This window comes from Streptomyces sp. NPDC015661 (assembly GCF_043077765.1).
Classification (GTDB): domain Bacteria; phylum Actinomycetota; class Actinomycetes; order Streptomycetales; family Streptomycetaceae; genus Streptomyces.
This window is the reverse complement of the sequence record NZ_JBIBST010000002.1, coordinates 328303-385973: the sequence shown is the minus strand read 5'-3', so window position 1 is coordinate 385973 and position 57671 is coordinate 328303. Positions and strand designations below refer to the sequence as shown.

Sequence of the window (57671 nt, the reverse complement as noted above, 5' to 3'; positions counted from 1 at the left end):
GCGCTTGCCGGCCTCGATCGTCTCGTCCCAGGTCTGGAGGGCATCGGCGTCGACGCCCGCCTTCTCGAAGAGATCGGCGCGGTAGTAGAAGCCGGCCGAATTGGCCTCCCAGGGCAGGGCGTTCACACGCTTGCCGTCGGGGCAGACGGTCTGCCAGAGGCCTGCGGCGAAGGCGTCCTTGTGCCGGGTGGCGCCGAGCGGGCCGAGGTCGGCGAGGCCGCCGGGGAATCGCTCGACGTAGCCGGGAAGGTAGTCGACGCCTATGTGCAGGACGTCGGCGAGCCCCTGGCCGCCCGCGGCCAGACCAGCGGTGATCTTGTCCCAGATGGCCGGGTTCCCGATGTCCTGGACCGTGACCCTGATGTCCGGGTAGACCCGGTTGAAGTCCGGCAGGAGGGCCTTGAGTTCGGTGGCGGGCCCCTGCCAGGACCACACGGTGATCTCACCCTTCTTCGGGTCGCCCGCCCGGCCCGTGCCTCCACCGGTGCCGGTGCCGGTGCAGGCCGAGAGGGCGAGGCCCCCGAGGCCGGTGGCGGCGAGGGCGCCACCCGTGCGCAGGACGCCTCTGCGTCCGATCGGTCTGTCCGCTCCGTTGCGGTCGCTGTGTGTCATGAGCCGGGACAGTACAAGCGGGCTTCTCCACTTGCAATGGAGCGATGAAAACTTTCGGTTGTACCGTCGTTCGATGAATGCGAGAACCATTGCAAGCCGTCGTGGGGATTGCTAGCGTGCCGCGCGCCGAGTCCACCCACGCTCCGGGAGATCCCCATGACGCGTTCCCGCCTGGCTCTCAGATCCGCGACCGCCCTGCTCGCCGCGCTGGCCCCACTCGCGGTCGCCCCGGCGGCCCCGGCCCCCGCTGCCGAGGCCGAAGCAGTGTCCGGCGCCCCGGCGCTCCTCACCGTGAGCGACCCCGGCTTCGAAGCCGGGGGCAACGGCTGGGAGTTCACCCCGGGCACGGGGACCGCGACCAACTACCCGCACGCCGGTGCCCGGCTCGCGTACCTGGACGCGGGCAGCGGCATGAAGGTCTCCCAGACGCTGACGGCCACCGGCCACGGCTCGTACGCGATCTCCGCCTGGATCGCCACCGGAGGACCGGGCGGCCGGTACGTCCTGCGCGTCAACGGCTCTCCCGCCGCCTCGCTCGATTTGCCCGCCGCCGCCCAGTACCGCCGCCACACCCTCGGCCCGGTCTCCCTCGCCCCCGGCGACCGCCTGGAGATCGCCTTCGAGTCCGGCCGGAGCTGGGTCAACGCCGACGACGTCATGGTCTCGCCGGCCACCCCCGCGAACCCCCGGATCACCTCCAGCGACCCTCAGGCCGCCGAGATGTTCGCCTGGGCCACCCGCAAGGCAGGCAGCTGGGTCCACCTCCCGGGCACGCAGGGGCCGCTGAACGCGGACGAGCGCCAGACCGGCGGCACCGGCACCGGCGTCTACGCCCCCTCCTACTGGGCCGGCTACGCCAACCGCAGCGGCTACTACTCCCGGGACATGACCCACCAGCTCGCCGGCGCCGGCGTCCTCGGACTCCACGCCGAGAACAAGGCGATGCTGCGCGCCTTCGCCGCGTCCGCCACCGCCGAGCACGCCTACTACCCCGTCTGGGCGCTCAACTTCGACAACCGCAGCTACCTGTCCATCGACTACCGCCGCCCCGACCTCTTCGTCCGTGAGGTCCCCGCCGTCTTCGAGCTCGTACAGAAGGCCGAGGAGGCGTACCGCTGGACCGGCGACCGGAGCTACCTCGACGACCCGGTGCTGTGGGACTTCTACCGGCACGCCACCGAGGAGTTCGTCACCCTCCACGACGGCAGGAAGGACAACGGCGACCGGGTGAAGGTCGCCGAAGGCACCGGCAGAGGCATCTTCCAGGGCGTGGCCAGCTACAACGAGCAGAGCGACGAGCCGCTCGCCGAGGCCGGCGACGCCATCGGCTCGCAGTACCAGGCCTACCGGGCGATGGCCGCGTTGGCCCGCGCCAAGGGCGACGCCCGCACGGCCGCCGACTTCGCCCGCCGCGCCCGCGAACTCCGCACGTACTTCAACACGACCTGGAGCGGGGACGGTTCGGCAGCCGACATGGTCCGCGGCTACACGATCGACGGGCGGGCGCTGACCGGCTGGGGCAAGGAGAACAGCTGGTTCATGCCGATGAAGCAGATCATCGAGCCCGGCGCCCGACGCGAGGCCTACCTCGACTACGTCGACGCCCAGGCCGAGGGCGAGGGACGCCCCGAGAACATCGAGGCCCTCACCTACCTCCCCGACACGTTCTTCACCAACAACCGTCCGGACACCGCATGGAAGTGGATGCGGCACGTCTACGCCCAGAAGGACGTCCAGCACGTCAACACCCGCCAGGGCACCAACGGCGACTACCCCGAGGTGTCCTTCACCCTGATCGCCCAGACCGTCCAGGGCCTCATGGGCGTCACGCCGAACGCCCCCGCGCGTCTCCTCACCACCCAGTCCCGCCTGCCCTCCGGCATGGCATGGCTCGCCGTCGAGGACCTGCGGATCGGTGACTCGGCCTTCGCGCTCAAGCACGAGGGCGCCCACCGCTCCACACTCACCCACACCTCGGGCTCCGCCCCGTACACCTGGGAGGCGCGCTTCCCCGGCAGCCACGACACGATCACCGTCGACGGCGTCGCCCGCCCGGCACAGATCCGGGTGATCGACGGCGCCGTGTACGCAACCGTCCACGTCAAGGTGGCCCCGGGCGGCACGGCCACGGCCGAGGTCCGATGACGTCCGGCGGTACGGGCAGCGTCGCGCCGGGCGGGCCTGGAGTTACGGGCGGCATGGCGTCGGGCGGGCCTGGCGGTGCGGGCGGCGGCACAGTGCTCGGCGGTACGAGGCACCCCGCGCCCGCCGGTAGCGGAGGCCCCGCGCCCGCCGGTAGCGGAGGCCCCGCGCCCGTCGGTGCCGGGTGTCCGGCGCAGCCAGGGGTCTTTCCCGGCGGTCCCGAACTCTTCCGGCTCGACGCGCGGGTGGCCCACCTCAACCACGGCTCCTTCGGCGCCGTCCCGCTCCCGGTCGCCCGCGCGCACCGGCAACTCGCGGCCGAGGCGGCGGCCGACCCGGATGCCTTCTTCCTCGGCGTCCCGGACCGGCTCGCAGCCGCCCGGGCCCGGATCGCCGCCCGCCTCGGCGCCGACCCCGAGGGTATGGCGCTCGTCACGAACGCGACCGAGGCCGCGCATCTGGTCCTCGACGCCCTCGGACTCGGCGCCGACGACGAGGTCCTCGTCACCGACCACGGCTACGGCACGGTGGTCGCGGCCGCCGCGCGCAGGGCCCGGCTCGTCACCGTTCACCTCGACCCGGAGCTGCCGGACGAGGGTGCGGTGCGCCGGGCGGTGCTCGCCGCGGTCACCACCCGCACCCGGGTGGCGGTGCTCGACCAGATCACCTCACTCACGGCCCGAGTCGTCGCCGGGCCACGGCTTCTCGCCGACCTCGCCGATCGCGGGGTGACCACTGTCGTGGACGGCGCCCACGCGCCGGGCATGCTCGCCGCCCCGCTGGCCGGCCGACCGGACGTGTGGTTCGGCAACCTGCACAAGTGGGCGTACGCGCCCCCGGGCTCCGCCGTCCTCGCGGTCGCGCCCGCCCTGCGGGACCGGGTGCCCGCGCCTGTTCCGTCCTGGGAGGACCACCGGGGCTTCCCGCGCGCCGTGGAGTACCGGGGCACCGCGGACTACACGGGCCTGCTCGCCGCGGCCGACGGTCTGGACCTGCTCGCCGCACTCGGCGCGGAGCGGGTACGGGCCCACAACAGCGCCCTCGCGGCCCACGGCGCCGGGCTGCTGGCCGAGCTGCCGGGGGTGACCCCGCTGCCGGCCGACGACCGGCTCGCCCTGCGGGCCCTGCGCCTGCCGTCGCGGTTCGCCCGGACCAGACCGGAGGCGGAGGCCCTGCGTGAGGAGATCGCGGTCCGGGTCGGCTGCCGGGTCCTGGTCTGGCCGTGGCAGGGGGGCGGCGGGATCCGTATCTGCGGCCAGATCTACAACCGCCCCGCGGAGTACGAGCGGCTCGCCCGGGGACTGAGGTCCCTGCTGGACGGCGACTGAGGTCGCCTGACAGGGGGACCGCCGCTTCCTCGGGGTGGATCCGTGCCGATGGAGGAGATCCGGAGCGTCTGACGACGTTCCTCGGCCCGGCCGGAGTTCAGGCTCCGGCCGGATGTTCCGGCGTCCCCTGCCGGAGTGCCACGAGGCGAGTGGCTGACGAGAAGGTTCTTCGTCTGCCGGCGGTCCGGGCGCCCGGAGGACGGGTGCGGCGTGAGGTCGGCGGCTGAGATCTCCGCACCTGACTGTTCCCGGAGGCCAAAGCTCGTCCGTACCGGGCCGGAAAATGGTTTGAGCTCCGGGGGCGGTGCCGACAGGATCGGGGCACCGATGAGTTCTTCCCGGCGCTGCGGTCTGACGGTGTGACCTGCTCTGTGGGGAGGACACTCACATGACGGAAGGCGCCATGCTCGCACCACACGCAACACCCGCTCTCTCGCCCGATCGTGTCACCGCGGTGCTGCGCATCCTCGTGCTGTCCACGTTCGTCGTCCTCCTCAACGAGACGATCATGGTCAACGCGATCCCGCGCCTCATGCGCGAGTTCGAGGTGACCGCGGCCGCCGCGGGGTGGCTCTCCACGGCCTTCATGCTCACCATGGCCGTCGTCATTCCGGTGACCGGGTGGTTCCTTCAGCGCGTGACGACCCGGACCGCCTTCGGCCTGGCCATGGCGTTGTTCTTCGCCGGTACGTCGCTGGCCGCGGCCGCGCCCGCCTTCCCCGTGCTTCTGGTCGCCCGCGTCATCCAGGCCAGTGGCACCGCAGTCATGATGCCGCTGCTCATGACGACGCTGATGACTCTTGTTCCCCCGCAGGACCGCGGCCGAGTCATGGGCAACATCACCCTCGTCATCTCCGTCGCACCCGCCCTCGGCCCCGCGGTCTCCGGTGTGCTGCTGCAGCTGGGGACATGGCGCCTGCTGTTCTTGGCGGTCCTGCCCATCGCCGGAGCGATGGCGATAGTCGGTCAGCGCAAACTGGTCAACATCGCCGAGCCCCAGGCAGGCCCGATCGACTGGTTGTCCGTCCCCCTGGCGGCGGCGGGCTTCGGTGCCCTGGTCTACGGCCTGAGCGGCCTCGGCGCCGGGGACGAGGCCCAGGCAGTCGTGCCCCCGCAGGTCACGACCCTGGTCGGTGCCGTGCTGGTAGGCCTGTTCACATGGCGGCAGCTGGCCCTGCAGCGCTCGTCCACACCGCTGTTGGACCTCCGAGCTCTGACGTTCCGTCATTTCTCTGTGGCACTCGGCCTGATGTGCCTGTCGTTCATGGCCCTCATGGGCGCGTTCATCCTGCTGCCGATCTACCTGCAGGAGGTGTGCGGCCTCACCTCACTGCAGACCGGCCTGCTCCTCATCCCCGGCGGCCTGACCATGGGCCTGCTCGGACCGCAGGTCGGAAAGCTCTACGACCGGCTCGGCGCACCACGGCTGGTCGTCCCCGGAGCCGCACTCACAGCGCTCTGCCTCGCGCTGTTCGCCCTCGTGGGCGAACAGACCTCGCCGTGGCTGGTGCTCGCCCTGCACGTGGCACTGAGCGCAGGCATGGCGTTCGTCTTCACCCCCGTCTTCACCTCCGGCCTGTCCGTACTTCCGCCGCACCTCTACCCCCACGGCTCCGCCATCCTGGGCTCGCTCCAACAGGTCGCGGCCGCCGCCGGCACCGCCCTCGTCATCAGTGTCATGACGGGACGCGCCGCCACGGCGGCAGCCGACGGCGCCGACCCCGCGGGCGCCCTGGCCACGGGCGTCCGGTGGGGATTCGGTATCGGCGCCGTGCTCGGGGGGCTGGCCGTGCTGGTGGCACTGCTGGTCCGCACTCCGCCCGTACCGCAACAGCCCGTTGCGCCGGAGATCCAGGACGAGGACGGCACCACGACGAACAAGTCCGCCCCTACGCCCACCTAGCAGCAGCCCGGAGGTCCGCGGCGAAGGGGTGCGCGCCGACGAGGTGCTGCCCCGGCCTGCGCGGATACCTCGGGAGGGGCCCCTCTAGGATGACGACCGCGCGTTGATGGCGCATGCGGTTGACGTCACCTGCGGTCCTGCCGGTTGTGCGGCCTGCGGCCTCGCTTCCGCGAGCCGTCCGACCGGATGCGTGCGGGTAGCTGTTCTACGGGGGAGGATTTCGGTGTTCGGAATCATCAGGCCATGCAGTCATCGGCTGGGCGAGGGCTTGCGTACCGAGTGGATGGCGCACTTGTGTGGGCTGTGCCTGGCGCTGCGCGGAGAGTACGGGCAGTTCGCGCGGGTGGCCACCAACTACGACGGCCTGATCGTCTCGGTACTGACCGAGGCGCAGTCGGAGCGAACCGGCGACTGGCGGCGAGGCGCCGGTCCGTGCCCGCTGCGCGGGATGCGGTCGGCGGACGTGGCGCAGGGCGAGGGCGCGCGGCTGGCGGCGACGGTGTCGCTGGTGCTCGCCGCGGCGAAGATGCGTGACCATGTGGCCGACGGCGACGGCCTGTTGGGAAGGCGCCCCGTGGCGCTGGCAGCACGCCGCATCGCCCACGGCTGGGACCGTGCGGGTGCCGCGGGCGGAGAACGGCTCGGCTTCGACACCTCGGTGCTGCTGGGGGCGGTCGAGCGCCAGCCGCAGATCGAGCGGTCGACGGGTCGAGGCGGATCGCTGCTGACGGTCACGGAGCCCACCGAGACGGCGACCGCCGCCGCCTTCGCGTACACCGCCGTGCTCACGGACCGCCCGGACAACGCGGAACCGCTGGCGGAAGCCGGTCGTCTGTTCGGTCGACTGGCGCATCTGCTGGACGCGGTGGAGGACCTGGGCGCGGACGAGGCGTCGGGCGCGTGGAACCCGATCGCCGTGACCGGCGCGGACCGCGCGGAGGTGCGCAGGCTCTGCGACGACGCCGTTCACGGAATCCGGCTCTCCCTGTCCGACGCCGTGTTCGTCGACGGACGGCTCGTACGGGCCCTTCTGGGCGACGAGTTGGAACGTGCCGTCGATCGGGTCTTCGATCCCCGGCATCGCCACCATCGGCACACCCGCCGGACGCGGGGCGCGCGCATGCTGCCTTGGCTGGGTCGCCGTACGGTGACGGAAGAGGCCCCGGAGACCGGCACGGGCACGGCTTGTGGCGTCGGTGCGCTTGCGGGCGCGGCCCCGGAGGGTGCGCCGACGGCATCGGGCCGGCCGCCCGAGGGGGAGTGCCGGCGGTGTCGCGAGCTGCGCCGCCTGTGTGGAGATTGCCGGCTGTGCTACAACTGCTGCCGCTGCGACGACGACGCGGATTCGGGTGACGGAGAGCCCTGGCAGTTCGGCGAGGGCAACGGCAACGGCGGCTCGAACCGGGATGGCTCCGGCAGGGACGGTTCCGGAGGCGAGGGCTGGTTCGGCGGGCACGGCGGCGGTAACTCGGGAGGCTCCTCCGGCGGTTGGGGCGGAGGAAACACGTCCGGGGGTGGCTCCGGTGGCTCCGGCGGGGGCTCGGGTGACGGCTGTGGCGGAGGCTGCTGCAACCCGTGCAAGTGCTGCTGCGACTGCTGCGACTGAACGACGGATGAACCACGCGGGGCCCGGAAGGGGACCGGGCGCGTCGGCGACGGCCCGTCCGGAGGGATGCGTACCTGCTGAAGGCGCCTGACCAGGGTCCCTTCATGAGGAAGCGGCCCACCGGGATTCCTCGTGGGCCGCTTCGCTCGTGGGGGTGCGCACCCGTGTCCATGCGGGTGGGTACCGGCGCGACGTCTGGGTTCAGCTGGTGCGCTGCAGTGCCGGCGGGGTCCAGCTGCCGGTGAGGGCGGGCTGCTGGGGCCAGTACAGGCGCAGGAAGACGTTGAAGCTGCCCGCGGGTGCGGGAAGCCAGTTGCTCTCGCGATCGGGTCCCGGGTTGTCGTGCTGGACGTAGATGTCCAGGGAGCCGTCGGGGTTGGTCCGCATGCCGCTGCGGTCGCCGATCGCGTAGCGGTTCAACGGGTTGTCGGCGAAGAGCTGATGCTCGGTCATCATCGTGAGGGACCAGAAGCCGTCGACGGGCGGGGTTTCCCCGGCGGCGAAGTGCAGCACGTAGGTGTGGGCACCGTTGAGGGGCCGGCCGTCGGCGTCGGTGGTGGCGTGCGGGTACAGGGCGTCGGCGTCGAGGTTTGCTCCGTACCCGAACCGGGTGATGACCGCGCGCTTGGCGTAGTCGGTTCCGTAATCTCCCAGGCCTCGGTGCACGGTCCACCCACCGGAGCTCGCGGACTCCGCTCGGGCGAGTAGTTCGCGCAGCATCTCGGGGCCGCGCCGCGCACCGGCGTCCAGGGTGGCGAGCTCCTCGGGGGACAGGTCGTCCAGGCTCGCGCCGGGTGCGATGCCGAGTTTGGCGATGCGGCCCAGGAACGGTGCATCGGCAGGGTCCGGAGGGTTGTCGATCAGCATCCGGTTGAGGAGCGTGAAGTACTCGCGGCCGCTGAGGGCGTGGACCTTTTCCACGGGTGGCGTCGTCGCGTCGGCACCGGCCGGAACGGGGACGTCGGTGGGAGGGGAGTACGCATCGGGGTCGCCGGTCCATTCCGACAGCGGAATCAGCCGCGTGCCGTCCTGGAGCCGGTTGACGGCCGGGAAGTCCGACGGGCCGCTGGTCGCGTACCGGGCGATGATCCAGTTCACGGCGGTGGGCGACTTCAACAGGGTCAGGCCGGAGGGGGTGGCTCCTGACCAGGACGGTCCGGCGATCAAGAACGGGCCGGCGGACGGGCCGTTCTTACGTCGGCCGACGACGGCGCAGATATCCGACCAGGCGTTCAGGATCGGGACCATCCAGAACCGGTCGCCGAACTCGGGAAGGGTCAGCACCAGAGGCTGGTCGGACAGATCCAGCCAGGCACTGGAGTACAGGGTGTCCGCGTTCGGTGAGACGACCTCGGTGAATGAGGCGTCCGGGGTGGTGCGCATGTAGCAGAACTGGTTGACCGGGGCTTTCCGCCGCGCGTCGTCCCGGGCCGGGACCGCTGTCATGGAGCCTTTCGTCATGGCAGCCGTGACCAGCGGGTACCCATAGAGCCACGCCTCCGTGGCCAGCTTCTCCATCGATTCGTCCGTCATCGGCTTCTCCCAGGTGCTGCTTCGGTCCTCGTCCGGGCCCGACGCTACGAGCGCCGCAGGCCTCCCGCGCGGCGAGTCCGCCGAACGGGTGGCGGCCGCACTGCGGGCGCGGGAACCGCGCCCGCCCGTCTCAGGGAAGCGCCGGATCGGACCCGGCCACACAGGACCGCACCTGTTCGTGGGGACAAAACCGGGCCCGTGTCCGTCGGCCCTGGCGACATGGCCCCGGGCCGACCCGGTCGGCACGGTGGGAGGTGCCGCCCTCGGGAAGGTCCAGGGCCGGGTGGCGTGTGGAAGGACGGCGATCACGATGGACGTGAACTCCCGGGGGCAGTACGGGGACTTCCAGGTCGAGATCTACTTGGACGGGCTCTCCGGTGTGCTCCCCCCATGCCGATGAACTTCACCGAGCTGGAGGCGCGGGCGCAGGCGGCGCTGCCGCCGTCAGTGCTCTCGTACGTGGCCGGTGGTGCCGGGGACGAGTTCACCCAGCGGGCGAACGTGTCGGCGTTCGAGCGGTACGGGCTGGTGCCGCGGACGATGGTCGGCGCGACGAAGCGGGACATGAGCGTCGATCTGTTCGGGCTGAAGCTGCCCTCGCCGCTGTTCATGGCGCCGGTCGGGTGATCGGGCTGTGCGCGCAGACGGCCACGGCGATCTCGCCACCGCCCGCGCCGCCGCCAGGAGCGGGGTGCCGTTGGTGGCCTCGACGCTGACGGTGGACCCGATGGAGGAGGTGGCAGCGGAGTGCGGCGACACCGCCGGCTTCTTCCAGCTCTACACCCCCACCGACCGAGCGCCGGCGCAGAGCTTGGTGCACCGGGCGGAAGCGGCCGGGTTCAAGGGCATCGTCGTCACTCTGGACACCTGGATCACCGGCTGGCGTCCGCGTGACCTGGGTGCGAGCAACTTTCCCCAGCTGCGGGGGCACGCCCTCGCCAACGACACCACCGACCCGGTCTTCCGGGCTCGCCTCGCCAAGGCCCCCGAGGAGGACGCGCCGGCGGCCGTCGCCGAGTGGGTGCGGATCTTCGGCAATCCGCTGACCTGGGACGACCGTCCTGGCTGCGGTCGATCACCGATCTGCCGATCATCCTCAAGGGCATCTGCCACCCCGAGGACGTACGCCGCGCCAAGGACGGCGGAGTGGACGCGGTCTACTGCTCCAACCACGGCGGACTCCAGGCCAACGGCGGCCTGCCGGCCCTGGAGGCCCTGCCCGGCGTGGTGGAGGCCGCCGACGGGCTTCCGGTGCTGTTCGACTCGGGCGTCCGTACGGGCGCGGATGTCGGCAAGGCTCTCACGCTGGGCGCCACGGCGGTGGGCGTCGGCCGCCCCTACGCCTACGGCCTGGCGGTCGGCGGCAGCGGATCGCCGAGGTGGAGCGGACGCTGCGCCCGCACACTGCCGCGTGTCTGGCCGAACCGGGCACCGACGGCGTCATCGCCCTGACCACCCGACCGCTCCCGGCCCAGGTGGCGCTGCCGGTCGGCCTGGGCCCGGCCCGGCCGCCGGCCCGGCTGCGCGAATCCCTCGCCGAGGCGGAACGGGCGGACGAGGTGGCCGTCGCGTTCGGTCTGGACCGATGTGTGAGCGGCGGCGAACTCCCCCTCCACCGCGCGGTGCTGACCCTGCGGGGCATCGGCGAGCAACTCGTCGAACGGTGCTTCGGCCACACCGCCGGCGAGCGCCGCGCCACCCTGGTACGCACCGTCGGCGCCTACCTGGCCGCCGACGCCAACGCCGAGCAGGCCGCCGCCGCGCTCTTCGTCCACCCCAACACGCCGCGCTACCGCATCCGGGCTCTCACCGCCGCCACCGGTCTCGACCCCGCCCGCACCGAGGACGCCCTCGCTCTGTGGTGGGCGGTGCGTCACCTTGAGGCCACCGGGCAGAGCTGACCTGCTACCGGCGGACGTACTGCTACGCGAGGGCCCCCCACCCCGGACGACTGGGCCTGCAGTGGGCGCCACTGCGGTCGATCGGCCATCGGGTGATCTCCCTGGACCGCCGCCGGCAGGGCCGGTCCGACCGCCCCTCATGGGGTCAGCCCATGTCCCGCCAGGGGGTCGCTCGGCCAGCCGGGTGGGCTCGGCCCGGTGTTCTCCCGCAATGCCGCCGGAGGGGCGAGCGGGGCGTAACCGTAGCTCCAGCCCTTCGTACACGAACGCCAAGGAGTACACAGTGGGTGACATCGATGTGGTGGTCACGGGAGCCGGGGGATTCATCGGCGGGCATCTGACCCGAGCCCTGCTCGCCGAGGGGTGCGGCGTGCGGGCCGTCGACCGCAAACCGCTCCACGAGTGGTATCAGGTGCACGACGACGCGGAGAACGTGGAGGGGGACGTCTCCCTGCTCGACACCTGCAGGGGCGTACTCCAAGGCGGTGCCCGCGAGGTCTACCACCTGGCCGCCGACATGGGCGGCATGGGCTTCATCGAGAGCAACAAGGCCGCCTGCATGCTCTCGGTCCTCTCCAGCACGCACATGCTGCTCGCCGCCAAGGAAGCAGGCGTGGACCGCTATTTCTACGCGTCGTCCGCATGCGTGTACGCCGCTGACAAGCAGACCGACATCGACGTGCTCCCTCTGCGTGAGGAGGACGCCTATCCCGCCATGCCCGAGGACGGGTACGGCTGGGAGAAGCTGTTCAGCGAGCGCATGGCACGGCACTTCCGCGAGGACTACGCCGTGGCCACGCGCACCGCTCGCTACCACAACGTCTACGGCCCGTACGGCACCTGGACGGGTGGCCGTGAGAAGGCGCCGGCGGCCGCCTGCCGCAAGGTCGCCCGCGCCCAGCTCACCGGAGAGGCCGAGATCGAGATCTGGGGTGACGGCGAGCAGACGCGCAGCTTCACCTACATCGACGACTGCGTCGACGGCACGCTGCGGCTCACCCGCAGCGAGTACACCGATCCGCTCAACATCGGTTCGGACCGTCTGGTGTCCATCAACCAGCTGTACGGGATCGTCGAGGACATCGCCGGCGTCAGGCTGCGACACCGTCACGTTCCGGGTCCGCTCGGGGTGCGCGGTCGCAACAGCGACAACACCCGGATCCGCAAGGAACTCGGCTGGGCCCCGGAGTCGTCTCTCGTGCAGGGTCTGGAGACCACCTACCGCTGGGTGTACGACCAGGTGAAGGCCCAGCTCGAAGGGCGGCCCCACCAGTGCTGACGAGCGCGCCGGGCAGCCCGGTGAGGGTCGATGTGCTGGGGGTGGGGGTGAGCGCGGTGACCCCGGATTCGGCTGTCGCGTCGATCTCACGCTGGATCGAGTCCGGCGAGCGGTCCTATGTCTGTGTGACGGGAGTCCACGGTGTCATGGAATCGCAGCGGGACCCCGCTCTGCGCCGCATCCACAACGCCTCGGGGCTCACCGTCCCCGATGGCATGCCGATGGTCTGGGCGGGGCACCGCGCCGGTGCACCGTGGATGCGTCAGGTGCGCGGTGCGGACCTGATGCTGTCCGTCCTGTCGCAGGCCGCCGAGCGCGGCTGGTCCTCGTACCTCTACGGTGGCGCGGAGGGCGTTCCCGAACTGCTCGAGGCGGCGCTGCTCCGCCGGTTTCCCGGACTGAAGATCGCCGGATGCCATTCACCGCCCTTCAGGCCGCTGACGGTCGAGGAGGACGAGGCCGTCGTACGCCGTATCAACGACAGCGGAGCGGATCTGGTCTGGGTCGGGCTGTCCACGCCGAAGCAGGAACGGTGGATGGCCGAGCACCGCGCCAGGCTCGACTCCGCCGTCCTGCTCGGAGTGGGTGCGGCGTTCGACTTCCACGCCGGCCTCATGCCCCAGGCACCCGAGTGGATGCGGCAGCACGGGCTGGAGTGGTCGTACAGGCTGTTCAAGGAGCCCCGTCGGCTCTGGCGGCGTTATCTCCGCAACAACCCCTCGTATGTGGTGCGGACGGCCTTGCGGCCGCCGAGGCTGATCGGGTGCGGCGAGAGCTGAGGACCGACCGTTTGCCTCCGAGGTCGCTCGGACGCGGCGGGGCCGTGTGACCGACCGTCGTGGCCCGGCGGTTCGTGCTTCCCAGGACGGCCACCCCATCCGTACGACCTCGACATCCGCTGGGCCGATTCGATGCCGGGTGGCACCCGTACTCCGTGCCGCCCGGCATCGCCGCGCGTCCTCTGTGGTCGGGCGCCGCAGGTGGGTGATCGAGCGGACCATGACCTGGCTCACCGGCTACCGCCGACTCGGCCAAGGCCATGAACGCCATCCCCGCGACTACCCGGCCCTTTCCTCGGACTCGCCGCAGCCATCCGCTGCCACAAGCCACTCGTGCCGCCCCACCACAGGGGACACGATCTCAGTAGGCGCCCTTGGAGCTGAGGACGGCCGAGACCGTTCGGAGGAGAATGGCGAGGTCCAGGGACAGGGATTGGTGTTTGACGTAGTGCAGATCGAGCCGCACCATTTCCTCCCAGGCGAGCATGGACCGGCCGCTGACCTGCCACAGTCCGGTCAGGCCCGGGACCACCGAGAGCCGGGTGCGGGCGTCACCGGTGTAGCCGGAGTCCGCGAGGATCAGCGGGCGTGGTCCGACGAGGGACATCTCGCCCCTCAACACGTTCACCAACTGGGGGAGTTCGTCCAGTGAGAGACGCCGCAGCCACTTCCCCACCGGAGTGATCCTCGGATCTTCGCGGACTTTGAAGAGATGGCCGTCCGACTCGTTGAGTACGGCGAGCGAGTCCCTCTCGGCGTGTGCCCCGACCCGCATGGTGCGGAATTTGAGGATTTCGAAGGGGCGGCCGTGCAGCCCGACCCGGACCTGTCGGTAGATCACGCTGCCCGGGGAATTCGAGGCGATCACGAGAGCGATGACGCAGAACAGGGGGGCGGCCAGCAGGAGCAGAACAATGCTGCCGGCAACATCGATGATTCGCTTGGTGGGCATGCTGCATCCGTTCGCGGAAACACTGGGACAGTCGTCACGAATGGGTTGATCGGGTGGTGGTGCCTTGTCGCAATCCCCACGTGATGGCGACGCCGCACCTTGACGGGGTGGCGAATTCCTCAGCCGGACCGTCGATGGTGCAGCCCGAGGGCCGTGCCCGCGAGCAGTGCTGCCGGGCCGCGGGACCTGAGCCAGCTTTCGTCGTGGCGGTCCCGCGCGCCGAACGACCGGTACTTGTAGGACTCGTTGCCGCGCAGGAAGTCGAAGGTCTCCACACCCGACTCGGCCACAGTGGCGATGGTCCGGTCCAGCAGGACGGTGCCGAGACTCATCCGGGCGTACGCCGCATCCCAGCCGCCGTTGTAGTAGGCGAACGTCTTCTGCCACAGGAACCCGTAGACGGCCCCTACCGCGCTGCCGTCGCGCTCGGCCAGCAGGGCCGCGGGCCCCCGTCCGGGAGCCGCGTGGGCCTGGAGCCGCAGATGGAAGCCGCGTCGGCCGGGCCCGAAGGTCGTCGTGACGCCCTTCACGTCCTGCCGCGCCCGGTGGAGCCTGATCACGACGTCGGTCACCTCGGCCGTCATCTCCTGCGGAGGGACCCAGCGGAACGTGACACCGGCCGCGGCGAGCTGCCGTAGCCGCCGCGCCATGAGCTGGCGGAAACTCCGGGAACCGACGGTGTGGTCCGGGCCGATCGCCAGGCGTGGGCAGGCGGTGGTGGTGATCCGGCGCGTCCCGGGAGGAAGCAGCCCGGGATCGGCCTCCGGGTCCATCGCGGGGAACCAGCAACTGCTGCGCCCGGTACGCGCCCTGAGAAAGGCGCGGACGTCGTCACGGCGGTGCGGCAGGGCGGGGAACAGTCCGTGGTCCGCCGCGTCGGCGCCGGCTCCCAGACGGGTCCAACAGGCAACCGGGAGCGGGAGCCGGCGGTGCAGCCGCTCGCGGACGCGTACCAGGGGGACGACCGCCTCCACGCGCCCACCGGGACCGGTCCACACGGCCACCTCGGCGGTGGTGCCCGGATCCATGGCCTGCCACGAGCCGAGCACCCAGTCCGGGGTGATGAAGTACGAGGAGCCGGGGACGTTCTTGACCAGGTCGCGCCACGCGTCTTCCAGTGGCGCCAGGCTGCTCGGGGTGCGGTGCACCTCGAAGCCGGCGGCGGCGGGCGCCTGGGGGATCGCTGTGCGGATCATCTGTGTCTGTCCTCAAGGAGCTGGACGAGACCGTCGGCGAACCGCCGGCTCATCTCCTCGACGGTGTACCGGCGGGCGTCCCGCCGGCATTCCTCGCGCAGGGCGTCGAGCCGTTCGGGGCCGGAGAGCAGCGCCGCCACGGCGTCGGCGTACTGCCCCGGGTCGTCCGGCGCGACCAGGGCGTTGCGGCCGTGTTCGAGGTACTCGAACTCCGGGGCGTGCCAGGGCCACGCGGTCGTGACGATGGGTGTCTGCAGGACGAACGAGTCGACCGCGCACAGTCCCACCAGCCCCGGCATCAGCATGACGTCGGACACCGCGCCCAGCAGGGCCTTGCGGTCACCGAACGCCTGGCCGACGGGCACCACGACGGGCCTCCGTGCCGCCGCTGCGTCGATGATCTGCTGCTCCTGACCGGTTCCCGCCACCAGGAGCCGGAAGCCGGGCAGGCGGTCGGCGATCCTCTCTGCCGCCTCGATGAGAAACGGGATGCGCTTGCCGGAGCTGAGGGCTCCGACGAACAGGCCGGTGCGGCCGGCCGTGAGGCCGTACGTCCGGCGCAGCTCGGCGCTCTGGTCCTCGGTCACACTGCGGTAGGCGTCGCCGAGCGCCTTGGTGTCGACGGCGTTCTGGACGACCGTCACACGCTGGCGCGGAAACCGGTGCTCGGTGACGGCCCGCGCCCCACCGGCGGTGTAGGAGAAGAACCAGCGGGCACGCCGGGTCAGACAGTACTTGAGCGACTGTTCCAGCCCGGACTGCGGACGGGTGTAGGTGCGGCCGTGGTCCCACATCGCGACCGCCGGCCCACGGCCCGTCAACTGCCGTAGCAGCAGGGGGTACAGCTCCATGTTCCGAAGCGACTGGTCGACCACCACGACATCCGCCGAGTGGGCGAGCGCGCCCAGACGCTTGTGTACCAGCGGTCGACCCGCCACCCAGGCGCTCCGCTGTTTCAGCCGCACTGCGCCGTCCATGTGGATCACGTCTCGGCGTGCTTCCTGATCCTCGCTGTACGGCGCACCGTAAGCGATCACGAGACGGATCCCGCGGGCGTTCAGATCCTCTTCGAGGCGGCGATAGAAGGAGCGCCGGAACTCCGAGAGGAACGGCACCAGGAGGACCACTCGCGGGCGGTCCGTGAGGTGGCGTGTCGATCGGGACTTTCTTTCCATGCTGGATAAATTGCCATGAACGGAGTGAACGGCAAGTCAGAAATCGGCAGCGGAGCCGGAGAAGACTCAATAGGAGTATTCATGCAGAGCAATGAGCTGGCCCGCCGAATCGCAGCAAGTCAGTTGGCGCACTACGCCGCCTTTCCGGGGCGGTTCGCGAAGGTGGCTCGGCACAACGCCCGTGTCGCCAAGCAGACGGCCTCCTGGCTGGTGCGCTCTCGTGAGTACGTCCACTACACCTACGATCTCGAACCGCTGAACATGGAGCACCTGGCCTGGTTCGTCAGTACGGTGACGGGCAGCCGAGTGAACGTCGTGCGCGGCTATCTGGCGGAGCTTCAGGAGGATGCCGAACTGCGCCGGATCATCGCCGACGGCCTGGCCGACAGCCCGCGGAGCGCCATCACCGACCGGGTGGTCAGATACGGCCGAAGGATCGGCTGGTACGCCATCGTCCGTGCCCTGCGTCCGGAGTTCGTGGTGGAGACCGGCACCAATCGCGGCATGGGGAGTGCGGTGATCGCCGCCGCGATGCTGAAGAACGGCCGGGGCCGACTGGCGACCGTCGACCTCGACGACCGATCGGGCGAACTCATCCTCCCCCCGTACGACCAGGTGATCGAGCACGTGGTCGGTGACTCGCTCGAGTTCCTGTCGAGCCCGGTGGTGCGGCGCCGGCCGATCGATCTGCTCTTCGTGGACACGGGCCACACCCCGGAACACGAGCGAGCCGAACTCGCGGCAGCGACCCCTTTGCTGGCACCCGGCGCGGTCGTGGTGGCGACGAAGACCTACTGCTGGCAGGAGCTGTCGCGCTGGGCCGAGGAGCAGCAGCGCGAGTTCCTCCACTTCAACGAGAAGCCGCACGACCACTGGTACCAGGGCGTCGGCATCGGCGCGTCGTTCCCCGCCCGGGCCCGGGCGTGAACCCGGCGGTCAGGGCCAGGCTTGCCGGCTGGTACGCGCGATACGACTCCTGGCAGGCGCCGGACGCGGTGCTGCGCCGCTCGCCGGCCCAGACGTGGTTCCACCGCCGGGCAGCGCCCCGGCTGGCCGTCCTCGGCTATCACGGCGTGGAGGACCCGACGACCTTCGAGGCCCACCTCGACGTGCTGCAGCGCTCGTTCGTGCCGGTGTCCCTGGAGCAGGTCGAGGAGGCGGCCCACGGCCGCCGGACACTCCCCGCCCACAGCGTCCTCGTCACCTTCGACGACGGCGACCGCAGCGTGTACACGCACGCCCTGCCGATGCTGGCGGCGCGCGGCATCCCCGCCGTCTGCTTCGTCATTCCCGGCCTGGTGGGCGTCCGGGCTCCGTTCTGGTGGGACGAGGCGGAACACCTGGTCCGGCACGGCGGCACGACCCACCGGATCCCACCCACCCGGCCCGAGCTCACCCCGCACACCCTCAAGTTGCTGTCCGAGCGTGACCGACAGCTCGCCCTCTCGGAGCTGCGGGCGACGGCCACCGTGTCCAGCCCCCGCCCCCGGCAGCTCACCGTCGGCGAACTGCGGGCGCTGGAGGAGGGCGGCGTCGTCGTCGGCAACCACACACTGAACCACCCCTGCCTCGACCGGTGTGACGACGACCAGGTGCGTACGGAGGTACTGCAGGCGCACGAGCGGCTGACGGAGCTGCTCGGCCATCCGCCGTCGTCGTTCGCCTACCCCAACGGAAACGTCGACGAGCGGGCCCACCGCTTGCTCACCCGGGCCGGCTATCGCTCCGGATTCCTGTACAACCACCGACTCGCCGCTCCGGGGGCCCGCCACCCGCTGCGGATCGATCGGCTCGTGGTCTCCAGCCGGACCAGCGTGGACCGGCTGGAGACCATCCTTTCCGGGCTGAACCCGGCCCTGTTCCGCGTCGGGCGAAAGGCCGCCCGTGTCGTCGCGCGCGTGGGTCAGCCGCTCAGCAGCAGGTCCTGACCGGCCGTGAGCGCTGCCGCCACCTGGCGCAGCGCTCGGTCGATCCGATCGGCGCAGACGCGCAACTCGGCCAGGGGGCGGCCGTCGGGGTCCTCGACGTCGTCCGACTCCGGTGCCACGGGGGCGCTTCGGCCGCGGGCCGCGGCGGCGTAGGCCACCGCGGCCGCGGGGCCGCCCTCGAAACGACGTCCGCCCGTGAGGCGCACGAACTCCTCCAGCGTGAAGCAGCGCCGCAGCGCCGCGGGCCGAAGCTGAACCGCGGCCTCGCGGTGCTCCCGAGCGAGCCCGAGTACCACGTCGGCCGAGCCGATCAGCTCGGTCGTCAGCCGTCGGGTCCTGAACTCGGCGGCCCGGCCTCCGAGATCCTCGATCACCGCCGTGCTCCAGGGGTTCAGCGAAGCTCCCGGCCGCGCCGCTGTTCCGGCGCTGACGCTCCGGAAGCCATCGGTGGCCGCGCCCAGATGCACGGGGAGCAACCGTTCGGCGATCGGCGATCGGTAGAGGTTGCCGGTGCAGACGAACAGCACCGTGAACGCGGTCACTGCGGGGTTCCGAGCGCGTCGGCTTCCGCCTTCTGCGGGGGTACGAGAAGGTCCTCCAGGCCGGCGGGACGCTCCCCGTAGCCGTACCCGTACCCGTACCCGCTGTTGGTCAGCTGGACCATGCTCAGGACGCTGCCGAGGACCGGTGCGCTCACCGAGTGCAGGGTGTCGACCGCCGCCTTCACGCGCTCGGCCGGAGTGCGCCGGGCTCGCACGACGAGGACCGTTCCATCGACGATCGGGGCGAGCCCCACGGTGTCGGCGACGGGAAGCAGGGGGGCGCTGTCCACGACGACGGTGTCGAAGTCCTCCGTCAGGTCCCTCAGGATCTCCCGCATCCGTTCCGAGGCGAGCAGCTCCCCGGGGTTCGGGGGGATCGGTCCCGAAGTCAGCACGCTGAGGCCCTGCTCCCCGAACTGCTGCATGACGTCGAGGGCGGTCGCCGCGCCGATGAGCACGCTGGTGAGACCGGCGCCCTGGACGAGTCCGAAGGTCTTGGCGATACAGGGGTTGCGCAGGTCCGCGTCGACCAGACAGATCCTGGCGCCGGTCTCGGCCAGGGAGAGCGCGAGGTTGGTGGCGGTGTTGGTCTTGCCCTCGCTCGGCAGTGGGCTCGTCACCATGATCACCCGGGGCTTGCGGTCGACCTGGGCGAACTGCAGGTTGGTCCGCACCAGCCGGAAGGCTTCGGCGCGGGCACCGTGGGCCGCCGGGCCGGCCGCGATCGGCTTGTCCGGCGCCTCCTTGTCGAACGGGATGGTGCCCAGAACCGCCAGCCCGGTAGCCTCGGCCATCGCGGCGCCGGTGTGCAGGGTCGTGTCGAGCGTGTCGCGCAGGGCAGCCAGGCCGACGCCGGCGAGAAGGCCGGCGAACAGTCCGACCAAGGTGTTGAGCAGGGGCCTCGGGCTGATCGGAGTGGTCGGCGTTTCGGCCTTGCGCGTGACGCCGATGCTCACGGGGGAGAGCGTCTCCCCCTGCGGCGTCTCCAGCTTCACGAGTTCGCTGCTCCCCTCGCTCGCGACGGTGTTGGCGATCCGTGCGGCCAGCGCCGGGTTGCGGTCGGTGACGGTGATGTCGATCAGCACCGTGCCGAGCTTGACCTCGGCGCTGATGTGCTTGGCCAGCCCGGCCGGGGTCATCGGCAGGTTGAGCCGCTGGACGACGAGTTCGGCGATCCGGGGGCTGGTGATGATGTCGGCGTAGGACTCCACGCGTGCCTGCGAGAACGTGTTGCCCGCATTGAGTTCCGTGATGTCCGACGTCGTACGGGCGGAGACGAAGATCTGACTGGTGGCCCGGTACTGGGGAGTCGAGAACGAGGTGAAGGCGATTCCGGCGCCGAGACCGACGAGAGCGAGAGCGGTGATGGAGAGCCATCGAAGTCGCAGGGCCTTGAGGAAACCACGCAGATCCAACGTGCGCCCCTTCGGAGGTGAGGAACTTGGGTGTCTTGGACGGGGATCGGGGTCGCTCGCGGATCGGCCCAGGCTGGTACCGATGACCACAGCGACCGGCATCATGACGAACAGGTAGACGAGCAGGTTGGAGGTGGCGACGTTGAGACTCAGCCCGACCACGGCGAGCAGGGCGGCCTGGTGGATCGCCCAGTCGTCGTCGTTCCGCGCGGCACGTCTGCGGCGGAACACCCGGCGTCCGATCACGAGGATCGCCAGCGTCCACAGGACGAGACCGAGCAGTCCGAGGTCGTGCCACAGCCTCAGATAGTCGTTGTGCGGATGGCCGACGACACGTTCCACGCTGCCGATGCCGTGGCCGAGCCACGGAGCCTCCTTGATCGAGGCCCAGGTGGTCTCCCAGAGCCACGAACGACCCGAGGTGCCGATCTCCACCCCTGCGAAGGTCTGCTTGTCGTTCTGGGTGAAGCGGTTCTGCAGCGGCCGGAACCTCTCCACCAGGAGGTACGCGGCAACCGCCATCACCGTGGCGAGCGCGAAGGCCCGACGGAACTCACCCCGGCCTCGGCCCTTGAGCACCATCCCGAGGACCAGCACCAGACACACGGCGGCGGACGTACGGGACAGGGACAGGATGTCGGCGGTCACCAGCAGGCACGGCGCGAGCCAACCCCGGCGCGAACGCTCCGCCAGCGGCACGGCGCCGACCATCCCGATCCAGACGACCTCACCGAACAGACGCCCGGGGTACAGGACGCCGTTCCCCGGCCCGAACAGAACCACCGTCACCAGATAGGCGATGGCGGCCACGACGGACGCGCCGCGCAGCCAGCGCAGGAGCCGCAGGGGCGACTCCGTCGACGTCCACGCGGCGGCCAGGGCGATCACGGCGACGAAGGACACGTACACCAGGGTGTTCTGGGCTCCGGCCTCGGTGCGCTGATGAATTTCCGAGGCGATCACATGGCCGGCGAAGAGCCACAGGGGAAGCGGCACCCCTGACGACGGCCGGAGAACGGTCGGGTGGTCAGTGTGGGCGAGGACCGGCCGACGCAGCGTGGCATAGGGCAGCGCGATCACGGCGGCGAGGAAGATCAGTACCGTGGCGGGCCCGTTCAGCCCGAACTGTGCGGGGATACCTCCCAGGAGAGTCCAGAAAGCCGCCATGGCGATCAGGGGCAGGCGTGGGCGCTCGTTCACCACTGATCGCGTCGCAACAGCTCGTGGCATAACGGGCATTTTACCTGTGGGTGGGTCGGGAGAAGAGCGCCGACGGGCGTGTCTGCCGACGAACCCGACCCGATGGCAGCCGATGTGCTTCCCGGATACCGCTCGGTGATGCCGTGTCGCCTTCGCCGACCGGCCTGACGCGAAACCGTCCACCGATTCCGGCGGCCGGCCGTTCAGGCCGCGGCGCTGGCCGAACATCCCGCGAACGGGCGAGTCCTGGGCCGGTCTACCGAACGACGTACGGCCCCGACTCGAGAATGTCGTACGTCAGGGGATGTCGTTCCTGGGAGAGCGGCCGCTGCTGACGGAGTATCGCGCTGCACGGGGGGACCCGGCACCAAATGTTCGTGCCGCCCTGCCCTCCGCCCGCCCTCGCCCCGACGGTTTCCGCGGTCCGCACCGCCCGCGGCAGGTTCTGAGACATGGGGAGCCCTTGTCCACCGACACCGCAGCACCTGAGGCACGCACCACCATGGTCGCCCTGGTCTGGAACTATGCCTCGGCGATCGCCGCCGCAGTGCTCCAGCTCTGCTACACCGCCTACACCGCTCGCGTCGTGCTTCCTGAGAGCTTCGGTGCCTTCGCCGCAGCCGCCGCGGCCACGACCGTGCTCGGGTACGTCGCCGGAGCGGGACTCGCCACCTATCTGCTGCGTGCCGAGGAGCTGACCCGGCAGACCGTCCGGTGCGCGTACCGCGTCTCCGTGCTGAGTGGTGTGCTCTGCTGTGCCGTGAGCCAGGCGCTGGCGCCGCTCGCGGCCACCCTGTGGGGAATGCCCCAGGTCACTTCGTTGGTGCAGCTCTACGGCGTGTACTTCCTTGCCCAGCCGGCCTCGCAGGTGGCCGTCGCCGCACTGCGCCGCCTGGATCGCGCGCGGTTCTGCGCGCTCACCGAGACCGTGGCCCAGTTCGCCGGCATGGCGGTCGGCGCTGTCCTGCTGGCCCTCGGCTGGAGTCCGTACGGACTGGTGGCCGCCCAGGTGGTGACGCCTTCGGTGACGCTCGTGGTGGCCGCGGTGTCGCTGGCTCGCCTGCCGCTCGCGGACGGCCCTCACGTGCCGCCTCGTGAGATGCTCCGCGTCTCCGGAGCCTTCGCCGGCTACGGAATGATCCAGATGACGGCGGCCGATGTCACCCTGTTCGCCGTCTCCCGGTTCCTCGGACCGGCCGCAGCGGGTCAGTTCTCCCGCACGACGCTCGCGGTGGGCCTGCCGGTCGCCATGCTCTGCCAGAGCCTGCGGCGTGCGGTCATGCCCTCACTGGCCCGCATCAACGCAGAAGGGCGGCCGCTCGGCACGGTGCTGCCCGATGTGCTCAGCGCGACGTCCGCGGTCGCGTGCGTCTCCTTCGGCGTGCTGGCGGGGGTGGGCCCGGCCGCCCTGAGCCTCCTGCTCGGGCCCGGATGGGGAGCGGCGGGTGCGCTGGTGCCGGTCCTGGCGGCAGGCGCCCCGCTCGTCCTGCTCTGCCAGGTCAGCTACGCCGTGGACGAGATCCGCAAGGAGATGGGCAGCCTGCTGCGGACCCAACTGCTCGTCCTGGCGGCCACGGTGGTCCTCGTGGGCCTTGCGGTCGCGGTCGGCCGTGGCATGGCGCTCGTCGCCTTGGCGGCGTCCGTCGCGGCCGGAGTCGGGCACCTGGAGCAGCTCGTCCGCTGGCACCGGTCCGGGCTGTGCCGTCTGTCGGCGCTCGTCCGGCCGTATGCCGTCCACGCGGCCGTCGGGGTCGCGCTGTACGGCAGCGGGTCTCTGGCAGCGAGTTACGGCGTCGGGGCGCCGGCGAAGGTCCTGCACGGTCTGCTGGGCATGGTCCCGGTGGCCCTGCTGTGTGTCGTGCTGCGCCACAGGCTCCCGTTGTACTCGGCGGCCGTCTCCCGCGGAATGGTCACGGAGCGAGCGGGCTGATCCCGAGGGCCTCGTGATAGAGCCGCTCGACCTGCCGCAGCCAGGCGTCCTCGGTGAAGTACGTGTCGAAGACACGGCGGCAGTGTGCACGCAGGGCGGGGAACCGTTCGGCCGCGTCGGCCAGGACGGGCGCCAACGGATCCCCCCAGCCGACGGCCGTACCGGTCCCGAGGGATCGGACGGACTCGGCGACCGACGAACCGTCGAAGGCGAGGATGGGCAGCCCGGCGGCCAACGCCTCGACCTGAACCAGCGGAGCGCCCTCCAGACAGCGGCTGGGGAAGACGAGGCCGAGGTACGACGGCAGGCGTCGGCGCAGTTCCGCGCGGTCCAGACGGCCGAGGAACCGCACCGACGAGGGTGCCGTGGCCCGGGCCCGGGCGAGGAGTTCACCGTCGCCGATGATGTCCAGCGGCACCGACTCCGGCCAGCGACGGAGCAGGTCCAGGGAGCCCTTCTCCGGGCTGAGCCGACCGGCGAAGACCCACCGTTCGTCCGATGCGCCGTCAGTGCGGGGGGCCGGCTCGTCGACGAAGTTCGGGATCAGCGCGATGCGGTCGGCGGCGATCCCGGCCCGGAGGTACGTCCTGCGACCGAGTTCGGACACCACGATGAGACGGTCGGCGCGACGCATCAGTGGATCGCCCGTCGGCCCCCGCCTGTTGGCCCACGCCAGTGGTGCCGTGGCGAGCCGGGAGTCGCGGTAGCAGCCGTGCCGGACACCCGCCCAGCGGTCACCGTCGAGGCAGCTGGTGCAAGGGGCGCCGTCGCGGGAGAGGGTCGCGCCGGCACACAGCGGACGGTAGTTGTGCAGGGTGGCGACCAAGGGGCCGTCCCAGGCGCGCACCCAGCCGCGGCCGAAGTTCGGAAACAGGTTGTGGACGTGCACCAGATCAGGGGCGAACGCCCGCAGCTCGGCGATCGGGCTCCGGCCCCTGCCGGAGGCCACCGTCACGGTCGCCCGCACCGGGTAGAGGCGGCTGCGGGCCAGCGTGTCGGTGTGGGCGGCCACCAGGGCCACTTCGTGTCCGGCGTGACGCAGGGCGCGGACCTGGTCGCGCACGGCCTCGTTCTCGCCGCTGGGCTGCCCGGAGGAGTAGAAGCTGTGGACGACGGCAATGCGCAGCGGGGTCATCCGGCTTCCCCGAGGCGGGGCGAGCACACGGCGAGCCGGTGTCCTGCCACGCCACCGCGAGGAAGGGAGCTCATGCTTCGTCGGCTGGAGACTGCGATCAGGCCGAGCGTGGGTTGTGGTGACGGCACTCGTTCCACCTCCTGTTTCACCTGGTCGTAGAGAGTGCGGCGGCTTCGGCCACGCTCCGTACAGGACGATCTCCGGCGGAGGCCGTGGCAGCCGGCCTTCCGCCGGACAGGACGACGCGATAGAGCTCTTCGGCGACTCGGGCCTTCGCCGTCCACGTGTGCTTCCGCGCCCATGCCAACGCCGCTGTGCGCATGCCGTGGCGTGTTTCGTCGTCGCCCAGTACGGCGCTGAGTGCGTTCGCGAGGCGCTGCGGCAGATCGGCGGGGTTGCCGAGCGGCACGGAGACCGCCCCGCCAGGGGCCGAGAAATCGCCGATGCCTTGGTGACCGATGTGGACCACCGGCAAGCCTCTCGCCCACGCCTCCAGTGACTGTGTGCCGAACGAGTCGCGCAGGCTTGTCATCAGAAAGACATCCGCAGCGTCGTAGGCCGCGCGGAGATCGGCCCAGGGCACGTCACCATGGAAGACGACGGACTCGCTCACCCCCAGACGCAGCGCGAGTCGCTCCAGGGAGAGCCGCAGCGGTCCGTCGCCGAAGAATTCGAGGCGCGCCCGAGGGTGTTCCGCCCGGACATGCACCATCGCCCGCAGCGCCAGCTCGGGTGCCTTGTGCGCCGTCAGTCCGCCGACCCACAGAATCGTCGGACGGTGAGGGGCGGACCACGTCGGCGGGGCCTCCAGCGGCTGTCGGATCACCGATTCGTGGATCCCGTCCGCCAGCATCAGGCAGGTATCGGTGCGGCCCAGACGTCGAGCCCGCCGGTCCGTGTCCCAGTTGGTGACCAGGACCGCCGCCGCCTCGCGAAGCGTCGCGCGGCACAACGGCCGACGGCCCAGATGGCGCACCCGCAAGGTCCGCACGACTTCCTGCAGATACGCCGGGCCCAGGTAACGCCGGTGGCTGTGCGGTGCGATCTGGCCACCGCCGACGGGACCGAACACCAAAGGCGGTCCCAGACGGTACAGCGCACAGCCGCCCTGGAGGGATACGTACGAGACGTGGTGCACCAGATCGGCCCGGTCGAGCCCATGGGTGCGCGCGTGGGCCAGGGCCCGGCGCTGCCAGCCGTCGTAACGCAGGAACTCCCGGGCGCTGTCGCGCACGAAGCCCGGCAGCAGAGCGGCCCAGGACGGGAGGTCCGGCACCGGGATGACATGGGGTCTGATCCGCCGTCCCACGTCACCCAGTTCTGCTGCCCGACGCCTGATCTGGCGCTCGTTGTCCCGGTCGGGGTGCGTCAGGACCTCTACGGTGTGCCCACGTTCCGCAAGGGTTTCGGCCCATCCCCACCCGACGGCCGGTTCACTGCCGCGCGTGGGATCGCAGCCGTATGCGACCAGTACGATGTGCAGCCCCCGTGTCGTACCGCCGAGCGGCGACTCGGCCACTTCCTGGCTGTCGGCACCCACGTCGGCGCTCCCTACCCCGGCGCTCCCTACCCCGGCGCTCCCTACCCCGGCGCTCCCCGCCGCGGCGGGGAGGCCGACGGGACGTCCCGCCTTCTCTGCCTGTTCCTGGCGCATGAGTCCTCTCCATCCGCTGCGGGACCCGGTCGGTGCAGCGACACGTGGCTGACGAGCGCGTGGCGGCTCGGTCGAGCCGACGCCAGAGATCGCGTGTCAGCTTAGGATTCAAGACGACCTAAAACATCACCGTCATGGCGTTTCGGTGGTTATTACCCCAATCGGCTTCTTCGCCTCCGGCGACGGCGACACGATCGGAGCCGAACGCGGCCTCGAATGGTCCCTGGTCAGCCGCCGCATGGGGCGGCCCGCTTCACCGTTGCTTTCAGTGGTGTCACGAGGGCCTGCCGGAGAATCGTCGGGGGGCGGTCGGCGTCGGGCTCGCGCAGGTGCAGCACCAGCGTGCGGCTGGACTGCCGGGGCAGCTCCAGGTCGAGTGTGTAGACGGGGTGGCCGCGCTCGACACCGGGAATCAGCTCGACCGGGCGGCCGTCGAGAGTGGCTCGCTCCAGAGTCGCTCCCTGACCGGCGTAGTAGTCGACCAGCAGCCGGTTGTCGCCCGGGAGGGTCCGGTACGGCGGAGCGTCGACCCTTTGAGTGACGTACTCGGGCAGGCCCGAGGTCGGTGCCCCGTTGGTGAGCGTCACCGTCGCGGTGACCGATCGGCCGGTGTCCGCGCAGGCACCCGGCGCCCAGACGAGGCTTCGATCCAGGTAGTAGTCCAGCTTGGTGCCGGCCGCGTTGTTCACCACGAGCCCTGCGAAAGGACCGGGTGTGTCGGGCAGGGCACCTCCGAACGCCCCCGACATCAGCAGCTCCTCCTCGGCCGCGTTCGCGCTCCACACCTGCAGGCGGCCTTCCTGCTGGACATCGCGGACGGCGCCCAGAAGAGCGGGAAGCAGCTTCGGGTCCTCGAACGCGTTCATCAGCCGCTCGGCAGCGGCCCGCGCGGCCTCGACGAAGAACGCCTTGCGCTCGGCGGTGTCCGCGTACCTCGCGTAGCTGGTCCGCTCGGTGAGGTCCATGGCGTTGTCGGCGGTGAGCGCGGTGCCGTTGGGCAGTCGGGCCGGCCCGGCGACGCGCAGAAGCAGGCCCAGGGTGCCGGGGTCGATGGCGATCGCGCCGTCGATGTGCTGACCGGTGTGCGCGCGCCAGTACCCGGCCCAGATGCGGGCCGCGTACGGGAAGTGCGGGCTCATGTTGGAGTTCGCCCAGGCACTGCCGGGCTCGTTGCTCCCGTACCTGTCGGCGAACTCCGCCCCGAGGTCCACATCCGTGCGGAGTCCGTCCAGCTCGGTGTTGTTCCCGAAGCGCTCGAAGGACAGCCGGCCCCGGTCGGCCCGCAGCACGGCGAAGGCTCCCGGCAGGCCGCCGGTACCCCGGGCCTCGGCCGTGTTCTGGAAGGCGAGGAAGTAGCGCCGCGGCCCGTGCGCCCCGAACATCGACGGCAGCACGCGGGCCGCGACGGCGGCGTCGCGCGTCCCCGGGACGAGACGGTCGAGCTGATCCGACAGATCCGCACGGCTACGGTCGCTCGCCGGCAGCCAGCTGGAGTGGGGGAGACGGGCGACGTCCTGCCGCACCTCGGCGGCGACACGCGCGGCTCGCGCGAACGCGGGCGCTTCGCTCTCCAGCCCCACGAGTGCGTGTGCGGCACCCTTCGCGTGAGCGTCGGCCGAGAGCCGGGGGACGGCTCGCACCAGCGGCGGCAGGACGTCCCGGGCCAGTCTGTCCGAGGCATGCGCGATGCCACGTCCGGTCTCGAACGGCCTTCCGAAGAAAGGTAGCTGGGCGGCTGTGTACCAAGCAGGTCCAGTGGTGAGGTCGTGGGCGCGTGAGGCATGCGCGGCCGCCGAACGCAGCAAGCGCTCCTGATCGGACTCCGCGGACGGCCCTGAGGTGCCCCCCGGGGACCCCATGGACGCCGACGCCGCGACCGACGTCCGGAGCGCGTCCAGGTCGTGTTGGGCGGCGCGAAGCTCGGCGACGGCGATCCCGCCCGTGACGGCGATCCAGGCGGCCGCCGCCGAGGGAAGAACAGCGGCCGCGAGCAGCGCCTTCCTGGCCCCGGGACCGAGGATGCGCCGGGGCGCCCGACGGGCGTCCCGGGCATGCCCGGGACGCCCGCGGAACGTCATGCGGGGTCGTCGTTCCGTCATGATTGGCGACGGCGGCGCGCGACGAGCACAGTGCCGGCACCTGCCGCGACCAGAGCGGCCGCGACACCACCCAGAATCACGCCGCTGTTGTCGTCCCCGGTGTCCGCGAGGTGCGGATGGTGAGGGTGGTCGCCGTGATCCGGCTTGTCCGGGTGATGCGGCTTCGGCGGCTTCGGCGGATAGGGATGGTGCGGCTTCGGCGGGTACGGGTGGCTGGGCGTCGTCGGATGAGGCGGGTAGGGGTCGTCCGTGGCAAATGCGGGGCCCGCACCTGCCAGGGGTGCTACGACGAGCGCGGCGACTGTGGCGGCCGAGGCCGCAACAGTTCGCCATCTCGGCGATGTCGTCATCTTCTCCACTCTCCTCGACTTCAGTACGGCGAGCCGGTTGCTGCCTGGGCAGTGGTCACCAGGAGACCCGGGCAGATAAATAGAGAGATAGGACGCGGATAAGATCAATAATGCAAAAGCGCCCAGAAGCCATCGGATGGTGTAGTGCCGGTCCGCTCCGAGCCTGCCGGCGCGTCGAGCCCGAATCGCGCCCTCGCGGGGAAGACGAAGCCTTCCGCTTCGGCCTGGGCACACCTGTGACGGAGCAGTGAACTTGACGGAGTCCGAACCGCTCCGGGTTCGGCAGGGACTCGACCACGCGAGAGGACCGAGTCCTGGCACGTCCTTCCGAGTACCCGCTTGAGCCGCGCCGTCGTGCGGTGCGCATGGTCGCCGAATTGCGGCCCGACGATGAAGGCGGTCGCCGCGAAGCCGCTGCACCAGTGGACTCGCCAGGGCGAGATCGATGCCGGTGTCGACGCCTCGACCGAATCGGTCGCCGACGCGTACGACAACGCGCTCGTGGAGCCCACGACACGGACCGCACCCTGCCCCGATCGACCGCCGTTCGGACCACGGGAGGGCAACTGGTCGCCCAGGGCGAAGTTCATGTAATTCCCCAGACCCTGACCGTTCAGGCCGGCCGGAGACCTTCATCCGGGTAGGTCGTGGGGTGTTGCAGGCTGTCCGGTTCTGGGGTGAGGAGTCGTGGTGGGCGAAGCGGCAAGCGACGGCATAGGGAGGTTCTGGATCGTTGGGGGCTTCTTCAATCGTGGCCGGCTTTGTGCTCGTCATGAACGTGCGGGGGGCGGCTGAAAAGTCCTTCGCCCTTGTCGCGCGACACATGCCGTTCACGGGGACGGCGACACCGAAGACGCTCCGAATCGTCGGCGGAGGCTGGATCTTGGTCGGGTTTCTCCTGGTGCTGCCCGATCTCATCAGCCTCGGCCGGACGAGTTAGTCGATCGGCCGCTTTTCGGGCCTTGCCATGGGGTTGTTGGGGCGGCGGCTGGCCCGTTCGTGATCACCTGACGGCTGGTGTTGATGAGCCGGTCCAGGAGCGACTCGGTGACCACAGGGTTGGCGGGTGCAGGCCGGCGCCCTGGAAGTGCCCGCGGCGGCGGTGGACGACTTCGGCGGGTTCGAGGGGCAGTACGAGCAGATCGAGACTCCCTGGTCATGTCGTCGCTTCCGCAGCAACGCCCGGCTGCGGCCGGGTCCGCATACCCCAGCGGGCGAGAGATGGGCCGGCAGCACCCAGCATCGCGAAGAACAACGCCAGCAGCAGCCAGCCCGCCGTGCCGAGGCCCAGCACCACCGTGGTGAGGATCGCGGGGGCAAGAGCCTGGCCCGCGTTGAAGCCGAGGCCGAGGACACCTTGGTACTGGCCCTGGGCATGGTCGGGGGCAAGAGCGAAACCCAGGGCGAAGCACGCCGAGGACTCCCAGACCTCTCCCAGGCTATGGACGAAGATCGCCGCCAGGACCAGTCCCGCTGCCGCCCAGACAGGGGCGTACGCCGCCAGCGCCATCATCGGACAGCTGACGAGGAAGAGCAGCCCCGCAGTGCGAAACGCCCTGCCGCCCTCGTACGGGGTCTCGATGCGGGAGCCGATCCTGGTCTGCATCAGTACGCAGAAGGCGGAATTGACCGCGAACAGCACGGGCACCGTCCAACGCGGCGTTTCGGTGTGCTCGGAGATCCAGATCGGCAGGAGCAGGGAGACCACCGGGTACTGCAGTCCCATGGCCCCGTAGAGGGCGGTGAACGTCAGGAACGGACGGTCCGCGAAGACGAGCCAGCGCCGCTGCCGCGGCGGCGCTGCCAGAACCGGATAGCGGGGCAGCAGAAGCAGAAGCACCGCGCACAGGGCGAAGCTCGCCGCGTTGCCGAGAATCAGCGTGACGTAGGCGCCGCGGGTGCCCGCGGCCAGCGCCAGCCCGGCACCCACCGTTCCCAGGATGACGCCCAGGTTGACGAAGGTACGCAGCTTCGCCCGGAACACGGCCGGTCGCTCACCCCCGACCCGGACCACCAGAGCCCCCCACGCCGCCCCTCCGACCGCCGCGGCGATCTGGTCGAGCGTCGCGATGACCGTGAGCGCGGCCCAGCTCTCGACGAGGACGAGGGCCGCCATCGACACCGCCTGGACCGCGAGGGCCAGCATCATGATCACGCGTGCGCCGCGCCGGTCAGCGAGATGTCCCCCAGGTATCCCCGCGCACAAGCCGATCACTCCGGCGATGGTGAGCGCGGCGCCGACCTGCACCGCAGGCAGGCCCACGACCAAGGTGAAATAGAGCGCCGACGCCGCGTTGAACAGACCATTGCCGACCCGGTTGACGAAGCTGGCGGCGACCAGCACGCGCTCCGGCCTGCTGTCCCCCGCCATCCGGCCTATTCGACCTGCCAAATCGCCCTTGATCATGGACCGCAGGCTAACAGTGACGCAGAACCCGCCGTAGTCGTACGAAGATCGCGTGCCGTGACGGCGACGCACGACCCGAGGCGTGTTCCATCCCCTGAAGGCCGGTGTCGGCCAACGAACGAGAGACGGTCACCGCGTCCCGAGCAGACTCTTGATGCAGTCGCGGTGCTTGTCGACATCCGTCCAGGTCACCTACCTCAGCCTTCTGGTCAACGTGCCGCTGAGGTTCGACGCGACGCGCACGGGCCTCACCTGGATGGTCCTTCCCGGCTGTGTCACACGCGGTGGCTCACGGAGCCCACACATAAAGTCAAAACCCTCAGTATCAGGATGTTCGTTCATCTTTCGGACGGATCGAATGTGAGGACAGGTAGGCCCGTGGCGCGTCGTCCCAACATTTTGCTGATCGTCACCGACGAGGAACGCGCCGTCCTGCCCCGGGCGCACGGGTACGCGCTGCCCGCCAGGGAGCGGATCGCCGAGCGCGGTGTCACCTTCGACCGGTACTACACCGCCTCGGCGCAGTGCAGCTCGGCGCGGTCGGTGATCTACACCGGGCAGCACCTGCCGCTGACCGAGATCTACGACAACGACAACATCCCCTACATCCGCCCGCTCGACCCAGGGCTGGGCACGCTGGGCACGATGCTGCGCTCGGCCGGCTACTACTGCACCTACCAGGGCAAATGGCACCTGTCCAACGCCTACGTCTCCCCGCAGAACCCGGCCCCCACCACGAACGCCCTGGAACGTTACGGGTTCAGCGAGTTCAACGACTGGGGCGACATCGACGGCGGTGCCTGGGCCGGGTTGAAGCTCGACCCGGTGATCGCCGGGCAGGCGGTGCACTGGCTGCGCGACCGCGCACCGGTCGTCGCGGCGGAGCAGCCGTGGTTCATGGCGGTGAACTTCGTCAACCCGCACGACATCATGAGCTTCGACTACGGCGGCCGGTCCCAGGTGCAGCTGCCGCCGCCGCTGGCCCATGCCGTACGAATGAAGGCCGCCGCCGACATTCCGGTCTACCGGCGCCGCTGGGACTTCGACCTGCCCGCCAGCCTGCACGACGACCTGTCCGGCGCCGCCCCGGCCGTCACCGAGTACCAGCGCATGATCGACACCGTGTTCGGGCCGGTGGCTTCCGACGAGCACTGGTACGACGGCCTGAACTTCTACCTCAACGCCCTGCGCGACGTCGACCGCAGCATCGAGCACGTGCTGGACGCCCTCGACGCCTCCGGCCAGGCCGACAATACCGTCGTGGTCTTCACCGCCGACCACGGCGAGATGGCCGGCTCCCACGGCCTGCGGCAGAAGGGCAGCCTGGTCTACGACGAGAACCTCCACGTCCCGCTCGTCATCGCCCACCCCGACGTGACCGCCGGTGTCCGGACCGATGCCCTCGCCTCCGCGGTCGACCTCGCCCCCACCCTCCTGGCATTCGCCGGTCTCGACCAGGCCGAGACCGCCACCCGCCACCCCGCCCTGAAGGGCCGGTCCCTCATCCCCGCGCTGCACGGCGGGCAGGTGCGCGACGGCGTCCTGAGCGCCATCGAGTCGATCATGATGCTGGACGCCGATTTCTGGTTCGAGTTCGCCGACCCCGACGCCCCCCGGCGCATCGAGGCCGGCGAGCTGCGCCCGGACTGGACGAAGCGGGGCTTCCTGCGTGCCTGCAACGACCACCGCTACACCTTCGGCCGCTACTTCGCGCCCCTGGACCCGAACCGGCCCCGGTCTGTCGACGAGCTGTTCGCCCACAACGACGTCGTGCTCTACGACCGCCAGGAAGACCCCGCGCAGATGCACAACCTGGCCGCCGACCCCGCGCACCGCGATCTGGTCGCCCACTACAGCGCCCTGCTGGAGCGGCTGATCGACGCGGAGATCGGCGCCGACACACGCGCCTGGGTCACCGAACGCCCACGCCTGATGGGCTGGCCCACCTGGCACGGCGACACCGAGCCGGCCGCCCGTGCCGGCACTGGGCGCTGACAACAACGCGCATCGCACGGCCGGCATCCGGCAGAGCCGACCGTTCCACCGTCAGCCGCGACCGGGCTTCCGCCCGCCGCGGCCGACGATTCATGACGAGCATCAGCCGTGCCGCGACGGACGCGGCGAGCCGCACGAACATCCGGCTGCGGCCGACGCTGCAGGCCAGGAACCGCATTCACAGCCCGTGTTCGGCGGTGATCCTCCCGTCGCGTTCGGCTTGCTCCAGAGCGGCGAAGTCGCGCTCAAGCCTGAGCTCGTGCGCCACTGTGCCGCCTCTCCATTAGACGGTCGCGGTTCACGAGCACCGGCCCACAGTCACGCGAAACGCGCTACCCCACGCCACGTGGCGCAACGCCGCCACCGTCCGAGTCGCGCGACGGGACGGAGAGTCGCCACCGCAGACATGGCGCCGCGCGTCCGACCCAGCCGGAACGGCCGTGACGGTCGTTGTCGGTGGAGTGCTGGTCCGTGAATGGCACGGGCCCTGGTGCCAGTTGCCCGCTCGGTGGGGAGGCGGGTTCGACCGCGGGCAGTCGCCACCACCGAACGATCGTCGCCGCCCGACCAGCCCGGCCGCCGCCTGGGGGACCCAGTCGGCCATGGCCGGGCCGCGTCCGGAATCGCCGAACCGCGACGCATGCCCGCCGGAGGTGTCAGAGCCGGACCGTCCAGCTGACCGTGGACCTCATCGTCCGGGCAATGGCGCGGTCCCGCACCGAGGGCGTACGGTCCTCGGCGGTGAGGGACAGCGTGTGCTTCCGAAGGTCGAGCAGCCGCAGACCCAGGTCGGACACGCGTACGTCGGTGCGGCCCGCGAGGGACTTCATCTCCCGCCCGTCCAGGTACCAGCGGATCGTGAGCTGACGTCCGTCCGCCCCCGTCAGCCGGGGTACGAGGGCTTGGGCGGTGTCGCCCGCGCGGAGGGTGCGATCGGTGGCCGTGACGGGGGAGGCGATGCGCGCCTCGCGGTAGAAGCCGGCGATCATCGCCTCCACTCCAGGCAGATTGAAGGGCTTGCCGAGGGAGCGCATCAGGGAGTTCTCGGTGGGACGCCGCAGCCCGGTGACGTAGTAGCCGCCGCCCTCGTACGCGCCGACGGTGCCGCCGTCGGGAGACTGCTCACCGAGCCAGCGGTGCCACTTGGCACCCCGGTCGGCCAGCTCGTCGGCGGTGAAGGTGGTGATGTTGGAGTCGGTGGGCTCGGGACCCACGTACCGCTCGTAGCCGGGGTAGTCGGGGTAGAAGTACTCGTCGGCGAGCTTGCCCAGGGAATGGCCGGTCTCGTGGATCGCGACCTGGCCGGACTTCTCGTTGCCCGCCGAGGCCGTTGAGATTCCCTCGTAGCCGAGGGTCTTGCTGGGCTCGTTGTAGCCCGCGCCACCGTACTTGGTGCTGTTGGCGAGGACGAGCACCAGGTCGGCCTCAGGGGCCTTCGCCACGTATCCGTCGACCTTGTCCTGGTCGACGCAGAGCAGCCGTTCGATGCCGTCGCACCAGAAGTACGAGCCGAGGGCCGTGTCCCGGAGGGTGTCGGGAGTGGGGTCGCCGGAGACGCCGGACTGGTTCGAGACGGCGTCGACGGTCCAGACGTTGAAGAGGTTGCGGTACGTGGTGTACGGCTCGACGGCGGTCAGCTCGGCCCATTTCTGTTGGGCGTCGGCGTGGAAGCGGGGCAGTTCGGCGACGGTGTAGCCGTCTCCGACGACGACGATGTCGAGCCGGTCGGCGGTGGGGCCGGTGTCGACCATCTTGGTCACCTCGCCGTCGGCGACCGTCTCGGTCGCCGTCAGGCGGGAGGCCGGCTGGTTCTGGCCCTCCGGCGGCACATGCGTGTGCCCGGAACCGGCCGGCGACCCGTGTTCCGGCCCGGGTATTTCGACCTCGACTCCGGCCGTGGGGGGTGCCGTCGGGCCCGCGGCGGCGCTGCCGGGTGCGGCGGCGAGTACGGCCGCGAGGGCGACGGCCACTCCGGCCGCCATGGCTCCGCGTCGTGCTGAACGCATGAAATCAGCCCCTTGTCAGGCGAGTTAAGCGCATCAGTAAGTGTGTTGAACGAGTCGCTTAACCTAGGGGGAAGGCGAGGGGTGCGCAATGCCTACTGCTTCTGGATACTGGGGAGTTCACGAACAAGGGGGGTCCGCATGGACGATCCGGCCACGATCGGCCGCCGAGTGCAGCGGTTGCGCGCTCAACGCGGTTTGACGCAGCGACAGTTGGCCGAGCCTTCGTACACCCCCGCGTACGTCTCGACGCTGGAGTCGGGCAAGGTCAGGCCCTCGGAGACCGCACTGCGCTTCCTTGCGGAGCGGCTCGGTACGTCGTACGAGGAACTGGCCACCGGCCGCCCCGCGCACCTCGCCACCGAACTGCGTCTCGCTCTCACCGACGCCCACCAGCAGCTGGCCACGGGGACGGCGGACGAGGCTGCCGTGCGCTACCGCCGGCTCCTCGCCGACGCGGAGCATCTCGGACTCGTTCCCGAGCAGGCCGAGGCGCTGCTCGGGCTCGGAGACTGTGCCCTGGAGACCGGTGAACTGGTCGACGCGGGCCGCCACTTCCAGGCCGCCGAGCGGCTCCTCGCCGAGGAGCCGCTGCCCCGCCGCGCACGCGCGATCCGGGGCCGTGCCGTCGCGCACCTCCTGGCCGGGGAGCTGCGCTACGCCTGCTACCTCCTCGAATCCACCATCGACGAGCTCGGCGCGAGCGGCCTGGTCGACCCCGAGGCTCTGGTCATCCTGTACGCCGCCGTGATCGGCCCGTACATCGACATGGGCGCACACGCCCGTGCCGCGCACGCCGCCGAGCTCGCCCTGGCGCTGGCTCCGCAGGTCGACGATCCGGCGCTGGTGGCGGGCATGCACCGGCAGGTGGCTCGCACCTTCCTCGCCGAGGGGCGCACGGCCGACGCCGACGCCTCACTGGCCAAGGCGCAGGCGATCTACCAGCAGCTGAGCCTGCGTACCGATCTCGCGCACTGCCACTGGATGCGCGGCTACGTCCAGGCTCAGAACGGCGAACTGGAGGCAGCTGAACAGGAGTTGCGCGCCGCTCGGGACATGCTGAACGCCAAACGCGCGGCGCTGTTCACCGCGCAGGTGGAGGTGGAGCTGGCCGATGTCCTCCGGCGGCTCGGCCGGCACGGCGAGGCGTCGGATCTGCTCTCCGCATTTCTTGAGCTGGGTGACCGGCACGGCGCGGTGCACGCGGGGGGTGCGCACAGGCTCCTCGGGCTGATCGCCGAGGAGCGGGGGGACAACGAGACCGCCGAGGAGCACTACGTCATGGCGCTGGGGCTGCTGGAGCGCAGCGGCGCGAGCGGCGACCTCGCCGATCTGTGCCGTCTCCTGGGCGACCTTCTGCGCCGCGGCGGCCGCACCGAGGCCGCGCTGGACGCGTACCGCACGGGGCTGGGCCACCGGTCGCCCCCTGGCACGACGACGCTGGGGCCGGCCCCGACGGCACTGGCGTTCCCGCGGCACTGAACGAGCGGCCGGCAGTGCACTTCCAGCACGGTCCGGATCTTGGTTCTGCGACGCCGCCCATGGGTGAGGTCGCCGTCCGGTCCAGCGAGAGGAGGGGGCTGTAGGGGTGGGGACGGTCTGGAGGCCGAGGGGCGGGTCCCCGTGGTTCAGCCGGGCACCGTGGGTCCGAGTCACCGGCGTCGCTTCCGGGACTCGTCCTGCGGCGCCGGCTCCGCGGCGACGGGCCCAGGGCCGGCCCGCCCCTGCCACCCCGGCTCGCCTCTGCCACCCCGGCCCGCCTCTGCCACCCCGGCCCGCACCTGCGACCCGGGCCCCGTCCCCGATCCCCGCACAAGCGGAATGCATGCCGAGCCGCCGAGCCTCGATGGTCCGGGCCAGAATCTCGAACAAAGTATCGAATGAATCCCGCGGGCCATGCATCGGGACGACGCCTCGAGCGACCGCCGTCGTCTTTTCGAGTCCAGAAGGACCACGAAGGGCCGATCCGCTCCGGTTCGGGCCCCGAATTCACGGCGCACGACCTCCCCGTGTCGGGGCTTCGATGAGACCCCTCAGTGGAGAACACGGGAGGCCGCGCACCCGCCCGCGCTGCGCGGTGGCCGCCTGGACGGGATCGAGCGCACTGCGGTCGCGACCGCCCGGAAGGATGATGGGGGCATGGAACGGCTACCGTTCATTCCTCCTGCCGGGGCGGACGAAGGGGGGCACCTCAGCCCGCCCCCGGCCGCCTTCGCCCTGCTTGCCGCAGACGGAGTGCTCGTCGGGTGGAGTCGTCAGGCCGAGGCACTACTGGGATATCCGGCTTCGCAGGTCCTGGGACGCCGGGCGGTGGACCTGATCGCAACCTCGCACGCCGATCGCGACAGATCGGAAGAGCCGCGGTCGTATCAGCGGCTGCGGCTCGATGGGACACGCAGTGCCGTCGTGGACGTGCGCCACCGCAGCGGAGACACCGTACGGGTGGCAGTGACTCTGCATCCCCTGACCCCCGCCTCCGACGGGGTCTCCTCCGGCCAGGCCCCCTCCGCCGTCCTCATGGCGGTTGAATTGGAGGAGCTTCGCTGGTGGGAGACCCGACAGGCGATGCTGCAGGGGCTCGTCACCCAGTCGCCGGTGACACTCACCATCTACGGTCCCGACGCGCGCCTCTTGTGGGCCAACGCATCCAGTGTCCGGGAGCTCGGCGGCGACCTCACAGCATTGTTCGGCCGCTCCATGACCGAACTCTTTCCCGGTGATGTCCTCACCACCCAGCATCTGGCCCCGCCGGAGGACCTCGTCCAACAGATCCTCGAGACCGGTGAGCCGGTCATCGACGTGCATTTCCGGGGGCGCTCTCCGGCCGACCCGCGACGTGAGCAGGTCTGGTCCTCGTCCTATTTCCGACTGCTGGACGGCCGGGGAGAGCCGGTGGGCGTGTGCGAGCAGTCCATTGACGTCACCGACCACTACCGTGCGCAGCAGCGCCTCGCGCTCCTCGCGGAGGCCGGCGCGCGGATCGGGTCGACGCTGGACCCGTCCGAAACGGCGGCGGAGCTCGCCAAGGTCGCCGTGCCGCAGTACGCCGACGCCTTGCTCGTCGACGTCGTGGCAGAAGTGCTCGAGGGAGGGGAACCGAAGCCCGGCACGCCATGGGACCTGGTCCGCGTGGCGGATTCCGACGGGGAACCCTCCCGGGTGGCCCAGCGGGTCGCGTACGCTGCCGGATCGTCGCAGGCCGAGAGCCTGGCGAGGGGCCGGTCGACCACGGACGCCGTGGTCGCGCCGACGCGGCTCTACGTCCCGCTGATGGTGCGGGAGACGCCGTTGGGCCTCGTCACCTACGTGCGGGGCGACGACTCGGAACCCTTCGACCACGGCGATCGCGCAGTGGCCGAGGAGCTGGCGTCGCGGACCGCCGTATGCATCGACAACGCCCGGCGGTACCGCCGGGAGCGCACCGCCGCGTTCATGCTCCAGCGCAGCCTGCTGCCACGATCCCTGCCCGAGCTGAGCGCGGTCGAGGCGGCGAGCCGCTACCTGCCGGCCGACAGCCACCTGGGCGCCGGCGGAGACTGGTTCGACGTCATTCCGCTTTCAGGGGCACGTGTCGGACTCGTCGTGGGGGACGTCGTCGGGCACGGACTCGGGGCCGCTGCCACCATGGGGCGCTTGCGCGCGATGGTGCGTACCCTGGCCGAGCTGGACCTCGCACCCGATGAACTCCTGGCCCGGCTGAACGATCAAGTCGGCAAGGACGCGTCGGACCAGGACGGGAAGGGCGCAGACGACAGTGGCGCCGTCGGCGCGACGTGCGTCTACGGGATCTACGACCCGGCCTCCCGGACGAGCAGCTGGGCGGCGGCGGGACACCTGCCCCCGGCTGTGGTGCAGCCGCACGGCCCCGTCAGCTTCCTTCGTCTGCCGCCGGGGCCTGCTCTGGGTGTGGGACGGCTTCCCTACGAGGGCGCGGAAGTGGAGCTCGCCGAGGGAAGTCTGGTCGTCCTGTTCACCGACGGCCTCGTGGAGGCCCGGGGGAAGGGCATCGACGTGGGGTTGGACCGGTTGGCGGCGGTACTCGGCGAGCAGCGGGGATCGTCGTCCGACCGATTGTGCGCCCAGATCGTCGCGGAGCTGGCATCGGACCAGGTGCAGGACGACGCGACCCTCCTCGTCGTGCGCACCCGTGCGCTGGGGTCACGTCAGGTGGCGACCTGGGAGCTGCCCTCGGACCCCGCGCTCGTCGCAGGCGCACGTGCGATGGCCGCGGAACAGCTGGGGCGGTGGGGACTGGACGATCTGGTCTTCACCACGGAACTGGTGGTCAGCGAACTGGTCACCAACGCGATCCGCCACGCCTCCGGCCCGATCGGTCTGCGGTTGATCCGGGACCGTTCTCTCATCTGTGAGGTCTCCGACTCGCAGCACACCTCACCGCATGCCCGTTACGCCGGCAGCGACGAGGAGGGCGGACGTGGACTGTTCATGGTCGCCCAGCTCACCGAGCACTGGGGGACGCGCTACATGCCGGCAGGGAAGACGATCTGGGCGGAACAGGCCTTGCCCGTGGCGTGACGGCCGCGCGCCCGCCGCGGGTGCCGACGGTCACTGCTGAGCGGCGTGGGAGCTCACGGCCTCTGCGTGCGCATGGCTCATGGAGTGTGCAGGCGTACGGCCAAGGCGGCGATGTCATCGTCGAGGCTGCCCCTGCTGTGACGGAGGAGGTCGTGGTGCAGGGCCGTGAGCAGATCACGGGGAGGTGTGGGGAGCTGTCGACGCATCCATTCTGTCAACGGGAAGAACTCACCGTCCCGGGCGCGGGTTTCGGCGATCCCGTCCGTATAGAGGAGGAGAAGCTCGCCGGGAGCGAAGTCGAAGGCGTCCGCACGGTACTGGTCACCGATCAACTCCGCGAGGCTGAGCAGGGGCGACGGGGCGGACGGCTCGAGGATGCGCACGTTCTTCAGGCTGTGGATCAACGGTGGGGGGTGTCCGCAGTTGACGATGGTGATGCGGGTGCCTTGATGCGGGATCTCGACGAGCAGCGCGGTGGCGAAGCGTTCCATCGGTGCCTCGGGTGGATGGGCGGCGTTGTGCCGGGCGCAGCTGGCGTCGAGCTTGCGGGCGATGTCGGCCATGGAGGCCTCGCCGTGTGCCGCCTCCCGGAAGGCGTTCACGATGGCCGCGGCCGCCCCCACTGCCGGCAGCCCTTTGCCCCGCACGTCGCCGATGAGGAGTCGTACGCCGTACGGCGTATCGACCACCTCGTAGAAGTCCCCGCCGATGCGGGCTTCCGCGGCGGCCGCGAGGTACAGCGATTCGATCTCGACGTTCCGGAAACGGTGCGGCAGGGGCCGTAGCACCACCTGCTGGGCCGCGTCGGCGACGAGCCGTACCTGAAAGAGGGTGCGCTCCCGCTGAAGCCGGACATGGCTTCCGTATGCTGCGGCCACGGTGACCGCGACGATCCCCCCGCACGTCCACCACGTCCCCAGATCGGGGAAGACGAAGCTGAGGCCGATCATCAGAAAGAGGCAGACGGTCCCGAGCAGGACGGTCGGGAGGACCGGCCACATGGCGGCGGCCAGAGCCGGCGCCGCGGGTAGGAGGCGGCTGAAGGCCATCTCCGGCGGGGTGGCGTAAGCCAGGCCGGCGATCACGACGGTCAGAATCACCGGTGACAGCCGCACAAGCCTGCCGTAACCGTAGCTCCGACGGAGCCGCGGCCGTCCGGACTCGATCATGAATCCCAGAGTATCCGCGAGGGGCGCGCTCAGCGACGTGACGAGCGGGCTCCGGGCAGGGCGGAGCACGCCTGCCGGCTTGCGGGAGCGCGACCGCGTGACGTGCCAGGGCTCGTACGGTTCAGGAAAGGTCACGGATGGTGAAAACCGAATACCAGGAGTATTCCTTCTGTCGAAGCCGACTGGTCGCCGCCGGAAGCCCGGCGCTCGGCGCGGTCCGCTGCCCGGTGGTCGACACGGAGCGCTCGCCGCGCGTCGAGGTGCTGTCCGGCGCGTACGAGACGGCCCGGTAGCCACCGCCGCACCCCTCGCCGGGTGACAGGCCGGGCCCGCTCAGGCCTGTCACCCGAATCCGCCTACGATGACTGCCCATGAGCACGAATCACGACCGAAGACCCCTGGTCGACGGACGCTTCCGACTGATCTCCCGCCTCGGTAGCGGCGGCATGGGCACCGTCTGGCGCGCCCGCGACATCGCCCTCGACCGAGACGTCGCCCTCAAGGAGGTCCGCCCGCCCGACCCCGCCGTCGAGGACGCGAACCCCGGATTCGCCGCACAGCTGCGCGAACGCGCCGTCCGCGAAGCCCGCGCCCTGGCCCGGGTGTCGAACCCGCACGTCGTGACGATCCACCACATCGTCGAGCCGCAGGACGGCTCGCACCCGTGGATCGTGATGGAGCTCGTCGAGGGCAGTTCCGTGTACGACCGGCTCGCAGCGGGCCCGATGCCCGTCCCCGAGGTGCTCGCCCTCGGCCGCCAGGTCCTCTCCGCACTGCGCGCCGCGCACGCCGCCGGCATCCAGCACCGCGACGTCAAACCCGCCAACGTCCTGCTCCGCCACGAAGGCGAGGCCGTGCTCACCGACTTCGGCATCGCCGCGTTCGACGGTGTCACCTCCCGGCTCACTTCCACCGGCGACCTGATCGGTTCGCCGGAGTTCATCGCCCCCGAGCGGGTCCGCGGCGAGGAGGGCAACCCGGCCTCCGACTTGTGGTCGCTCGGCATGCTTCTGTACGTGGCGGCCGAGGGCCACCACCCGCTGCGCCGCGCCACCAGCCTCGCGACCGTGGTCGCGGTGCTCGACGACCCGATTCCCGCGCCGGTGCGGTCCGGCGCGCTGGGTCCCGTACTGACCCGGCTCCTGGTCCGCGATCCGGCGCAGCGGCCCGACGGGGCGCTCCTGGACCGGCTGCTGGCGGAGGCGGAGGGCGGCGCGGCCGCGGCTCCTGCTTCCGCCGCTGTTCCTTCCGCCCCCGTCGCCCTCCCTCCCGCCCCCGGCCCGTACGCGCCTGCGCCCGCACCGTACGCGCACCCCGCCTACGGCCCGCCCGCCGCGCCGGGCGCGGGCTTCGGCCCGCCGACGCTGCCCACCCCCGCGCCCTCGAGCCCGCGCAAGCGCGCCGCAGGCCTCGCCGTCGGCCTCGCGCTGGCGGCCGCCGCGGTGATCGGCGTCGTGAATCTGTTCCCCGACGGCAACGACGGTGGCGACGGCAGCGGCGGGACCTCCGGGGCGAAGGGCGGCGCCTGGCCGACCGGCGCCGTACGCACCCCCGGCCAGAGCTCGGGCACGGTCCCGTCCGCCTCCGCCTCCGCCTCCGCCTCCGCCTCCGCATCCGCGCCCGCGGTCCGCGGCAGCCTCCTCACCACCGCCAACGTCCGGGCCGTCATCGCAGAGTTGCGCCGGGCGAGCGGCACCACGACGATCAAGGATCTGACGGTCTATGAGGAGTATGCCCTGGCGAACATCCCGACCCGGCCCGGCGCGAAGACCTATGACGCGTACGAGTACCGGGCCGGCGTGGCCAGGAAGACGGGCCCCGGCGGCACCATCAGCGCCGACGACGCCGACGAGCAGCCCTTCGACGTGTCCACGATGCCCTGGGACAGCCTCCCCGCGCTGATGAAGCGCGGCGAACGCGACCTCAAGGTGGACGACCCCACGATGCGCTACGTGGTCGTCGACCGCTGGACCTTCAACGACGACCGTCCGACACTGCGCTTCTACCTCAGCAACGACTACAGGGCCAGCGGCTATCTCGCTGCCGACGCCTCCGGCAAGGTCGTGTCGACCCTGCCCGCGTCCTGAGGTCACCGCCCTTGCGGATCGCAGCTGTCCGCAAGGGCTCGTACGGGTGAGTGTCCAGCCCCTGCTCGACACCCTCGGCATCCAGGAGGAAGCCGCCCAGGCCCTGGAGTCGAGGTCGGTGGTGGAAGCGCAGCAGCCCCGCGGCGGCGGCCTCGTGGGCGCTGCGGACGAAGGGGGCGACGACGGCGGGGCCGGTGCCCCAGGTGACGTGGAAGCGGGGGACGGAGTCGCCGTGGCCGTCGGCGCGCAGCCCGCCGCGTTCGGCCCAGACGACGGTGGGCAGGAAGCGGATGCCGTGGCCGGCCGGCGAGTCCGGCTCCGACGACGCTGACATCGGCTTGCACGGCGGGGGTCCTTCCAGGGGGCGTTGCAGGGGGAGGGACGGGGCCCCGGGCGCCGGGTGTCAGGTTCCGGCGCCCGGGGCGGTCTCAGGGCCGTCCGGGGACGGACAGCGGGATGGTCAGTACGGGTTCGGCCGCGTTGCGCGCCGCGTGCAGGAGGTACGGGCCGGGGGAGACGGCCCAAACCCCGGCCTCCTCGTCCCAGACCTGGAAGGTCCGCTCCGCGATGACGATCTCGATCTCGACCGTCTCGCCGGGCTCCGCCGCGACGGTGGCGAGGCCGGCGAGCTGCCGGGCGGGGCGGCCCTCGGCCGGGGTGACGGGCTCGGCGTAGAGCTGGACGGTCTCCCGGCCCGGCCGGGCGCCGGTGTTGCGGAGCCGTACCCGGGCGCGCCCGCCGGCGGCCTCCAGGCCCAGGTACTCCCAGGTGGTGTAGCCGAGCCCGTGGCCGAAGGGGTACGCGGGGGCTGCGGCGTGCCGCTCCCAGGCCCGGTAGCCGACGAGGAGGTCCTCGTCGTACGGCAGGACGCCGTCCTCCGGGGTGACGCGGGTGACGGGGGCGTCCTCCAGCCGGGCCGGCCAGGTGGTGGGCAGCCGGCCGCCCGGCTCCTCCCGGCCGAGCAGGACGTCGGCGAGGGCAGCGCCGCCCTCCTGCCCCGGGAACCAGGTCAGCAGGACCGCGGCCACGTCCTCCCGCCACGGCATCTCGACCGGGGCCCCGGCGTTCACGACCACGACGGTACGGGGGTTGGCGGCGGCGACGCGGGCGACCAGCTCGTCCTGGCGGCCGGGCAGCCGCAGGTCCGCCCGGTCGAAGCCCTCGGACTCGACGCGCTCGGTGGTGGCGACCACGACGACGGCCGTGTGGGCGGCGCGGGCCGCGGCGACGGCCTCCTCGATCAGCCGGTCCCCGTCGCGCTCGGGGTCGCGGTGGGTGAGACCGAAGGTGACGCCGCGGATCGGCCCGTAGGCGACCTTCGGGGCGCGGTGGAGGAGACTGACCTCGACGGCCCGCCCGGCCTCCAGAGCGATGGTGCCCCGGGCGACGGGCCGCCCGGTGAGCACCTCCATCGGGTCGGCGCCGTCCGGGTCGGCCCCGTCGTGCAGCACGGTGCCGTCGACGGTGAGCCGGAAGTCTCCCGTACCGCCGGTGCCGAAGTGGTGGCCCCCGCTGTCGCGCGGGGTGAAGGTGCCGGTGATCTCGACCGTCGCCAGGGCGTCGTAGTCGACATCGTCCGGCAGCGCCGCGTCCATCCAGCGGACGCGGCCGAGGGTGAGGGGCTGTTCGGTCAGGACGTCTCCGTGCGCGTCGCGCAGGACGGCCCGCAGCTCGAATCCCTTGGTGGCGACCTCCAGCTGGTCGTTCGGGTCGGCGCCGATGGCGTACGTCAGGGTGACGTCCTCCGGCAGCGCCTCGGTGAGACCGTCGAGCGGCGAGACGACTCGGGCGGGGTAGACGGTCGCCGAACCACCGCCCAGGAAGCGGGCGTCGCGGGCGGCGCGGCCGATCAGCGCGATGCTGGGGACGGCCGACGCGTCCAGCGGGAGGGTCCCCGCCGGATCGCGGAGCAGGACGAAGGAGCGGGTTGCGATCTCCCGGGCGACCGCGGGGCCGTCCAGGGGCGCGGGCCTCCGCCCGGCGGGTACGGCGGGTGCCGCGCCCTTGAGGAGCCCGAGACGCGCGGCGAGCAGCAGGACGCGTCGTACGGCCGTGTCGACCGTCGCCTCCGACACGCGCCCGTCCCGTACCGCGGCGGCCAGCGCCGGACCGAACACGGTCTGCGGCCCGGGCATGGCCACGTCCAGACCGCCTTCGATCGCTCCGACGGTGTCGCGGGCCGCCAGCCAGTCCGACACCACGACGCCGTCGAAGCCCCACTCGTCGCGGAGAACCCCCGTCTGGAGGGCGTGGTGCTCGGTCATGGTGGTGCCGTTGACACCGTTGTACGCCGACATCAGCGCCCACGGGCGGGCGTCGCGGACGATCGCCTCGAACGGCGCGAGGTACAGCTCGCGCAGGGCGCGCGCCAGGACACGGTTGTCGACCGTGAAGCGCTCGGTCTCGGCGTCGTTCGCGACGAAGTGCTTGACCGTGGCGGCGATCCCGCTCTCCTGGACCCCGGTGACGTAGCCGGTGCCGATCCGGGCGGTGAGCAGCGGATCCTCCGAGTACGTCTCGAAGTGCCGGCCGCCCAGCGGGGAGCGGTGCAGGTTCACGGTGGGCGCGAGCAGGACATGGGCGCCCTTGCGGTGCGCCTCCTGGGCGAGGACCCGGCCGGCCCGGCGGGCCAGCGCCGGATCCCACGTCGCCGCCAGCGCCGTCGGGCTGGGCAGGCAGAGCGACGGGTCGCCGGCGCTCCATGCCGCGCCGCGCACCCCCACCGGCCCGTCCGACATCACCAGGGACGCCAGACCGATCTCGGGCAGCGCCGGCAGGGTCCACAGGTCCTGGCCGGCGAGCAGCCGGGTCTTGGCGTCGAGGTCGAGACGGGCGAGCGCGGCCTCGACGACGTTGCTGTGGTCCCTCGCGGTTCCGCTGCCGCCGGCGGAGTGGGAGCGGACGAAGGCGAGGGTCTCCGCCACCGGATCCTTGAACCAACGGGCGTCTCCTGAGCCCGGGTTGAAGAAGCCGTGCGGTGCCCCCTCGTACTCGACGAGCCGGCAGGCGTTACCTGCCGACAGCATGGCCTCGTGGAAGCGGCGGGCGTCGGCGATCGGGACGAGTTCGTCCGACGTTCCGTGGAGGACGAGCGTCGGCGGGGTGCCCGGCCCGACGAGGTGGAGGGGCGAGACCTCGGCAGCCGCCGGGTCGGACAGGCCGAGGAGACCGCGGAGCGCTTCACCGAGGTCGCCCGGGCCGCACAGGTCGACGACCGGGTTGAACAGCACCAGTCCGGCGAGCGGCGGGTGGTCGGCGGGCGCGGTGAGCGTCGTGGTCAGCGCCGTGGTCAGCGCGAGCTGTCCGCCGGCGGAGCCCCCGGCGAGGAAGAGCGGGAGGTCCGGCGCGAGCCGTCGTATGTGTTCCACTGCGGCGCGGGCGTCGGCGAGACAGTCGGTGAGGGTGCGGGCGTCCCGGCCGATCAGCCGGTAGCCGGCGCTCGCGACGAGGACGCCGTCGGCGGCGAGCAGCCGGGCCTGCGGGGCGAACTGCTCCGGTGCGCCCGAGATCCAGCCGCCCCCGTGGAAGAAGAGGAGGGCGGCGGTGGGGGCCCCGTCCCGCGGCTCCCAGAGAAGCAGGGGCGGTTCGCCGCCGCCGGGCGAGGCGTAGGGGACGCGGGACTCGGTGATGCCAGGCATGGGTCGCTTCCGTGGTACTCGAAGGGGCGCGTGCGAAGGAGAGAGGGGGGCGTGTGCGAAGGGAGAGGGACGGGGCGTGCGCGAAGTGGAGGGGCGCGGGCGTGCCGAAGGGGAGAGGCGCGGGCGTGCCGAAGGGGAGAGGCGCGGGCGTGCCGAAGAGGAGAGGCGCAGGCGTGCCGAAGGGGAGAGGCGCAGGGCGTGTCAGGCCCTGCCCGGGCCGGCTGCCGCCGCCCGGCGGTCCAGTTCGGCGCGTACCTCGGACGCGTCGCGGGGGCAGGTGCGGTAGAGGAGGCTCAGCATGGCGCCGTTGACCAGCATCAGGACGACGACGACCCACAGGAACGCCGCCTGGAGCCCGAAGGCGTCGCCGATGTAGCCGACCAGCACCGTCGTCGCGGCCCAGCCGGCCGCCTCGGCCGAGAGCATCAGGGCGAACGCGGCACTGCGTGCTTCCGGCAGGGTCACCGACATGACCAGGGGCCGGTTGATCCCGGGGGTGCAGCCCTGGACGAAGGCGAGTACGGCGAACAGCGCGAGGTACGCCCCGAGGGACGGCCAGGCGAACTGCGTCACCGCGCAGACGCCGAGGGCGTAGGCGAAGACCGTGCACTGCATCGCCGCGACCCGCCCGGTGCGGGGATTGCGGCGATGGATCCCGTCGGTGGCGAGCCCGCCGAGCAGCGTGCCGGCGAAGTAGGCCACCGCGAACACCACGGTCAGGTACGAGGCCTCCGTGTTGGTGAAGCCGCGCACGTCGACGAGGAAGGTCACGCCGAAGCTGAGGATGACGAACTGGCCGGTGGTCAGGCGCTGGACACAGATCAGCAGCAGGGACCGGTTGCGCAGCAGCTCCCGGACCTGTGCCCAGGTCAGCGCCCGCTCGGCAGGCGCCTCGGTGGCGGCGGCACGGGACTCGGCGGCGCCGACCCCCGGATCACGCAGGAACAGCAGGACCAGGACCCCGAACAGGACCTGGAGGCCGCCCGCGAAGAAGAAGCCGTACCGCCAGCCGTCGTCCACCTCGGACAGCAGACCGAGCAGCGGCCCGCTGAGTCCGGTGGCCAGGGCCGAAAGACCGTACATGTAGCCGGCCGCCCTGCCCCGGCTCCGGTCGTCGAAGAGGTCGGCGAGGAGACCGTTGACCAGGGGACCGCCGCCGGCGACGCCGACGGCGGCGACGGTGAACAGGACGAGCAACTGGGCGTAGTTCTGCGCGAACCCGGCCGCGACCGTCCACACGCCCCAGAGACCGGCGCACACGGCGAGGACGTTCTTCCGTGGGTAGCGCTGGGCCACCGCGACCCAGAAGGGGCCGAAGACCACCCCGACGAGCTTGCCGACGCCGACGAGCACACCGAGCGCGGCGAGCGGGAGGCCGAGCGCCGCCCGCAGGGCGGGGAACAGCACGGACACCACGCTTCCCTCGCCGCTGTCCGCGCTGATCAGTCCGCCGAGGAGGGTGACCTGGCGCCAGTTCCGCGCCTTCTCGCGCGAGACGGCGGGAAGGGAGGCGACACCTGGCTGGGGTGAGGAGGGAGGTGCGGCTTCGGTCGGCATCGTGCGACTCCTTCGTCGGCGCCGTGGATGAGGCTCGGAGGGGTGGTTCAGCGGTTCCGGACGGACTCCTGGTCGCGGGTCTGGAGCAGATGCGCCCAGCGCCGGAGCAGTTCGGCGGTCCGGGGCCGGTCGGGCGCGTGCCAGGAGACGGGGAAGTTCACGGTGGCGAGCCGCTCTTCGAGGTCCTCGGCGAGCGGGGCACGGCCGGTGTCCCGGAGGTGCCGGGCGTAGCGGACGGGGTCGTTGTAGTACGTGGGACCGGTCTGCAGCGTCGCCTGCATCGGATCGGGCAGACAGCCCGGGCGGCCCGCGTACTCGTTCCACCACTCGGCGAGGTGCGCGCGCATCCGGGCGGCGAGCTCGGGTTCGTCCGCCGTCAGGTCGCGGGTGAGGTACGGATCCTCCGTGACGTGGAACAGCTGCTCCCACTCGGCGCGAAAGGCTCCCGGATGGTACGTGCGGATGTAGAGGTGGTCGCGGGTGCGGACGGCCCGCTGGTACGTGTGCGCGCCGTGCCCGAGGACCAGGTACTCACGGGAGTCGATCGTCTCGCCGCGTACTGCTCCGGCGAAGGAGGTGCCCTGCCAGCCGGCCGGGATGTCGAGGCCCAGCAGCTCGCACAGGGTGGGCGCGAGGTCGATGTTGTAGAGCAGCGCGTCGTTGTGCCGGGCGTCGGCGGGCAGGTCGTCGGTGACGCCGGGCCAGTACACCACCAGGGGGAGCCGGTGGGTGGGCTCGTTGGCCAGGCCGTGCTCGGCGTAGGAGCCCTGCTCGCCGAAGGACTCGCCGTGGTCGGCGCTGACGATCACGGCCGTGTCGTCGGCGATGCCCAACTCGGCGAGCGTGTGCATGAGTTGGCCGAAGTGGTGGTCCCAGTAGGAGATTGCTCCGTCGTAGCCGTTGATCAGGTGCTCGAAGTCGGCGCGGGAGCGGATGGCGTCGGGCATGTTGTGGGGGACGGGGGACGTGCCGGCGCCCTGGAGGGAGTAGTGGAGGTCGAGGGCGCTGCGGGGCCCGTAGACCTCGGCGCCGTGGCGGGCGATGGTCTCCTCGCCGGGCCAGGACTGCACCGGACCGGACGCCGCCATCCGCTCGGTCCACTCGGCGGGCTGGGTGTAGTTGGTGTGCGGATCCCAGTAGGTGAGGTGGAGGTACCAGTCGTCGTCCTCGGCGTGCCGGCGGATCCAGTCGATCGCCGCCCGGTTGACGTCCTGGGCCTCCTCGTCGCCGAAGCGGTCGGTGGCGCGGATCGACTCCCGGAAGTTCGCGTGGAAGTGGTACGCGCGGTGCCGCTCGGCGAACACGGAGACGGCGGCGGTGTAGTAGCCGCCCCAGCCGAGCCGCTGCCCGAGCAGGGGCCGGTCGGGCTCGGGCCCGTGCCCCGCGTCCAGCCGGAACTGGGCGGCGGGCCCGAAATGGCCCACGACCCCGTTGGTGATCCCGAACTGACCACTCGTCAGCGCGGTCCGGGAGGGCAGGCAGGGCGAGTCGGAGCAGTAGTAGCGGTCGAAGACGACGGACTTCTCGGCCAGCCGCTGGAGGTGCGGGGTGGTGGGGCGGTGGTAGCCGTAGGGCGTGGTGTGGTCGGCGCGCAGCGTGTCGACGTCCACGTAGATGATGCGCATGGCGGACTCCAGGCGTTTTCGGGTACGCGGGACCACGGGCTCGCCCGAGGTGAGCCCGAGGTCGTGGCGGGGTGGGGCCGCCGGTGAGGGCGGAGATCTCCCGGAGGGAGAGAAAGGAGAAGTGGGGCCGCGGGCGAGGTGGCCTCGGGAGACAGGGCGACGGCCCCTGGGGCGGGGCGTCGGGCGTCGGGCGTCGGGCGTCGGGCGTCGGGCGTCGGGCGTCGGGTTCGGGACGCCGGAGTCCGGCTCGGGGCGGGCCGGAGCCCGCCCCGGCGGCCGGGGCGGCTCAGCGCTCGTGGCGCTCCGTGTGCCGCTCGTCCCGACGCTGCTCGATCTGTCGTTCGAGGCGCGCCTTGGTCAGCTGGAGCCACGCGATGTACGCCGCGACGGAGGCGTATCCGTTCTCGTGGGCCATGGTGTGGATCTCGCGGGCCCATGCCGGGTCGAGCTCGGGGATCTCCGCCTCGTAGGCGAAGGGCAGCGGCGCCTCGGGGGTGGTGGCGTCGTGCTTCAGCCGGTACTCCAGCTCGGTGGAGACGATGTCGAGCGCGATCTCCGGTCCGAGCTGGCCGCCGAAGACGAAGCGGAGCTTGAAGTCGGGATCCATCGGTCGCGGCGACGGCTCGAAGGGGGAGCGGGCCCAGCCGAGGAGCGCCTCGCGGCCCTCTTCGGTGAGCCGGTAGACCTTCGCGTCGGGGCGGCCTTCGCGAGGGTCGACGTCGAAGCCGACCCAGCCGCGCTCGACCAGTTTCGCGAGCCGCCGGTAGATCTGGGGGAGCTGGACGCCGTAGCCGAGGTAGCGGCCCGACCCTTCCATCCACCCGCGCATGTCATAGCCGGAGAGCCGGCGGACGGCCAGGGCTCCAAGGATCACGTAGTCGAGATGCATTCGGTCACCTATGTTCCTAGGAACTTACCTCGTAAGGTTCACCCGCCGGTCGGTGGGTGTCAAGAGTCTTCACGCCGGCGCAACGCAGCGGAAACCCGCGTGGCCGCTCGTGCTGTCGGGACTGTTGGCCGTGCGGGCGGCGACCCGGTAGCGGTTGCAGTAGGACCGGTGGCACATGTGGGATCCGCCGCGGATGACCTTGTCGGTGCCGGTGGCCGGGCCCCGGGGGTCGAGCGGCGGCCGGGCTGTGTCGTGGGCGGTGGTCCACCAGTCGGCGCACCACTCCCAGACGTTGCCCGACATGTTGTACAGGCCGAAGCCGTTGGGCTCGAAGGCGTCGACGGGGGCCGTGCCGCGGTAGCCGTCCTCCGCGGTGTTCTTCGACGGGAAGGTGCCCCGCCAGATGTTGCAGCGGAAGGCGCCGTCCGGGTTCAGCTCGTCGCCCCAGGGGTATCGCCGCTGTTCGAGGCCGCCCCGGGCCGCGTACTCCCACTCGGCCTCGGTCGGCAGCCGCTTGCCGGCCCAGGCGGCGTAGGCGGCGGCGTCGGTCCACGAGACGTGGACCACCGGGTGCTTCCCGCGTGCTTCCAGGGTGCTCCCCGGCCCCTCGGGCCGGTTCCAGGACGCCCCCTCCACCCCGCACCACCAGGGAGTGCGCCCGGGGCGCGGGGCGCCGCGCCTCAGGGCGGCCGGCAGGAAACCCGCGAAGACGTACGACCAGCCGAAACGCTCCGCGTCCGTGACGTGGCCGGTCTCCGCGACGAACGCGGCGAAGGCGTCGTTGGTCACCGCGTGGACGTCGATCCGGAACGGGCTGAGCCGAACCGGCCGCACCGGGCCCTCCCCGTCGTCGGGGAAGCCCTCGGCGTCCTCCGCGCCCATCAGGAACTCGCCGCCGGGCAGCAGTGCCATGCCGCCGGGCGAGCTCCCCGAGGAACCGGCTCCGACAGGTGCCGGGCGGGCGGCCGGGGATGCCGCGGGCGCAGCCGGTGCGAGTGGGGGCGGGGGGACCGGGCTTCCGCCGGCGGGCATGCAGCAGCGCGGGGGAGCGGCGGGCTCGTTCATGGGGGCTCCGGGGGAGTGAGTGGGATGCCGGTGGGCCGGGGGATCGAGAAGGTCTTTGCTTCCCGATGGCTATGTTCTAACGTACATAGCTCGTCGACAGGTGCGACCTGTCCGACGCGCGATCACCACCGACAGGCCACGGGAAGGACACCCATGAAGGCCGTCATGGTCATGTTCGACACACTCAACCGGCGTTTCCTGCCCCCGTACGGAGCGGACTGGACGCACGCCCCGAACTTCACGCGCCTCGCCGAGCGCACCGCGACCTTCGACACCTGCTACGCCGGGTCGATGCCGTGCATGCCCGCGCGGCGCGAGCTGCACACGGGCCGCCACAACTTCCTGCACCGGAGCTGGGGGCCGTTGGAGCCCTTCGACGACTCCGTGCCGCAGATGCTCACCGAGCACGGCGTCCACACCCACCTGGCCACCGACCACCAGCACTACTGGGAGGACGGCGGCGCCACCTACCACGGCCGCTACCGCACCTTCGAGTTCTTCCGCGGCCAGGAGGGCGATCCCTGGAAAGGGCACGTCGCCGACCCCGATGTCCCCGAGAGCCTGCGGGCCCGCCGAGGCGAGGCCTGGCGCCAGGACTGGATCAACCGGCAGTACCTCGCCGACGAGGCCGACCACCCGCAGACCCGCACCTTCGACGCCGGCCTGGAGTTCCTGCGCACCAACCACGCCGAGGACGGCTGGTTCCTGCAGATCGAGACCTTCGACCCGCACGAGCCCTTCTTCAGCTACCCCCGGCACAAGGAGCGCTACCCGCACGCCTACGACGGCCCCCACTTCGACTGGCCCGACTACAAACAGGTCATCGAGACCGACGAGCAGGTGGAACACGTCCGCCACGAGTACGCCGCGCTCCTGACCATGTGCGACCTCTCCCTCGGCCGGGTCCTGGACACCATGGACGAACTCGCCCTGTGGGACGACACGATGCTGATCGTCTGCACCGACCACGGGCTGCTCCTCGGCGAGCACGGCTGGTGGGGCAAGAACGTCCAGCCCTGGTACGACGAGACCATCCACACCCCGCTCTTCGTCTGGGACCCGCGCAGCCGTGTACGCGCCGAGCGCCGCGCCTCCCTCGTCCAGACCGTCGACCTCGGCCCCACCCTCCTGGAGTACTTCGGCGTCGACCGCACCCCCGACATGCAGGGCAAGCCGCTGCGGCAGACCGTCGCCGACGACTCCCCGGTGCGCGAGGCCGCCCTGTTCGGCGCGTTCGGCGGGCACGTCAGCGTCACCGACGGCCGGTACGTGTACATGCGGGCCTGCGCGAACCCGTACAACCAGCCCCTGTACGAGCACACACTGATGCCCACGCACATGCGCGGCCTCTTCGCACCCGCAGAACTGAGGAACGCCGAGCTCGTCCCGCCCTTCCCGTTCACCAAGGACGTCCCCCTCCTGAGGGTCCCGGGCCACGCCATGTCCAACCCGTACGCCTTCGGCACCCTCCTCTTCGACCTGGACACCGACCCGGGACAGGAGTCCCCACTCGTCGACGACGCGCTCGAACTGCGCATGGCGGGCCTGCTGGCCGAGGGCCTGCGTGCCGCCGACGCGCCCCTCGACCAGTACGAACGCCTCGGCCTGCCCGTGACCGGCCCGGTCACCGGCGAGCACCTGCTCGTACGGGCGCAGCAGGCCCAGGCCGAGGCGTCCCGCCAGCCCCCGCCGCGCCCCGGGGACTTCCCCACCGGGCCGCTCAGCGTGCACGTCCCCCTCCGCGAGCTGCTCACACACCCCCGGGCGGCGGCCGTGCTGCGCGAACACTTCGCGCCCCTTCTCGACGGGCCCTTCGCCCGTATCGCCGCGGACCTCTCGCTCCTCCAGATCGCCGCATTCGCGGTCGGCGTGCTGCCGGCCGCACGCCTGCGTGCCATCGCCGCCGAACTGTCCGCGGTGGAGACCGTCGCCGCGCCCACCCCTCGTCATGGCGGCCGACCCGACTGAACCGCGCGGCGCCCCACCCCGCCCCGCCACGGCCGGCCGCAACCGCCGGCAGAGCCGTCACCGCCCTCCGCTCCGGCCTCTTCGACGACGCTTCCGGCCCCCGCGCCCGATGAAAGGGACCACCGTGACCTCCCGCCCCAACTTCCTCGTCCTCATGCCCGACCAGCTGCGCGCCGACGCCGTCGGAGCCTTCGGCAACCCTCACGTCGACACCCCGCACATCGACGCGCTCGCGGCCCGCGGCACACGCTTCACCAACGCCTTCGTGCAGCATCCGGTGTGCTCGCCCAGCCGCGCTTCCCTCCTCACCGGCTGGTACCCGCACACCGCCGGTCACCGGACCCTGACCCACCTCCTCAAGGAGCACGAGCCCAATCTGCTGCGGCTCCTCAAGGAAGCGGGCTACCACGTCACCTGGGCGGGTGCCCGCGGAGACACCTTCGCGCCCGGCGTCACCGAACAGAGCGTCCACGAATACGGCTTCTCCACCCTCCCGACCACCGGATACGGGGGCGACTACCCGGACGGCGTCTGGTCCCGGCTCTTCTATCGGGGCCGGGTGCCCGACGACGGCCGCATCGACCCGGACGAGGCCGCCGTACGGACCGCCGAGGGGTGGCTCGCCCACCCTCCCGAAGGCCCCTGGGTGCTGTTCGTGCCGCTGGTGGCCCCGCACTGTCCGTTCCAGGTCGAGGAACCCTGGTTCTCCCGCTTCGACCGGGCCACCGTGCCCAACCCCGCAGCCCCCGGCGACCCCTCCGGCGAACCCGGCTACATGCGGGCCGTCCGCGACCGCTACGGCACCGGGGAGGTCACCCCCGAACAGTGGCGCGAGGTCGTGGCCACGTATTACGGCATGGTCGCCCGCCTCGACGACCAACTCGGCCGGATCACACGGGCGGTCGAGGCCGCGGGAGCGGCCGAGGACACCGTCACCCTCTTCTTCGCCGACCACGGTGAATACCTCGGCGACTACGGACTGATCGAGAAGTGGCCCTCCGCCATGCACGACTGCGTCACCCGCGACCCCCTGGTCATCAGCGGCGGTGGATTCACCGGAGGCCAGGTCAGTGACGCGATGGTGGAGATGATCGACGTCCTGCCGACCGTCCTGGAACTGGCCGGTGTCGAGGCCCCCCACCGCCACTTCGGCCGCAGCCTCACCCCGCTTCTGCGCGACCCGGACGCCCCGCACCGTACGTACGCCTTCACCGAGGGCGGTTTCACGGTGGAGGAGGAGCCGCAGATGGAACGCCCCGGCTTCCCCTACGACCGCAAGGGCGCCATCCAGCACGAACGGCCCGAACTGGTCGGCAAGGCGATCGCAGTACGGGACCGTGAGTGGACGTACGTATGGCGGCTCTACGAGCAGCCCGAGCTGTACGACCGTACGAAGGACCCGCGTGAGCGGACCAACCTGGCGGGCGCCCCCGCCTACGCGGACACCGAGCGGCGCCTGCGCGATGCGGTGCTCCGATGGCTGGTGGAGACCACCGACGTCATCCCCGCCGTGCCCGACCCCCGCCTCCCGCAGGTGGCCCTGCCGGCCCCGGGCACCGGCGTCCGGGCCTGCTGAACCGGAGCGGGGGGCGGCGGCATGCGCGCCGCCCCTGCTCCGGCCGGCGAAGGGTCGGCCCGGACGGCGACGCGGCGCACGAGGCCGTCGATGTCAGCCACGGCCCGCACCGCTCGATCGCACGTTTTCCGCCCGGTCGCCCGGGCAGGCGCCGGACGGAAACGCACATGTACGCACGCGCACCGCTGGAGGTGTCATGACTGAGTACGGATACTTCCTCGCCTGCGAGGAATTCGGCCCCGAGGACCTGCTGGCAAGGTGTGCTGGTCCGCTCGTGCGACGAGGCAGTCAGTACGGCGCGCCGGCTCTGGCCCACTGAGCAGCTGCCCGACGAGCTGAACCAGATCCTGCCCACGCCCCGCCACTTCGAGCAGGCGTCCCGACTGGTGACCGAGGAGACGATCGCGGACGCCGTGCCCCGCGGGCCCGACCCGGAGGAGCACGTCCGCCGACTGCGCGAGTACGCGGACGCCGGCGCCGACCGGTCCACATCGGGCAGATCGGGCCCGAGCAGCGCGGCTTCTTCGACTTCTGCAGCACCCAGGTGCTGCCCCTGCTCGACGGAGGCGCCCCGGCCCGCGCCGGGCCCGCCCACCAGCCCAGCGGAGGCGAACGGTCATGACCGAGGCCACCGTCGGCGACCACCTGCTCGACCGGCTCCGTGCCCGGGGCGTCAGCCATGTCTTCGGCTACCCCGGCGACGGCACCAACGGTCTGCTCGCCGCCTGGCCGCGAGCGGGCGACGACCCCCGGTTCCTCCAGGCCCGGCACGAGGAGATGGCGGCCTTCGAAGCGCGCCGACGCCATGGCGGTCCAGGTCGTCACCGACCGGGGCGGGGCCACCGGGGTGCGGTACGTGCGCGGCGGCTGCGAACACCCCCAGCGGGCCCGCCCCCTGTCCGACTTCCTCACCGCGGCCGCCGCCCGCGAACTCGTCACCGTCGACCGCTACGCCCATCCGGTCGGCGGCTGCCGCATGCCCGAGCACGGAGTGGTCGGCGCGGACCTGCGCACCTTCCCCGTGCCCGATCTGCTCGTCACCGACGGCCGCGTCCTGCCCACCCAGGAGGCCGCCAACCCGGCCCTCACCATCCTGGCCCTCGCCGACCGCGCCGCCTCCCTCCTGGTGGCCGGGGAGCGCGCCGGCCCGCCGCTCCGCCCGGAGCGCACGATGAACACCGCGGACCGTGCCCCGCCCGGATCCCCGCCGACGTCCCGGTCACCGGCGTCGACGCCACCGTCCGCACGGTGCCCACCGACCGGCCCGAGGCCTGGGCCCGAAGCGGGCCGCCGGCAGGAGCCCGAAGGCGCGCGGCCTATCCCCACAGCGTGAACACGGCCGTCAGCGCGGCCAGTCCGGCGAGCAGCCAGGCCACGTAGTCGCCCACGTGTCCCGAGTGCTGTCGCCGCACCGCGAGTACCAGGGTGCGGTCCACGGCCTCCGTCCCGGCCCTCACCGTGCGCGCGAACCGGCCGCCCAGCGCCGGCCCCCACAGCGCGCCGGCCGCGCAGCAGGCCGCGAGGAGCGTCGACAGGAGTCCGTAGCCACCGCCGGACACCGTCCACGCCACCTCGGGCGGCGGCCCCGTGGCCGTGCCGCCCGGGGTACCGGTCACCGCCGCCCGGTAGCCCGCCTGATCGTAGAAGACCGCGGAGGCCGCCGCCACGTACCGCCACAGCGCCGGGACCGTGCCCACCGCCAGTGCGCCGGCGAGCAGCACCGCCGGCACGACCAGCATCGGCCGCGGCACCTCCCGGCGCGGGCCCCGCACTTCCGGCTCCTCCCCGGTGCCGGTCGTCTCGGTGCCCGAGTGCCGCTCCCGGGGCCGGGTCCCCGCGCCGGCGAACACCCGTGCCGCGGCCCGCAGCACCGCCCCCGCCGTGACCGCGGGCACCAGCACGAACAGCGCGAGCAGCCACGGCTCCTCGTGCGCCGCGTGCTCCACCACCGACTTGCCGAGCCCCGTGCCGAACGGGGGCAGCCCGGCCAGCGCGCAGCCGCCCACCGCGAACAGCACGCCGACCAGCGGCATGTCCCGCGCCCGCCCCCACAGTCCGTGCTCGTCGACCGAGGAGTGCCGGTCGAGCAGCACCCCCGCCAGACAGAACAGCGCGCCCTTCACCCCCGCGTGCCCCGCCACGTACAGCGCCGTGCCGGCCGTCGCCTCCGCGTCGAGCAGCCCCGCACCGCACAGGAAGAGACCCATGTGCCCCACCGTGGAGAAGGCGAGCAGCCGCTTCAGGTGCCGCTGCTGCCAGCACAGCAGCGCGCCCGTCAGGGCGGTGACCGCTCCCGTCGCGATCAGGGAGGCCCGTATCACCGCGTCCGGGATGCCACCCGGTCCGGCGAAGACCGTCAGGTACACGCGCAGCAGCCCGTACAGGCCCAGCTCGACCATCACCCCCGAGAGCAGCACACAGACGGGTGTCGGAGCCTCCGCGTGCGCGTCCGGGAGCCAGAAGTGGAAGGGGACCGCCGCCGCCTTGACGAGCATCG

Annotated in this window: 39 protein-coding genes and 5 pseudogenes (2 of these 44 only partly in view); 22 read left to right on the top strand and 22 right to left on the bottom strand. The window is 71.6% G+C overall.

Annotation, left to right across the window (positions count from 1 at the left end; translation table 11 throughout):
- Window positions 1-612, bottom strand: the 5' portion of a protein-coding gene (locus tag ACF07V_RS06370; RefSeq protein ID WP_392151724.1) for an ABC transporter substrate-binding protein. Its footprint begins 768 nt before the window's first position; the window shows 612 of its 1380 coding nt (coding positions 1-612); it begins with the start codon at window positions 610-612; the stop codon falls past the left edge of the window.
- A gap of 156 nt (window positions 613-768) precedes the next feature.
- On the opposite strand from ACF07V_RS06370, the gene ACF07V_RS06365 reads away from it, so the two are divergent.
- The 4 genes from ACF07V_RS06365 (at window position 769) to ACF07V_RS06350 (ending at window position 7591) form a co-directional block, all read left to right on the top strand.
- Entirely contained in the window at window positions 769-2757 is a 1989-nt protein-coding gene (locus ACF07V_RS06365; RefSeq protein ID WP_392151723.1) for a hypothetical protein, read from the top strand.
- Between the two features lie 242 nt (window positions 2758-2999).
- Window positions 3000-4082: an aminotransferase class V-fold PLP-dependent enzyme gene (locus ACF07V_RS06360; RefSeq protein WP_392151722.1), complete on the top strand. Its 1083-nt coding sequence runs from the start codon at window positions 3000-3002 to the stop codon at window positions 4080-4082.
- 403 nt (window positions 4083-4485) lie between these two features.
- A complete protein-coding gene (locus tag ACF07V_RS06355; protein ID WP_392151721.1) occupies window positions 4486-5985 on the top strand; it encodes a DHA2 family efflux MFS transporter permease subunit in 1500 nt (499 codons plus the stop codon).
- 223 nt (window positions 5986-6208) lie between these two features.
- The gene (locus tag ACF07V_RS06350) at window positions 6209-7591 is read left to right on the top strand and encodes a DUF5685 family protein (protein WP_392151720.1); all 1383 of its coding nucleotides are present in this window, start codon (window positions 6209-6211) and stop codon (window positions 7589-7591) included.
- A 201-nt stretch (window positions 7592-7792) separates the two neighbouring features.
- On the opposite strand, the gene ACF07V_RS06345 is transcribed toward ACF07V_RS06350, so the two are convergent.
- Window positions 7793-9124 carry a DUF1254 domain-containing protein gene (locus tag ACF07V_RS06345; protein WP_392151719.1) on the bottom strand — a complete coding sequence of 444 codons (1332 nt, stop codon included), beginning with the start codon at window positions 9122-9124 and terminating at the stop codon, window positions 7793-7795.
- A gap of 310 nt (window positions 9125-9434) precedes the next feature.
- Between ACF07V_RS06345 and ACF07V_RS06340 the strand changes: the two are divergent.
- From ACF07V_RS06340 to ACF07V_RS06320, 5 genes and pseudogenes are all read left to right on the top strand, one after another.
- A pseudogene (locus ACF07V_RS06340) lies at window positions 9435-10492 on the top strand (alpha-hydroxy-acid oxidizing protein); the annotation flags it as partial.
- 11 nt (window positions 10493-10503) lie between these two features.
- Window positions 10504-11025, top strand: a complete 522-nt coding sequence (locus ACF07V_RS06335) for a helix-turn-helix domain-containing protein (protein WP_392151718.1) — start codon at window positions 10504-10506, stop codon at window positions 11023-11025.
- Window positions 11026-11308: 283 nt separating this feature from the next.
- The gene (locus ACF07V_RS06330) at window positions 11309-12304 is read left to right on the top strand and encodes an NAD-dependent epimerase/dehydratase family protein (protein WP_392151717.1); all 996 of its coding nucleotides are present in this window, start codon (window positions 11309-11311) and stop codon (window positions 12302-12304) included.
- A 146-nt stretch (window positions 12305-12450) separates the two neighbouring features.
- Window positions 12451-13083, top strand: coding sequence for a WecB/TagA/CpsF family glycosyltransferase (locus ACF07V_RS06325; RefSeq protein ID WP_392151716.1), 633 nt, complete (start codon window positions 12451-12453; stop codon window positions 13081-13083).
- A 175-nt stretch (window positions 13084-13258) separates the two neighbouring features.
- A pseudogene (locus ACF07V_RS06320) lies at window positions 13259-13467 on the top strand (hypothetical protein); the annotation flags it as partial.
- Here the strand turns inward: ACF07V_RS06320 and ACF07V_RS06315 are convergent.
- The 3 genes from ACF07V_RS06315 to ACF07V_RS06305 form a co-directional block, all read right to left on the bottom strand.
- Window positions 13445-14035, bottom strand: coding sequence for a sugar transferase (locus tag ACF07V_RS06315; RefSeq protein WP_392151715.1), 591 nt, complete (start codon window positions 14033-14035; stop codon window positions 13445-13447). The pseudogene ACF07V_RS06320 and the gene ACF07V_RS06315 sit on opposite strands and share 23 nt — an antisense overlap.
- A 119-nt stretch (window positions 14036-14154) precedes the next feature.
- Complete coding sequence (locus ACF07V_RS06310) at window positions 14155-15231, bottom strand: GNAT family N-acetyltransferase (RefSeq protein WP_392151714.1); 1077 nt, start codon at window positions 15229-15231, stop codon at window positions 14155-14157.
- On the bottom strand, window positions 15228-16208 hold the full coding sequence (locus tag ACF07V_RS06305; RefSeq protein ID WP_392151713.1) for a glycosyltransferase family 4 protein: 981 nt from the start codon (window positions 16206-16208) through the stop codon (window positions 15228-15230). The genes ACF07V_RS06310 and ACF07V_RS06305 overlap by 4 nt, the downstream gene beginning before the upstream one ends.
- Before the next feature lie 213 nt (window positions 16209-16421).
- Here ACF07V_RS06305 and ACF07V_RS06300 point away from each other — a divergent pair, with 213 nt between their 5' ends.
- Window positions 16422-17333 carry a class I SAM-dependent methyltransferase gene (locus ACF07V_RS06300; protein WP_392151712.1) on the top strand — a complete coding sequence of 304 codons (912 nt, stop codon included), beginning with the start codon at window positions 16422-16424 and terminating at the stop codon, window positions 17331-17333.
- On the top strand, window positions 17330-18334 hold the full coding sequence (locus ACF07V_RS06295) for a polysaccharide deacetylase family protein (RefSeq protein ID WP_392151711.1): 1005 nt from the start codon (window positions 17330-17332) through the stop codon (window positions 18332-18334). The genes ACF07V_RS06300 and ACF07V_RS06295 overlap by 4 nt, the downstream gene beginning before the upstream one ends.
- On the opposite strand, the gene ACF07V_RS06290 is transcribed toward ACF07V_RS06295, so the two are convergent.
- The gene (locus ACF07V_RS06290; protein ID WP_392151710.1) at window positions 18310-18876 is read right to left on the bottom strand and encodes a low molecular weight phosphatase family protein; all 567 of its coding nucleotides are present in this window, start codon (window positions 18874-18876) and stop codon (window positions 18310-18312) included. The two genes, ACF07V_RS06295 and ACF07V_RS06290, sit on opposite strands and share 25 nt — an antisense overlap.
- Window positions 18873-21521, bottom strand: a complete 2649-nt coding sequence (locus ACF07V_RS06285; protein WP_392151709.1) for a polysaccharide biosynthesis tyrosine autokinase — start codon at window positions 21519-21521, stop codon at window positions 18873-18875. The genes ACF07V_RS06290 and ACF07V_RS06285 overlap by 4 nt, the downstream gene beginning before the upstream one ends.
- 433 nt (window positions 21522-21954) lie before the next feature.
- Here ACF07V_RS06285 and ACF07V_RS06280 point away from each other — a divergent pair, with 433 nt between their 5' ends.
- Window positions 21955-23421: an oligosaccharide flippase family protein gene (locus ACF07V_RS06280; protein ID WP_392151708.1), complete on the top strand. Its 1467-nt coding sequence runs from the start codon at window positions 21955-21957 to the stop codon at window positions 23419-23421.
- Here ACF07V_RS06280 and ACF07V_RS06275 read toward each other — a convergent pair.
- The 4 genes from ACF07V_RS06275 to ACF07V_RS06260 all read right to left on the bottom strand — a co-directional run bounded on the left by ACF07V_RS06275 (window position 23402) and on the right by ACF07V_RS06260 (window position 28659).
- Window positions 23402-24556 carry a glycosyltransferase family 4 protein gene (locus tag ACF07V_RS06275; protein WP_392151707.1) on the bottom strand — a complete coding sequence of 385 codons (1155 nt, stop codon included), beginning with the start codon at window positions 24554-24556 and terminating at the stop codon, window positions 23402-23404. The genes ACF07V_RS06280 and ACF07V_RS06275 overlap by 20 nt on opposite strands.
- A 145-nt stretch (window positions 24557-24701) precedes the next feature.
- On the bottom strand, window positions 24702-26096 hold the full coding sequence (locus tag ACF07V_RS06270; RefSeq protein WP_392151706.1) for a glycosyltransferase family 4 protein: 1395 nt from the start codon (window positions 26094-26096) through the stop codon (window positions 24702-24704).
- Window positions 26097-26437: 341 nt separating this feature from the next.
- Window positions 26438-27790 carry a DUF4012 domain-containing protein gene (locus tag ACF07V_RS06265; protein ID WP_392151705.1) on the bottom strand — a complete coding sequence of 451 codons (1353 nt, stop codon included), beginning with the start codon at window positions 27788-27790 and terminating at the stop codon, window positions 26438-26440.
- A 515-nt stretch (window positions 27791-28305) separates the two neighbouring features.
- Window positions 28306-28659 carry an LAETG motif-containing sortase-dependent surface protein gene (locus ACF07V_RS06260; RefSeq protein WP_392152364.1) on the bottom strand — a complete coding sequence of 118 codons (354 nt, stop codon included), beginning with the start codon at window positions 28657-28659 and terminating at the stop codon, window positions 28306-28308.
- A gap of 390 nt (window positions 28660-29049) precedes the next feature.
- Between ACF07V_RS06260 and ACF07V_RS06255 the strand changes: the two genes are divergently transcribed.
- Window positions 29050-29253 (top strand): hypothetical protein, encoded by a 204-nt coding sequence (locus ACF07V_RS06255; RefSeq protein ID WP_392151704.1) that lies wholly within the window; start codon window positions 29050-29052, stop codon window positions 29251-29253.
- 562 nt (window positions 29254-29815) lie between these two features.
- Here the strand turns inward: ACF07V_RS06255 and ACF07V_RS06250 are convergent.
- Entirely contained in the window at window positions 29816-31066 is a 1251-nt protein-coding gene (locus ACF07V_RS06250; protein WP_392151703.1) for an MFS transporter, read from the bottom strand.
- A 378-nt stretch (window positions 31067-31444) separates the two neighbouring features.
- Here ACF07V_RS06250 and ACF07V_RS06245 point away from each other — a divergent pair, with 378 nt between their 5' ends.
- Entirely contained in the window at window positions 31445-33061 is a 1617-nt protein-coding gene (locus ACF07V_RS06245) for a sulfatase-like hydrolase/transferase (RefSeq protein ID WP_392151702.1), read from the top strand.
- A gap of 656 nt (window positions 33062-33717) precedes the next feature.
- On the opposite strand, the gene ACF07V_RS06240 is transcribed toward ACF07V_RS06245, so the two are convergent.
- Window positions 33718-35067, bottom strand: coding sequence for a M64 family metallopeptidase (locus ACF07V_RS06240; protein WP_392151701.1), 1350 nt, complete (start codon window positions 35065-35067; stop codon window positions 33718-33720).
- 138 nt (window positions 35068-35205) lie between these two features.
- Between ACF07V_RS06240 and ACF07V_RS06235 the strand changes: the two genes are divergently transcribed.
- Both ACF07V_RS06235 and ACF07V_RS06230 read left to right on the top strand, forming a co-directional pair.
- A complete protein-coding gene (locus ACF07V_RS06235) occupies window positions 35206-36546 on the top strand; it encodes a tetratricopeptide repeat protein (RefSeq protein ID WP_392151700.1) in 1341 nt (446 codons plus the stop codon).
- 657 nt (window positions 36547-37203) lie between these two features.
- A complete protein-coding gene (locus ACF07V_RS06230; RefSeq protein WP_392151699.1) occupies window positions 37204-39600 on the top strand; it encodes a SpoIIE family protein phosphatase in 2397 nt (798 codons plus the stop codon).
- A 77-nt stretch (window positions 39601-39677) separates the two neighbouring features.
- On the opposite strand, the gene ACF07V_RS06225 is transcribed toward ACF07V_RS06230, so the two are convergent.
- Window positions 39678-40769, bottom strand: a complete 1092-nt coding sequence (locus tag ACF07V_RS06225) for a PP2C family protein-serine/threonine phosphatase (protein WP_392151698.1) — start codon at window positions 40767-40769, stop codon at window positions 39678-39680.
- A gap of 137 nt (window positions 40770-40906) precedes the next feature.
- Between ACF07V_RS06225 and ACF07V_RS06220 the strand changes: the two genes are divergently transcribed.
- Both ACF07V_RS06220 and ACF07V_RS06215 read left to right on the top strand, forming a co-directional pair.
- The gene (locus ACF07V_RS06220; RefSeq protein ID WP_392151697.1) at window positions 40907-41062 is read left to right on the top strand and encodes a hypothetical protein; all 156 of its coding nucleotides are present in this window, start codon (window positions 40907-40909) and stop codon (window positions 41060-41062) included.
- A gap of 78 nt (window positions 41063-41140) precedes the next feature.
- Window positions 41141-42856: a serine/threonine-protein kinase gene (locus ACF07V_RS06215; protein WP_392151696.1), complete on the top strand. Its 1716-nt coding sequence runs from the start codon at window positions 41141-41143 to the stop codon at window positions 42854-42856.
- Between the two features lie 97 nt (window positions 42857-42953).
- On the opposite strand, the pseudogene ACF07V_RS06210 reads toward ACF07V_RS06215, so the two are convergent.
- From ACF07V_RS06210 to ACF07V_RS06180, 7 genes and pseudogenes are all read right to left on the bottom strand, one after another.
- Window positions 42954-43160 (bottom strand): annotated as a pseudogene (locus tag ACF07V_RS06210) (FAD-binding dehydrogenase); the annotation flags it as partial.
- 124 nt (window positions 43161-43284) lie between these two features.
- Complete coding sequence (locus ACF07V_RS06205; protein WP_392152363.1) at window positions 43285-45660, bottom strand: beta-glucosidase; 2376 nt, start codon at window positions 45658-45660, stop codon at window positions 43285-43287.
- A 138-nt stretch (window positions 45661-45798) separates the two neighbouring features.
- A pseudogene (locus tag ACF07V_RS06200) lies at window positions 45799-46494 on the bottom strand (alpha/beta hydrolase); the annotation flags it as partial.
- 201 nt (window positions 46495-46695) lie between these two features.
- Window positions 46696-48051, bottom strand: a complete 1356-nt coding sequence (locus ACF07V_RS06195; RefSeq protein ID WP_392151695.1) for an MFS transporter — start codon at window positions 48049-48051, stop codon at window positions 46696-46698.
- A gap of 47 nt (window positions 48052-48098) precedes the next feature.
- Window positions 48099-49676 (bottom strand): sulfatase, encoded by a 1578-nt coding sequence (locus ACF07V_RS06190; RefSeq protein ID WP_392151694.1) that lies wholly within the window; start codon window positions 49674-49676, stop codon window positions 48099-48101.
- A gap of 286 nt (window positions 49677-49962) precedes the next feature.
- Window positions 49963-50565 (bottom strand): PadR family transcriptional regulator, encoded by a 603-nt coding sequence (locus ACF07V_RS06185; RefSeq protein ID WP_392151693.1) that lies wholly within the window; start codon window positions 50563-50565, stop codon window positions 49963-49965.
- A gap of 69 nt (window positions 50566-50634) precedes the next feature.
- Window positions 50635-51597, bottom strand: coding sequence for a formylglycine-generating enzyme family protein (locus ACF07V_RS06180; RefSeq protein ID WP_392152362.1), 963 nt, complete (start codon window positions 51595-51597; stop codon window positions 50635-50637).
- A 186-nt stretch (window positions 51598-51783) separates the two neighbouring features.
- Between ACF07V_RS06180 and ACF07V_RS06175 the strand changes: the two genes are divergently transcribed.
- From ACF07V_RS06175 to ACF07V_RS06160, 4 genes and pseudogenes are all read left to right on the top strand, one after another.
- Window positions 51784-53598 (top strand): sulfatase, encoded by a 1815-nt coding sequence (locus ACF07V_RS06175; protein WP_392151692.1) that lies wholly within the window; start codon window positions 51784-51786, stop codon window positions 53596-53598.
- A gap of 124 nt (window positions 53599-53722) precedes the next feature.
- Entirely contained in the window at window positions 53723-55174 is a 1452-nt protein-coding gene (locus ACF07V_RS06170; protein WP_392151691.1) for a sulfatase-like hydrolase/transferase, read from the top strand.
- Between the two features lie 618 nt (window positions 55175-55792).
- A pseudogene (locus ACF07V_RS06165) lies at window positions 55793-55969 on the top strand (thiamine pyrophosphate-binding protein); the annotation flags it as partial.
- A gap of 10 nt (window positions 55970-55979) precedes the next feature.
- A complete protein-coding gene (locus tag ACF07V_RS06160) occupies window positions 55980-56507 on the top strand; it encodes a GMC oxidoreductase (RefSeq protein WP_392151690.1) in 528 nt (175 codons plus the stop codon).
- On the opposite strand, the gene ACF07V_RS06155 is transcribed toward ACF07V_RS06160, so the two are convergent.
- Window positions 56491-57671, bottom strand: partial view of a complex I subunit 5 family protein gene (locus ACF07V_RS06155; RefSeq protein ID WP_392151689.1) — the 3' portion only. Its footprint extends 682 nt past the window's final position; 1181 of the gene's 1863 nt are visible here — the last part of the coding sequence; its start codon lies off the right edge, out of view; it ends in the stop codon at window positions 56491-56493. The genes ACF07V_RS06160 and ACF07V_RS06155 overlap by 17 nt on opposite strands.

Coding starts and splice junctions, on each gene's coding strand:
- ACF07V_RS06365 (WP_392151723.1), top strand. CDS start 769: ATGACGCGTTCCCGCCTGGCTCTCAGATCCGCGACCGCCCTGCTCGCC.
- ACF07V_RS06355 (WP_392151721.1), top strand. CDS start 4,486: ATGCTCGCACCACACGCAACACCCGCTCTCTCGCCCGATCGTGTCACC.
- ACF07V_RS06345 (WP_392151719.1), bottom strand. CDS start 9,124: ATGACGGACGAATCGATGGAGAAGCTGGCCACGGAGGCGTGGCTCTAT.
- ACF07V_RS06325 (WP_392151716.1), top strand. CDS start 12,451: ATGGAATCGCAGCGGGACCCCGCTCTGCGCCGCATCCACAACGCCTCG.
- ACF07V_RS06315 (WP_392151715.1), bottom strand. CDS start 14,035: ATGCCCACCAAGCGAATCATCGATGTTGCCGGCAGCATTGTTCTGCTC.
- ACF07V_RS06310 (WP_392151714.1), bottom strand. CDS start 15,231: ATGATCCGCACAGCGATCCCCCAGGCGCCCGCCGCCGCCGGCTTCGAG.
- ACF07V_RS06305 (WP_392151713.1), bottom strand. CDS start 16,208: ATGGACGGCGCAGTGCGGCTGAAACAGCGGAGCGCCTGGGTGGCGGGT.
- ACF07V_RS06300 (WP_392151712.1), top strand. CDS start 16,422: ATGAACGGAGTGAACGGCAAGTCAGAAATCGGCAGCGGAGCCGGAGAA.
- ACF07V_RS06285 (WP_392151709.1), bottom strand. CDS start 21,521: ATGCCACGAGCTGTTGCGACGCGATCAGTGGTGAACGAGCGCCCACGC.
- ACF07V_RS06275 (WP_392151707.1), bottom strand. CDS start 24,556: ATGACCCCGCTGCGCATTGCCGTCGTCCACAGCTTCTACTCCTCCGGG.
- ACF07V_RS06260 (WP_392152364.1), bottom strand. CDS start 28,659: ATGACGACATCGCCGAGATGGCGAACTGTTGCGGCCTCGGCCGCCACA.
- ACF07V_RS06255 (WP_392151704.1), top strand. CDS start 29,050: ATGAAGGCGGTCGCCGCGAAGCCGCTGCACCAGTGGACTCGCCAGGGC.
- ACF07V_RS06250 (WP_392151703.1), bottom strand. CDS start 31,066: ATGATCAAGGGCGATTTGGCAGGTCGAATAGGCCGGATGGCGGGGGAC.
- ACF07V_RS06240 (WP_392151701.1), bottom strand. CDS start 35,067: ATGCGTTCAGCACGACGCGGAGCCATGGCGGCCGGAGTGGCCGTCGCC.
- ACF07V_RS06235 (WP_392151700.1), top strand. CDS start 35,206: ATGGACGATCCGGCCACGATCGGCCGCCGAGTGCAGCGGTTGCGCGCT.
- ACF07V_RS06230 (WP_392151699.1), top strand. CDS start 37,204: ATGGAACGGCTACCGTTCATTCCTCCTGCCGGGGCGGACGAAGGGGGG.
- ACF07V_RS06225 (WP_392151698.1), bottom strand. CDS start 40,769: ATGATCGAGTCCGGACGGCCGCGGCTCCGTCGGAGCTACGGTTACGGC.
- ACF07V_RS06220 (WP_392151697.1), top strand. CDS start 40,907: ATGGTGAAAACCGAATACCAGGAGTATTCCTTCTGTCGAAGCCGACTG.
- ACF07V_RS06215 (WP_392151696.1), top strand. CDS start 41,141: ATGAGCACGAATCACGACCGAAGACCCCTGGTCGACGGACGCTTCCGA.
- ACF07V_RS06195 (WP_392151695.1), bottom strand. CDS start 48,051: ATGCCGACCGAAGCCGCACCTCCCTCCTCACCCCAGCCAGGTGTCGCC.
- ACF07V_RS06190 (WP_392151694.1), bottom strand. CDS start 49,676: ATGCGCATCATCTACGTGGACGTCGACACGCTGCGCGCCGACCACACC.
- ACF07V_RS06185 (WP_392151693.1), bottom strand. CDS start 50,565: ATGCATCTCGACTACGTGATCCTTGGAGCCCTGGCCGTCCGCCGGCTC.
- ACF07V_RS06180 (WP_392152362.1), bottom strand. CDS start 51,597: ATGCCCGCCGGCGGAAGCCCGGTCCCCCCGCCCCCACTCGCACCGGCT.
- ACF07V_RS06175 (WP_392151692.1), top strand. CDS start 51,784: ATGAAGGCCGTCATGGTCATGTTCGACACACTCAACCGGCGTTTCCTG.
- ACF07V_RS06160 (WP_392151690.1), top strand. CDS start 55,980: ATGGCGGTCCAGGTCGTCACCGACCGGGGCGGGGCCACCGGGGTGCGG.